We start from the raw sequence: 45,205 nt of genomic DNA on the forward strand, positions 1-45,205 counted from the left end.
TGCTGGGGCAGGATATCGAGCCAGAAGGCATCCTCCTTGTGGGGGCCGGTAATGGCGACACCGGTTCTCTCGCGCAGCTCGGCGGCGGCGCCCACGTGATCCAGATGACCGTGGGTCAGCAGGATATGGGTGAGGGTCAGCCCTCGTTTGGCAATGGCGGCCAGCAGCTTGTCCGCCTCGCCGCCGGGATCGACGAGGGCAGCCTGGCGGGTTTCGTCACACCAGATAAGGGAACAATTCTGGGCGAACTGGGTGACCGGGATCACCTCGAACTTCAACATGTGGGACTCTCCTGAGGGGTCTGAAGGGGGGAGCGTTTGGCGAAGAAGGCGAGGCAGGCCTCCTTGTCACCACGAAACAGGATCCGCTCGCGCTTGTTGTCCAGCTGATAGCGGTACATGGGGTCATAGTAGCGAGTCAGCAGCAGCCTGATCCAGACCAGATGGGCGCGGGTGTCCCCGCTCTGGGCCTGTTCCCTGAGGGCGGCCTGCAACAGCCCATCGAGTTCGCGATAATCCTTGTCACCGAGTCGGCGCTTGAGCCTGGCCATGGCCTCGGTGAGGTAGCCGGCAAACAGCGGCCAGCCTGCATCTGGCCCATGGAACTCCAGATAGCGCAGCCAGAGATCCTGCACGTAATCGGTGCGGATCTGCTCGGCCCGTGCCTCCTGCGGCACCTCCACCACCACCAGAGGAGCCCGGCACATGGCCTCATAAAGGTTGAGTGGCAGGGCGCAGCGACCGATGAGACGGCTCTCGTCTTCCAGCACAAACTGTGATTCCCCCCGGTTGCGACGCTGAAGCAGCTCGATGGCAAGCCGGTTTTCGAAGTCGATGTTGCCGGGTTGCCCACCCGGCAGTTGGCCAAACGACGACCCCCTGTGACGGGCGTGCCCTTCCAGATCCACTGCCTGGGTGATGTGCGCCAGCATGTGGGTCTTGCCGGAGCCGGTCATGCCGGTCAGCACGGTCCAGTCGCACTCTGCACTGGCCTTCGCCTGGGTGTCGATGAGAAAGTGGCGCAGCGCCTTGTAGCCGCCCGCGACCCGGGGGCGGGTGACGCCGGCCTCGGCCAGCCACTGTTGTACGGTTTGCGAGCGCAGGCCGCCGCGAAAACAGTAGAGCAGGGCGTCGGGTTGCTGGCGCAACCTGGCCAGCCAGCCTTCCATGCGCGCGGCGCGCACCGCGCCACCTACCAGTTGATGGCCCAGGGTGATGGCTGCGGCCTGTCCCTCCTGCTTGTAACAGGTACCGACCCGGGCACGTTCCTCGTCCGTCATCAGCGGCAGGCTGACGGCGGTGGGAAAGGCCCCTTCCTTGAACTCGACGGGGGCACGCAGATCGATGAGTGGAACCTCATCCAGAAAGATCCGGGCGTAATCCGTGGCCAGTGGCAGGGCACTCATTGGACAACCTCGATGAACTGGTTGCCGGTGCGGGCCTGCAACTGGCCGATGGGAGAGAGGGTCAGCCCTGCCTGTGCGGCAATGGCAAGGAGCTCGGCTTCACTTTCTTTACCGACGGCTACCAGCAGGCCGCCGCTGGTCTGCGGGTCGCACAGGATGTTGCGGGTGCGATCATCCATGGCGCCCAGCTTGTCACCATAGGAGTCGAAGTTGCGCAGGGTACCGCCCGGTACGCAGCCCTCACTCAGGTAGTAATCCACCTCGTCCAGCAGCGGCAGCGCCTTGAAGTCCAGACGGGCACTGACGCCGGAACCTTCGCACATCTCCAGCAGGTGGCCTGCCAGCCCAAAACCGGTCACGTCGGTCATGGCGTGTACGCCGGGGAGGGCGGCGAAGCGCTGGCCAATCTTGTTGAGGGTGCACATGGTATCCGGGGCCAGTTGCTCATGCTCGGGCTTGAGCTTGCCCTTCTTCTGGGCCGTGGTGAGGATGCCGATACCAAGCGGCTTGGTCAGATAGAGGGTGTCGCCCACCAGGGCGGTGTCATTCTGCTTGATGGCGTCGAGTGGCACGATACCGGTCACCGCGAGGCCGAAGATGGGCTCGGGGGCGTCGATGCTGTGGCCACCGGCGAGCGAGATACCCGCCTCGTGGCACACCTGGCGGCCGCCGTCGATCACCTGCTGGGCCACTTCCGGCGCCAGCGTGTTGATGGGCCAGCCGAGGATGGCGATGGCGACGATGGGCTTGCCGCCCATGGCATAGATGTCGCTGATGGCATTGGTGGCGGCGATGCGACCGAAGGTGAAGGGATCGTCGACGATGGGCATGAAGAAGTCGGTGGTGGAGACGATGCCCTGGCCGTTGCCGATATCGACCACGGCGGCGTCATCTTTGTTGCTGTTGCCGACCACCAGGGTGGGGTCGTCAAAGCCCGGGATCTGGCTCTTCAAGATGGTGTCGAGCACCTTGGGGGAGATTTTGCAACCGCAGCCAGCGCCGTGGCTGTATTGGGTCAGACGAATGGAAGACATGCTTTCCCCTTGTGTGGGCAGACTTGCGTGTGCCAATAACTGCTGTGGCACCGTCAAATGTGCGCGCAAAAATAGGGTGGCCCTGGCGGCCTGTGAACACAGTGATGTCAGGCTGCCTGGCAGGACGGGAGGAGGGCAAGGATGCGCCGGCGAAGCCCCGCCGAGGACCACAGGACGGGCCATTATGCCACAGATGGCCCTCTTGATTCGAACTGGAATTCACACAAAGCGCAGGGGATTGTCGGGTTCAAAAAGAGCCGTACTCTTCGCCTTGCTCAGGCTAGTCCCACTTTGAGCCGCCCCGACGGCGTGCCGGTCTTGCATCGGGGCAGCATGTGGCGACGGAAACTAGCCAGCTTGCTCCATCACTGGTTGGGGCGCCTTGCCTAGCCGGCGCAGTCGCCGTTGCAGCGGCCGCTCCAGCAGGGTGTAGCTCAGCGCCGAGAGCCCGATCAGCACGGCGAGCATCAACAGGGTGGCCAGCACCCCCAGCAAGGGGTTGGTCTGGGCGTACCACCACGCGGTGAGCCCCGGCGCCAGAGAGTGGACAAGCTCGCAGCCGGTGAGCAACACCAGGGCGTGGAGCAGGTAGATGGAGTAGGAGAGATCCCCCAGCCAGTTGGTGAAGCGGTTGTCCAGGAGGCGCAGCAGCGGGCTCTGGCGATCACCCTGGGCAGCGGCAATCCAGATCAGCAACACGTAGGCGCTGATCAGCAGCAGGGTCAACAACGGTGTCATGGTGAACTGCATCAGTGCGAAGGGGAGCAGAAAGGCGAGCAGCAGCGGCAGATCTTGCTGCATCATGGACCACTGGCGGGCAGCCTTCACCTTGGGCAGCAGCCAGAGGCCGAGCACGAATTCACTCACCCCGCGCCCGATGGCCAGCGCTCCGCTGGTGACATCCAGGGTACCCCGGCTGTGCACGATAAAGGCCAGCACCGTCAGGGCCAGCAAGGGGGCGAGGTTGCTCCAGCGGCTGCGGGTGACGGCGAGGGGAATGAGCAGCGGAAACAGCAGATAGCTAATCCACTCCACGCTGAGCGACCAGGCGGCGAAGTTCCAGGTCAATCCGTGATCGGTCACCACCTGCAGCAGCAACAGGCTGCTTGGCAGCGCCTCGGCCGGGGTAAAGGGGGAACCAAAAGGAGGCATCCCCTCCCACTCCCACATCTTGAACAGGGGGCCGGCGTAGAAGCCAATCCCGTGGTGGGCCTTGTAGAGCTCCCAGCCAACCAGCAGCAGCAGGGTCACCAGGTAGAGGGGATACACCCGGGTCAGCCGCAGCCAGAGGAAGCGGCCATAACTTATGGTGCGGGGCGTGCGGGCGAAGGCCTCCCCATAGACATGGGCCAGCACCAGCCCGCTCAAGATAAAGAAGAGATCGACCCAGAGGTAGCCGTTCTCGATGAGTTGGGTGTGGCCGGCGATCGACTCCATCCACTGGGGAAAGAGCAGCAAGCGGGCGTGGAACAGCACCACCATCAGGGCAGCGATGCCCCGCAGCGGCGTCAACAGTGGCAATGATTGATTCATGACGGGATCCTTGATGATGTTCAGCTTGGCCTGACATCGATTTTTGTTGTGGTGCCGCTCATCAATCCTGATGAGTCGGCAGCCCCGGCTTGGCGGCCCAGGCGGGATCACCCTACTTAAAAGAGAGTCATACGAGTGTGACTGCCGTCATGAATGGGCGTTTATCATCCCAAAACCAGCATGGGATAGGGACGCATCGAAAATAGAGAGGGGATCTAGACTAGGGAAGTCATCCCTCTGAGCGTCAGGAATATCCCCATGAAACTCTATGCCCACCCCTTTTCGTCCTACAGCCAGAAAGTGCTGATCGCCCTTTACGAGAATGCCACCCCGTTCGAGTATCGGAATCTCGAAGAGCCGGAGGCGAACGCCGAACTTGCCGCCCTCTGGCCACTCAAGCGCTTCCCGGTGTTGCTGGATGATGGTCGCTGCATCCTCGAGAGCAGCACCATCGTCGCCCATCTGCAGGCGCACCATCCGGGTCCCGTCAGCCTGATCCCGCCCGGCGATGCGGGTCTGGAGGTGCATATGCTGGATCGCGTCTTCGACAACTATGTGATGACGCCGATGCAAAAAGTGGTGCTGGATGCGCTGCGCCCGGTCGCGGATCGCGACCGCTATGGCGTAGCGGAGGCCCGCGAGATGCTCAATCAGATCTACCCCTGGCTTGATCAGCGACTGGAAGGACGCCACTGGATTGCCGGCGCAGACTTCACGCTGGCCGATTGCGCCGCCGCCCCCTCGCTCTTCTACGCCGACTGGGCCCACGAGATCCCGGCTGGCTATGGTCGTCTGCGTGCCTATCGCGCCCGTCTGCTCAATCATCCCTCCATCGTGCGGGTGGTGGAGGAGGCGAGGCCATTTCGACACTACTTCCCGCTGGGCGCGCCAGCGCGTGATTGAGCGGGATGATTTGTGGTGGGCGGGGCACTGCCGCCCAGACAATGTACGAGGCGGACAGGGGCATGGCGTGATCCATTGCAGGGGAAAACAGCAATATTCATTCAAATGAGTGGGTATGCGTTTATGGCTGATATTTCCCCGAGGATTTTTGAATGTTGATGCGTAATATTTCATGCTTTTGCATAAAAAATGCCGGGCATGTCTCTGCTGGTGGGTTGTGTAGTGAAAGAGAGATGAGAATCGGGTTAACGATGCGGCAACCTTTGATTGAAGATGGCAGTCGTCAGTCGAAGAGGAGGGATGGGGGCAGCAATCGCTGTTGGTGGCAAAGTCGGGGGGAGGTTGTCTCTTTGGCGGCCGCATAAAAAAAGCCCGCTACGATCGCGGGCTTTTTGATGACTAGCAGAACCCAGCCTGGCCCGGATCTGGAACCGGGGGACAAAGGGGGCAGCGCTGGTCTGCTCGGCTTAGCGGGCGCGCACCACCAGCCCTTTGAGGTAGAAGCCTTCCGGATAGGCGGTGCCGATGGGGTGATCGGATGCCTGGGAGAGGAGCTCCAGGATCTGGGCGTCGCGGCCGGCATCGAGGGCTGCATCGGCGACGATCTTCTGGAACAGGCTCTGCTCCATCAGGCCGGAGCAGGAGTAGGTCAAGAGCACGCCACCCGGCGCCAGCAGCTGGAACGCCAGCATGTTGATGTCCTTGTAGCCGCGGCAGGCGCCCAGCAGCTGGGCCTTGCTCTCGGCAAACTTGGGCGGGTCCAGCACGATGACATCGAACTTCTCGCCCTTCTCGCGATATTCGCGCAAGAGCTTGAAGACGTCGTGACGCACGAACTGGGTGTTGCTGGTATCGAGACCGTTCAGTTCGGCGTTCTGGCGGGCGATGTCCAGCGCATTCTGGGAGAGATCGACGTTGACTACCTCCTTGGCACCGCCCTGGAGGGCATAGACCCCGAAACCGCCGGTGTAGCAGAAGCAGTTGAGCACCCGCTTGCCTTCAGTGTATTTCGCTGCGGCAAGGCGGTTATCCCGCTGATCCAGATAGAAACCCGTCTTGTGACCGTTACGAATATCGACCAGGATCTTGACGCCGCCATTCTCCTCGATCACCACGGGGTCGGTCGGGGTCTCGCCATGGATGACGCCGGTGCGCTCCTTCAGCCCTTCCTTCTTGCGCACGGCCACGTCGGAGCGCTCATAGATGCTGCACTCGGGGTAGAGGGTACGCAGGGCTTGCGTGATCAGCTCGCGCTGGAACTCGGCACCGGCGGAGAGGATCTGGCACACCAGGAAGTCGGCGTAGCGGTCGATGGTGAGGCCCGGCAGACCGTCGGATTCGGCGGCGCAGAGGCGATAGCCGGTGAGGCCCTGACGCTTGATGAGCCCATCGCGGGACTCCTGCGCATATTTGAGGCGACGGATGAAGAAGTCGAGATCGACGCTCTCATCCTTGTCGAAGGTCCAGACCCGGGCACGGATCTGGGAGCTGCCGGACCAGGCGCCACGGGCGAGCCATTTGCCGTCATGGGTGAAGATTTCGACGGTATCGCCGTCAACGGGGTTGCCCTGCACCCGCTCAATGCCCTTGGAGAAGATCCAGGGGTGGCGACGCAGCAGGGATTTTTCGCGGCCTTTGACGAGATAGATGGAAGCGCTCATGGGTAGTTGCCGATGGTAGAAAAGAAGGGGGCATATAGTAGGGGCTGTGAGGGTAGGCACGCAAGCCGCGTCTACCGGGATCCGTGGATCCACACGCGGTCAGGGTCGAACGGGCTGTTTCGCGCGTCCCCAGCGCCTGGCCCAGACATGGCAGGCCATCTGGACGATGGCCTGCCGGAGGGGGTCAGATCCGCAGGCCGGTGAGCGCCTGACCGAGTTCGCTGGCGGTTCCCTTGAGGCCGGTGGTGCCGGCAACCGCCGCGCTGGCGGACTCCTCCACCCGGCTTGCCTCGTGGCGCACCTTGTCGAGGTTGCGGGTGATCTCTTCTGCCACCGAACTCTGCTCTTCGCTGGAGGTGGCGATCTGGGTGCTCATCTCCAGCACCGCATCGCTGTGGTTGCTGAGCCGCTCGATGTCCATGCCCACTTCGGTGATGAGCTGCTGGCTGTCGGCCGCGCGCCCCACCGTCTTCTCCATGATGTCGTTCAGCGCCCCGGTCCCGGCCTGGAGCTCCTCGATCATCTGCTGGATCTCCACCGTGGCCTGCTGGGTGCGGCTGGCGAGGGTGCGCACCTCGTCGGCCACCACCGCAAAGCCGCGTCCCTGTTCACCGGCGCGGGCCGCCTCGATGGCGGCGTTGAGGGCCAGCAGGTTGGTTTGCTGGGAGATGGCGTTGATGACGTTGACCACTTCGTTGATGCGATTGGCGTTGTGAGTCAGCCGCTCGACCGCGCCCGATGCATTGCCAATCTCGTCTGCCAGGGTGCGGATGGCGGTAATGGTACGTGCCACCCGCTGTGCCCCGTGAGTCGCCTCGTCGCTGGACTGGCGGGTTTGCAGCAGGGTGTCATTGGCGTTGCGGGCCACTTCCCGGATGGCGGCGGACATCTGCTCCATGGCGGCGGCCAGGGAGTCCATGTGCTGTCGCTGGGCGCGGGCAAGCTGCTCGCCGTCGCTGGCATGCTCGCGAAATTCGTCGGCGGCCAGGGTAAGGGCATCGGCGGACTCTTCCACCAGTTGCACTATCTTGTGCTGGCGGTCGGTGAAGGTGTCGATGCTGCCCGCCAGAATGGAGAACTCATCCCGTACCGGGAAGAAGTTGAGCCGGAAGGTGAGATCGCCGTTCGCCACCGTCTGCAATGCCTTGTTGGTGGAGTAGAGGGCCCCCGAGACGAAAGTCATCAGATAGTGGGTGATGAGGGCCAGCAGGGCGGCCAGCACGGCAATGATGGTCAGGGTGGCGCCCTGACCATCCCAGAGGGCGTAGTGACTCGTATCCAGGGTGCCGGAGACGACGCCCGCCTGACCTGCGCTGGCGCCATAGCGATAGATGTCCCCCTGCTGGCTAAGGCCGGTGGCGGCGCCAGGCGTGAGTACGAGATCCGCGGGCAGGGTAAGAGTCGGCTGCTGGCTCACCAGCTGGGCCGTGGTCTCGACCCGCCCTTTTAGCTGATCCACTCTGAGCTGCATCGCCTGATCATGGCCGTCGGCCAGCAGATACCAGGTGAGGAAGGCGATGAACACCAGGGGGCACCAGAAGGTGATGAGAAATTTCTCGCTGATCGTGAGGTGAATGAGATAACGGTCAACCCACCGAAACTTTACTTCTTTCATAATGGTATTGCGTCCTGCAAGGGGAAGAGAGTGTCGCGCTCATTATCGCCCCGGGGAAAAATTACTTAAGGGAAAGGTGTGATAAATGGGAGAGCAATCGTTTGTCGTGCGGGTGTGGGGTCAGGTTCAGGGGGTGGGGTTTCGCTACTTCACCCGGGAGCGGGCGCTGCAACTGGGGCTGCGGGGGCATGCCTACAACCTGGAAGATGGCTCGGTGGAGATCCTGATTGCCGGTCCCGAACAGAAGGTACAGATGATGCTGGGCTGGCTTGAGCACGGGCCCCGAACCGCCACCGTCACCCGAATGGAGTGCACCCAGGCGTTGCCACCCACCGGAACCGGTTTTCATACCAACTAGCCGGGAGGGTTCATGGGGGAGAGCGGGATTGCGCAGGCCAACCGGCTCGTTGGGCAATATCGGGGGGCGACCCTGGCACTGCGCCAGCACAAGGGGATGGAAGAGGTGCATGCCTACCGGATAGCGGCCCGCCGCCTGCTGGCGCTGCTCGCCCTGTGGCGACCCCTCATTCATGAGCCCGAGCTGGAGCGGCGATTGACCCGTGCCGTCGGCACGCTCTCCGCCCTGCGCGATGCCCAGGTCTATGCGCAGCATCATGGTGGCTCGCTTCGGCAGAACCGCTTGCCACGGGTCCCCCTGTTGACCGGCCCGCTGGCCCGTTGGCTGGCCCGACTGGAAGAGGTACCCGTCGGTGTCGATCTCTTGCCGCTGTTTCAGCTGCATCTGGCGCTGTCACTGTCGGAGGCACTGGCTAAGACCTCCTCCCTTCCTGTGGGCATCAGGGCGAAACTTCGGTGCTGGCACCGGCTGCGTCTGGTGCTGAAACAGGCGCGCTACGGGATGGAGCTGCTGACAGCACAGGGGGGAGGGGATCCGGCCTGGTTGTCCATGCTGGTGAGCTGGCAGGAGCGGCTTGGGCAATTGCAGGACAGACGCCAATGGCTCAGACGCCTTCGGGGCGAAACGGGGCGAGGTCAGCAACGGCGAGCCCTGAAAACAGAGATCCGCTGCCAACTACTGCAACTGGATTGCCATCAGGCGGAGCTGGTCGGCCTTCGCATGGCATTGCTGCAGAGCGGGCAGTAAGCACCCCACAAGGTAAAAAAAGAGAGGCCATTGGCCTCTCTTTTCATTGGGACTGTCCGGGAAGGGGCGTATTACTTCACGCGCATGCCCGGCTGGGCACCTTCCTGGGGCTCGAGGATCCAGAGATCCTTGCCACCCGGACCTGCCGCCAGCACCATGCCTTCAGACATACCAAAGCGCATCTTGCGCGGGGCCAGGTTGGCCACCATCACGGTCAGCTTGCCTTCCAGATCTTCCGGGTTGTAGGCGGACTTGATACCGGCAAAGACCTGACGGGTTTCGCCGCCGATGTCCAGCTGCAACTTCAGCAGCTTCTCGGCTTCCGGCACCGCTTCGGCTTTCTTGATCAGCGCCACCCGCAGGTCAATCTTGGCAAAGTCGTCGTAGGTGATGGTCTCGCTGATGGGATCGTCCACCAGGGGGCCTGCCGGCTTCTTGCTCTGCTCCTTGGCGAGATCTTCCTTGGACGCTTCCACCATGGCATCCACCTTGGCGGACTCGATGCGGGAGAAGAGCGCCTTGAAGGGGGCGACGCCGTGGTCGACCAGAGGGGCGGCGATGCCGTCCCAGGTCAGGGTTTCGCCAAGGAAGGCTTCGGCGCGCTCGGCCAGTTGCGGCATGACGGGCTTCAAGTAGGCCATCAGCACGCGGAACAGGTTGATGCCGACGGAGCAGACGGCTTGCAGCTCGGCATCCGCCCCTTCCTGCTTGGCGATGACCCAGGGAGCCTTGTCGTCCACATAGCGGTTGGCCTTGTCGGCCAGGGCCATGATCTCGCGGATGGCGCGGCTGAATTCGCGCGCTTCATAGGCTTCGGCGATGCTGGCGCTGGCGTTGGCAAACTCGGCGTAGAGTGCGGGCTCGGCGCAGGTGGCGGCCAGCTTGCCGTCAAAACGCTTGGCGATAAAGCCGGCGTTGCGAGAGGCCAGGTTGACCAGCTTGTTGACCACATCGGCGTTGACGCGGGAGACGAAGTCTTCGAGGTTCAAGTCCAGATCGTCGATGCGGCTGTTGAGCTTGGCGGCGTAGTAGTAACGCAGGCACTCCGGATCCAGGTGCTTGAGATAGGTGGACGCCTTGATGAAGGTGCCCTTGGACTTGGACATCTTGGCGCCGTTGACGGTCACATAGCCGTGCACGTTGACCTTGGTCGGCTTGCGGAAGTTCGCGCCTTCCAGCATGGCCGGCCAGAACAGGCAGTGGAAGTAGGCGATGTCCTTGCCGATGAAGTGATAGAGCTCGGCGTCGGAGTCCGCTTTCCAGTAGCTGTCGAAGTCGATGTCGCCGCGCTTGTTGCACAGGTTCTTGAACGACGCCATGTAGCCGATGGGGGCGTCCAGCCAGACATAGAAGTACTTGCCGGGGGCGCCGGGAATTTCGAAGCCGAAGTAGGGTGCGTCACGGGTGATGTCCCACTGCTGCAGGCCGCTTTCGAACCACTCTTGCATCTTGTTGGCCATCTCTTCCTGGATGGCGCCGGAGCCGCGCACCCAGTCGGCGAGCCAGGCTTCGAACTGGGGCAGGTCGAAGAAGTAGTGCTCGGAGTCCTTCATCACCGGGGTCGCACCGGAGACGGCGGATTTCGGATCAATCAGCTCGGTCGGGCTGTAGGTGGCGCCGCAACTGTCGCAGTTGTCACCGTACTGATCGGGGGACTTGCACTTGGGGCAGGTGCCCTTGACGAAGCGATCCGGCAGGAACATGGATTTTTCCGGATCGAACAGTTGGGAGATGGTGCGGATCTTGATTTTGCCGGACTCTTTGAGGCGGCCATAGATCACGCCCGCCAGCTCGCGGTTCTCGTCGCTGTGGGTGGAGTGGTAGTTGTCGAAGCTGATGTTGAAACCGGCAAAATCCCCCTGGTGCTCCTGGGAGACGGCGGCAATCATCTCTTCCGGCGAGATCCCCATCTGCTGCGCCTTGAGCATGATGGGCGTGCCGTGGGCATCGTCGGCACAGACGAAATGCACCTGATGGCCACGCATTCGCTGATAACGAACCCAGATATCGGCCTGGATGTGTTCCAGCATGTGGCCGAGATGGATGGAGCCGTTGGCATAGGGGAGGGCGCAGGTTACCAGCATTCTACGAGGATCAGTTGCCATAATACGTTCTTTATGTGCCTGTTGGGATGATACAGTGCCGTGCATGTTACCCGAATTGGGGGCGGCCTGCCTAGGGTTGTGGCCCCCGGTGCCCTGACTGGCGGCATCGCGATGACGTCGGCAAGCCACTGATTTATGTGCGGTAACCGTTCACCTCAGCATAACGACAACATAATGGGGAGTTAATGGTGATTGATTCAGTAAAACAGATCCTGGCCGAATTTAAGCCGGCAGGATGGGGCAAGGATCTGGTCGCGGCCGGTTTTGTGCGTGCCGTCGAGCGGCACGAGCAGACCTTGGCCATCAGGCTGGTGCTGCCCTTTGCCGGCCAGTCCCTGTTTGAACAGATCAAAGAGGAGTTCGATGCCCGGCTGCGCAGCGCAACCGGTGCGACCCGCATCGACTGGACGGGGGAGATAGACGTGGCCAGCATGCCCCGCGCGCAGCAACTGGCGGCGGTGCAGGGGATCCGCAATATCCTGGTGGTTGCCTCCGGCAAGGGAGGGGTGGGCAAGTCCACTACCGCGGTCAACCTGGCGCTGGCACTGCAAAAAGAGGGGGCGCGGGTCGCCCTGCTGGATGCGGACATCTATGGCCCCTCCATCCCGACCATGACGGGGACCCTCAAGGAGCGCCCTGTCAGCTTTGATGGCAAGTTGATGGAGCCGGTGATGGCCTGCGGCATCAAGAGCAACAGCATCGGTTATCTGGTGGCCGAGCAGGATGCCACCATCTGGCGCGGTCCCATGGCGAGCAAGGCACTCGGGCAGATCCTGCACGAGACCCGCTGGGGCGAGGTGGACTACCTGGTGGTGGACATGCCCCCGGGCACCGGCGATATCCAGCTGACGCTGGCCCAGCAGGTGCCCACCACGGCGGCGGTGATCGTCACGACGCCCCAGGATGTGGCGCTGGCAGATGCCCGCAAGGGGATCGCCATGTTCAACAAGGTCAATGTGCCTGTGCTTGGCATCGTCGAGAACATGAGTTACCACGTCTGCAGTGCCTGCGGGCATCACGAGCCGTTGTTCGGTACCGGCGGTGGTCAGAAGATGGCGGAGCAGTATCACGTGGCGCTGCTTGGTCAGTTGCCGCTGCATATCGACATTCGCCAGCACATGGATGACGGCTGTCCCACCGTGTTCGGTGCGCCGGATGGCGAGCTGTCACAGACTTACCTGAAACTGGCTCGCCGGGTAGGGGCCGAGCTCTATTTCAGCGCAAAACCGATTGCGACCCCGCTCTACACGGTGGCGCTGGACGAATAATCGGCGTTCGGCCAAGGGGGACGGATTTGGGGTGGGCATGGCCACCCCTTTTTCATATAATGGATCGGTTTAAACAATCCCCAGTGCTCTTCTCTTTAGGTATTTTCAATGTCTGATACTCAACATTCCTGCGTGATCATCGGTATTGCTGGTGCATCCGCGTCCGGCAAGAGTCTTATCGCCCAAACCATCTATGAAGAGCTGGTGGCCGAGCTGGGAGCGGGTCAGATTGGTGTGATCACCGAGGATTGCTACTACCGTGATCAGACCCACCTGACCATGGAAGAGCGGGTCAAGACCAACTATGACCACCCCAATGCCCTGGATCACGATCTGCTGGTGCAGCATCTGACCCAGCTGACGCAAGGGGAGGCGGTCAACATCCCACAGTACTCCTATACCGAGCACACGCGCATGACCGAAGTCACCACCTTTGCACCGCGCCGTGTCATCATCCTCGAAGGGATACTGCTGTTGACCGACAGCCGCCTGCGCGAACTGATGGACGCCTCCATCTTCATGGATACCCCGCTCGACATCTGTTTGCTGCGCCGTCTGGTGCGCGATGTGCAGGAGCGCGGTCGTACCATGGACTCCGTGCTCAAGCAGTATCAGAAGACTGTGCGTCCCATGTTCATGCAGTTCATCGACCCGTCCAAGCAGTATGCCGACGTGATCGTGCCCCGTGGCGGCAAGAACCGCATCGCCATCGACATGCTCAAGGCGCGTATCCGCCATATGTTGATTGGTTGAGAGAAAACAAGCCGGGTGATGCCCGGCTTTTTTTAATGAATCTTTTGTCAGGAGAGTCGCATAATGCGTCTTTGTGATACCGATATCGAACGGCACCTGGATGAAGGCAAGATCGTCATCGAGCCGCGGCCCGGTGTTGAGCGGATCAGCGGCGTCAGCGTCGATGTGCTGCTGGGCAACGAGTTTCGGGTGTTTCGCGATCATACCGCGCCTTACATCGACCTTGGCGGTACCAGTGCCGAGATGGCCGATGCCATCGAGCGGGTGATGAGCGAGGAGATCCACGTGCCGGACGGTGAAGCCTTCTATCTGCACCCGGGTCAGCTGGCGCTGGCGGTGACCTATGAATCGGTTACCTTGCCCGCCGATATCGTCGGCTGGCTGGATGGTCGTTCCTCCCTGGCGCGCCTGGGCCTCATGGTGCACGTCACCGCCCACCGCATCGATCCGGGCTGGTCCGGTCGCATCGTGCTGGAGTTTTACAACGGTGGCAAGTTGCCTCTGGCCCTGCGTCCCAAGATGAAGATCGGTGCCCTGAACTTCGAGATGCTGTCAGGTACCGCGGCTCGCCCGTACAACAAACGGGAAAATGCCAAATACAAGAGTCAGCAAGGGGCTGTGGCCAGCCGGATCAACCAGGATTGACCCCCGCACCGTGCGGCTTGTCTATCGAGGAGGGTGCCAGGGCACCCTCTTTTATATCTGACAAAAGGAAACGGACGTGCCGAGCGGGTTGAAAAGCGGCCTTTTTCGGGACATCGAGCGATGCTTAGGCTTTGATTGGCGCCTATCCACAGCAATGGAATGGACTTAAATTAATCCTCGACAAGCCCCGTTCCTACAGGCCCTAAGACATTTTCTGACGGAATGCCCTTTTTTTTTTTTGCTGAAATATTTCAACAACGGGTATGGCGCATCGAGCCTTCTGGCATAATCCGCCGCAACTCATAAACAGGTTCGTTTTTATGTTTGAAATGTTTAGTGGTTTGGGTTTGTGGTGGTCAATCGGTTTGGTATTGGCCGTTTTTTTTGTGCTGGCCTATGAATTCATCAACGGCTTTCACGATACCGCCAACGCGGTAGCAACGGTTATCTATACCAAGGCGATGCCGGCTCATATGGCGGTGGTGGCTTCCGGTCTGTTCAATTTCGCCGGGGTCATGCTGGGGGGATTGGGGGTGGCCTACGCCATCGTTCACCTGCTGCCCATCGATCTGCTGCTTGGCATGGACTCTACCCAGGGTCTGATCATGGTGTTCTCCCTGCTGTTCTCGGCCATCGTCTGGAACCTGGGAACCTGGTACTTCGGTATTCCGGCATCCAGCTCCCACACCCTGATCGGTTCCATCCTGGGGGTAGGCGGCGCCTATGCCCTGATCAGCCATCAACCCCTGAAAGAGGGTATCAACGTCGGCAAAGCCATCGACATCATGCTCTCTCTCATCATCTCTCCCACCGTGGGCTTCATCATTGCCGCCCTGCTGCTGTTCGCCATGAAGCGCGTATGGCTTGGCAGCAAGATCCACAAGACCCCGGAAGAGCGCCTGCTGGTGGACGGCAAGAAGCATCCACCGTTCTGGGCCCGTGTCACTCTGATTTGTTCCGCCATGGGGGTGAGCTTCGTGCACGGCTCCAACGATGGTCAGAAAGGCATCGGTCTGGTGATGCTGGTGCTGATCTGCATGGCGCCTGCCTATTTTGCGCTGGACATGAACAGCCGCTCCTATGATCTGGACAGAACCCAGGATGCCAACCAGCGCATCATGGAGATCTACCAGCGTAACCAGGATCAGGTCTCCCATCTGGTGAACTTCAGTGTGCCTGCCAAAGCCCAGGAAGAGCTGATGAGTCACTGTGCGGCAGGGGAGGCCCTGCAGGCCATGGCGACCCTCGACAAGCGTCTCGGCCAGGTGCGCACCTACGAGGAGATGAACCTGGTAGATCGCCGCGAGGTGCGTCGCCTGCTGCTGTGCATCGACGACACTGCCCGCAAGGTCTCCAAGTTGCCACTGCCGGCCAAGGAGCTGACCGATCTCGCCAAATGGCGCAAGGATCTGACCGCAACGGCCGAATATGCGCCGACCTGGGTCATCGTGTCCATCGCCCTGGCGCTCGGTTGCGGCACCATGGTGGGCTGGCGTCGTATCGTCTACACGGTAGGGGAGAAGATCGGTTCCTCCGGCATGACCTACAGCCAAGGCATTGCAGCCCAGATCACGGCCGCCGCGTCCATCGGGATTGCGAGTCTGACCGGGATGCCGGTGTCCACCACCCACATTCTCTCCTCTGCGGTGGCGGGGACCATGGTGGCCAACAAGTCCGGCCTGCAGAGCCAGACCATCAAGACCATTCTGCTTGCCTGGGTGCTGACATTGCCGCTCACCATGCTGCTCTCCGGCGGTCTCTTCCTGCTGAACAACCATCTCTTTGGCGGATAAGCGCGACAGTCATTGGAAATGAAACAAGGGCCTTCGGGCCCTTTTTTGTTGCCTGGTGAATGTCACGTCATGCGGCAATAGTTCAATAAGTGATAGTTGTATGCCATCAGACAAGAAGTTGAATGACATTATCTATCACCTCTTTAGCTTCTCTACATCCCTCAACCACTCTGTTGTACACAGTGAGGACAGCATACCCGGAGCTACCTTGTTACGAGCTGACGCTTGCACGTGAAGCTGAAGGGAGGGCCTTCAACGCTCACTACAAATGATGAGAGTAAAGAGTGCCACAGGTTGCCCTATGTCTGGCATTCCCGTTCAACCTGGGCTGTCTCAGCCACCACTGAACACACCGACTGTGCTACCAAAGGGGAACGCTGCCAGACTGTTTGCCAATGGCATCATATGCCGTCAACTATCGACAAAGCAGAGCATGTCGTGATGCTTTGACAGAGATGAATCCTCTGTCTGGTGTGTTATTCACGTCTTGTTTGGACTGGGTGTGTGTGGTCGCTGAACATCGGGAAAGCGGCGGATATCGAACAGGCAGGGGGGAGAGCAAGGCGATGTCAGCCCCAAAAAAGAGACAAAAAAAGAGCCACACAATGTGTGGCTCTTTATTCAGACTACGAGTCTGCTCAGGGGCGACCGGCCGGGCTGGTTGCCACGTTGCTGGCAGCGGTGCTGCCACCGTGGCGACCGGAGGTCACGACTTCGCTGCGTACCAGGGGAGCGTACTCCACGGGTTCACGGGGTGTCGGGGCAGGAGCCGCAGCCGGCGTTGCCATGGGGGCATAAGCCTTGCGGGCACGGGCCAATACACCGGCACCCTTGCTGACCTTCACTTCGGGGCTGGTTGCTGGCTCGGTTTGCACCACGGCAGCCGGCATCTCGACGACCTCCGCCTCGGCGGTGGCCGTCTCCTCAGCGATCACGACAGGTGCCGCTTCAGCAACCGGTGCAACCTCTTCTGGGATGGCCTCCACTTGCTGGGTCTGCTCGACAGCGTCGATCACGGCTACAGGTTCGTCATGAGAGGCGGTGTCGACGATAGGTTCGACCATCTCGGGTTCGACAACTGCCACTTCGGCGACGGGTTCAGCGTCTGCTTGCGCAACCTGCTCAACTTCGTCAGTGGAGGGCGCATCCACAGCCTGGGCTGCCAGTGCTTGCTCTGCCGCTTCCTCAGCAACGGCTTCAGCCACCACGTGCTCGGTCAGAGCGGCCGAGGCCTGCAGGGCTGCTGCAACCGCTTCTGCGCTCGGAATGGTGATGACAGGCACAGCCGGTTCTTCCACCTTCACCTGAGCCGCATCGGCCTGGGCCGCGGTAGTCAGCTGCACTTCGCCTTGTGCTTCGTCTTCACGCTGGCCACGAGCCTCTTCGTTGATACGCTTACGACGTTGCCCTTCGATACGCTGATTGCGCGGGGTACGGCGGGAGCGACGCTGACCTTCGCCTTGCTCTTCTTGCTGCTCAGCGGCGGCTTGCACGTCGGCGACATCGGTGACGACGTGCTCGTCAGTCGGCAGGGCAGGGGTGTCGGTCGCGGCGACATCGACACGGATCTGCTTGCGCAGTTGGCGACGTTCGCGGCGCTCGGCCACTTTTTGCTCTTTTTCCTGACGCGGTTCAGCGCTGGCGACAGCAGTATCAACGGTATCAACCGCCTCGACGCTCACCTCTGCACGGGGTTCGCGGGGCGCGCGAGGTTCACGAGCCGGACGCGGGGCACGAGGTTCGCGCTCCTGGCGGGGTTCGCGAGGCTCACGCTCCATGCGCTGTTCGGTGCGCACTTCGCCACGGGGTTCCCGCTCTTGACGAGGCTCACGCTCTTTGCGCGGGCGACGATTGCGATCACTGCTCTCGCGGCTGGCTGCGCCTTCACGCTTCTCGCCGGCCTCGGCATTGCGACTGCCGCGGTTGTCATCGCGACGGCCACGTTGACCACGGCTGCGGGATTCATCGCGCTGGTGACGGTGCCCGTCATCCTTGCGAGCTTCGCGCTGGGCGGCCGGTTTGTCGGCAGGCGCCTTCACCTCGGCCGGAGCCGCATCGGAGGAGGCACCGAACAGGCCGGAGAAGGCCTTGGCCAGCTTGCCAAAGAAGCCGACTTGTTCTGCAACCGGAGCGGGAGTCGCAACAGGAGCCGGGGCGGTGGGCGCAACAGGCTGGGGAGCCGGGGCAAACCCTTGCAGCAGCGGCTGTTCGCGCTCGACTACCTGAGCCTGGCGCGGCTGATAGACCGGCTTGGCAATCTCGGTTTTGAGCTCGTAGCTGGCCGCTTCCGGGATCTCGTTCTGACGGATGCGGGTCACTTCGTAGTGCGGCGTTTCCAGATGCTGGTTCGGAATGATGTAGACACGCACATCATTGCGCTGTTCCAGATTGGCGATGGAGGTACGCTTCTCGTTGAGCAGATAGGCGGCCACATCGACCGGCACCTGGGCATGAACCTGCTCGGTGTTGTCCTTCATGGCCTCTTCTTCGATGAGACGCAGGATGGACAGGGCGAGGGATTCGTTGTCACGGATGACCCCCTGACCCTGGCAACGGGGGCAGATATGGCTGCTGGACTCGTTGAGGGAGGGACGCAGACGCTGGCGAGACATCTCCAGCAGACCGAAACGGGAGATACGGCCCAGCTGGATACGGGCACGATCCTGATGCACCGCTTCACGCAGACGGTTTTCCACTTCGCGCTGATGGCGAACCGGGGTCATGTCGATGAAGTCGATGACAATCAGGCCACCCAGGTCACGCAGACGCAATTGACGGGCAATCTCGTCTGCTGCTTCCAGGTTGGTCTGCAGGGCGGTCTCTTCGATATCGCCGCCCTTGGTGGCGCGGGAGGAGTTGATATCGATGGAGGTCAGTGCTTCGGTCGGGTCGATGACGATGCTGCCGCCGGAGGGCAGGCGCACTTCGCGCTGGAAGGCCGATTCGATCTGGCTCTCGATCTGGAAGTGGTTGAACAGAGCGACATCACCCTTGTACAGCTTCACGCGATTGAGGAAATCGGGACGGACCAGCTCGATATGCGACTTGGCGCGTTCGAAGATGACCGGGTTGTCGATCAGGATCTCGCCCACATCGCGACGCAGATAGTCACGGATGGCGCGCACGATGACGTTGCTCTCCTGGTGAATGAGCACCGGAGCGGAACGTTGTTGTGACGCCTTGTGGATGGAGTCCCAGTGATTGAGCAGAACGTTCAGATCCCACTCCAGCTCTTCCGGGGACTTGCCCACACCGGCGGTGCGCACGATGAGGCCCATGCCGTCCGGCACGGTCAGTCCGCTCAGGGCTTCCTTCAGCTCGGTCCGCTCGTCACCCTCGATGCGACGGGAGATGCCGCCAGCACGGGGGTTGTTCGGCATCAGCACCAGGTAGCTGCCAGCCAGACTGATGAAGGTGGTGAGGGCTGCACCCTTGGTACCACGCTCTTCCTTGTCGATCTGGACAATCACTTCCTGGCCTTCGCGGACCACTTCTTTGATGTTGGGACGACCCTGATAGGAGTAACCGGAGGGGAAGTAATTGCGGGCGATTTCCTTTAACGGCAGGAAACCGTGGCGTTCGGCGCCATAGTCAACAAAAGCAGCTTCGAGACTGGGTTCTACTCGGGTGATTTTGCCCTTGTAAATGTTCGCTTTTTTCTGCTCGTGTCCCGGACTTTCAATATCCAAATCGTAGAGCTGTTGTCCGTCAACCAGCGCTACGCGCAACTCCTCTTCCTGAGTCGCGTTGATTAGCATTCTTTTCATTGAGTTCTCATTATTTTGTCATTTTGATTCCTCCACTGGGTCCTGCCGGCGCCGGCCTCGGGTCTTCAGCATGCTGGGGCAACCTCCCGGTTGGGGTATGCATGAGGCGCAAACTAAGGGCACTCTGGTTCAGCCTTCTCGAGAGGGCGTGAATTAAGGATACCGATGTGGAGACAATTTACGTCGGTTCTGTTTGTGTTCTCCATGCGTTGTACCTCGCACCCGGGAACCGTCATGTTCTTGTATACACGGTGTTTCGGGATTGGGTGGCATACATTTTGGCCACTTAGTACAAGGCTTGAACACAATGACAAAACCTTGTTTATTATCCCATTTAAACCACTTTTATAGCAAGACGCCATTTTTTAACAAAGCATGGAGCCAAGGGCTGTCAGCGGTGTTAAAATCCGCGCCATGACACAGATACATCAACAAGTGCAGCTGCTCACCATCGAAGCTGAGCATGACGGGCAGCGCATCGACAATTTTCTCAAGACTCAGTTAAAGGGCGTCCCCAAGAGCCTGATTTATCGCATCCTTCGAAAAGGGGAGGTGCGGGTCAACAAGAAGCGCATCAAACCGGAATACAAGCTTTGTGCCGGTGACGAGGTGCGGGTGCCCCCCGTGCGTGTGGCCGAGAAGAATGAGTTGCCTTCTGCCAACCTCGGCAGCATCCAGCGTCTGGAGAGCCAGATCCTGTTTGAAGACGATGCCATGATAGTGCTCAACAAGCCGTCCGGCATGGCAGTGCACGGCGGCAGCGGCCTCAGCTTTGGCGTCATCGAAGGGCTGCGTGCCCTGCGCCCCGAAGCCCGTTTCCTCGAACTGGTGCACCGGCTGGATCGCGACACCTCCGGCGTGCTGCTGGTTGCCAAGAAGCGCAGTGCCCTGCGCAGGCTGCACGAGCAGCTGCGGGTCAAGACCATGCGCAAGCAGTATCTGGCGCTGGTGCGCGGCCAGTGGCAACCCCACGTCAAGGTGGTCAATGCGCCACTTCGCAAAAATGATCTGCAATCCGGCGAGCGGGTGGTGCGGGTCAGCAGCGATGGCAAACCCTCCGAGACCCGGTTCCGGATTGCCCGTCAATTTGCCGAAGCCACCCTGGTCGAGTGCAGCCCCATCACTGGCCGTACTCACCAGATCCGTGTCCACACCCAGCACGCCGGCCATCCCATCGCCTGCGATGACAAATATGGTGAGGCCGGGTTTGATGAAAAAATGCGGGGGCAGGGGCTAAAGCGTCTGTTCCTGCACGCCTGGAAGCTCACCTTTACTCATCCGGTAGATGAGCGGGAGATGCAGGTGGAAGCGCCATTGTCACCGGAGCTTGAGGCGTTCCTCGCCAAGCTGCCACGCTGACAGCCATGAAAAACGGGAGCCTTGGCTCCCGTTTTTCATGGCAGAGTTCTTGTTATGGCAGAGCCAGGCCGTGGCGACCCAGGAGATCAACCAAGCCTATCAGGGGAAGACCGACAAGGGCGTTGGGATCGCGCCCCTCCAGCGCCTTGAACAAGACGATGCCCATTCCCTCGCATTTGAAGCTGCCGGCACAATCCAGAGGACGTTCGGCCTCCACATAGCGACGGATGGCGGCTTCGTCGAGCGAGCGAAAATGCACGGTGAAAGGCTCGACGAGCTGCTCGGCATGGCCATTTGCAGCATTGATCACACAGAGCCCGGTGTAAAAGATGACACGCTTGCCTTGTGCCCGCCGCAACTGCTCGACCGCCTTCTCCACCGTGCCGGGTTTGCCGAGGATCTGCCCGTCACAGACGCACACCTGATCTGAACCGATGATCAATCCTTGATCACGATCAGCAGCAACCGCACTCGCCTTGGCAAACGCCAATCTGCTGACCAGGGCTTCCGCGGTCTCCCCGTGTCGCGCCGTCTCATCGACTTGAGGCGCGGCACAGTGAAACGGCTGACCGAGTTTTTCCAGCAAGGTCTTGCGGTAGGACGAGGTGGACGCGAGAATCAAGGAAGGCTGCATGTTGTGATGATATCCATTTATAAATCAATTGGTTGATTCTATCTGTGCAGATGGGGCCACGCAAACAGGAGATGTCTACAGCGGGACTCGCCTAATTAGCGGGAAGCATGCATGCTGAGGGAACCACAGCGCAAACACAAGAGATCGGAATTGAGCGTGATGACACGATATGCGGCCTTGGTCATGGCACTGATCTCCTTCGCCAGCTGGGCAGGGACATGGCAACTTCGCCAGGGGGATGAGGGGGTGATGCTTTGGACCCAGCCACATCCTCCGACCTCTTTTCAGGCCTTACGTCTGGAGATGCGCGTGAATGCCGATCCTGGCGCGCTGATCACGGTGCTGCGGAACACGGCGCGCCATGAAGAGTGGTTGCCCCAGAGCCGTGAAGTCAGGGTGCTGGCCAGATCGGGTCCCGACGATGATCTGGTCTATACCCGCCTGGCGTCTCCCTGGCCGGTGCAAGACAGGGAGCTCATCACCCGCTCCCATCTGAGTCGACGCATCGATTGCGGCCTGACTCTCGAGGTGTGGGCAGAGCCGAATGCCCTGCCACTGCATGCAGGGCTGTTCCGGATCCAGGAAAGCGCCGGACGGTGGGAGGCGCTACCCCAACGGGATGGCAGCACACTCGTTCGGCTCGAAACCTATACCAACCCGGGCAACAACTTGCCGGGTTGGCTGGTCAATCCCATTGCCATCAAGGCTGCCGTGGGCAGTTTCAAAGCCATACGCCGACTGATGGAAGCCGAGCCCAGAGTGGCTGCGACACCAGGCCTGCTGGGGAGCGACCCGCGCTGTTCTGCCACCTGATGAGACACCAAGGAGCACATCCGGTGGACAGACAGGGGAGGGGAACAGGATCCTGTGCCAGATCCTGCACGATATGGCATAATCGGCCACCGATGAGCACAAGTTCCTCTTGCAGGGGCCTGTGAAGGTAAAATCATCGGCGGTAAGGACTTTTTCCTTTGACTATCCCTTGTTGGACCTATAATATTCGCGCCCTATGCAAAAGGTGAAGTTGCCCGTTAAGGTTGATCCAGTCCGTAATGCCTTGAAGCTACTCGATTATGTCGGGATAGTGGAAAAGTCGCAGATGCCCAGGCTGGAGGAATCAACCGAAGGCTTGCGAAGTGATGTGGATGTCACACTGCACTTTGGCAAAGATGTCCAGAAGTTGACCGTTATGAAAGGCACTGCCCATGCCAAGGTCGACCTGGTTTGCCAGCGTTGTGGTGAGACATTTGAACACCTTTGTGAAGCTAGTTTTATTTACACTCCGCTGTTCGAAAGAACAAACGAGGAAGAACTGCCGGAAGCTTATGAGCCCATTGAATTGGACGAAAACGGCGAGATAGATCTTCATCAAATCCTGGAGGATGAACTCATCCTCTCGTTGCCTCAGGTAGCCATGCATCCGGTGGATGTGTGTCCCAGAGGAAACATGGAGATGACCTGGGGTGAAATCGAACCTGCTGATGAGCGGCCGAATCCCTTTGCAGTTCTTGAAGCGCTCAAACGTAAGTGAATTTTAGGAGTTAGCCTACCATGGCCGTACAACAGAACCGTAAAACCCGCGCCAAGCGTGGCATGCGTCGTTCCCACGATGCGCTGACCACCGCTGCCCTGACTGTTGATCAGACCAGTGGCGAAATTCATCGTCGTCACCACGTGACTGCCGATGGTTTCTACCGCGGTAAAAAGGTAATCGCTTAAGGATTGCCTTTGTCTACGCAAACTGTCGCGCTAGACATAATGGGGGGAGATATCGGCCCCTCGGAAACAGTGCCTGCCGCCGTGCAGGCACTGTCTCTTCTACCCCAGCTAAAACTTGTTCTGGTCGGTGATCAACACCAGACCGCCCCTCTTCTGCAGCAATATGGCCTGCTCAATCACCCTCGCGTTCGTCTCGTGCATGCCTCCCAGGTCGTGGGCATGGGCGAAAAGCCTATCGTGGCGCTGCGTACCCTGAAAGACTCCTCCATGCGCGTGACCCTGGATCTGGTCAAGAGCGGCGCTGCCGATGCCTGTGTCAGTGCAGGCAACACCGGTGCCTTGATGGCCATGGCCAAGTGCGTGCTCAAATCCTTGCCCGGTGTTGACCGGCCAGCCCTCATCAAGGCTCTGCCCACATTGGGTGGAAAACGGACCGTGATGCTGGATCTGGGTGCGAACGTGAGCTGCGATGCCGACACCCTGCTGCAATTTGCCGTGATGGGCGCCGTGGTCGCAGAGAAGGTGGAGGGGATACCTTCACCCAGAGTGGCACTGCTCAACGTGGGGGAGGAGGAGATCAAGGGCAACGACCTGGTGCGCCACAGCGCCGAGTTGCTGCGCCAATGCTCCGCCCTGAATTTTGTCGGTTTTATCGAGGGTGACAGGATCTTCAGCGGCGAGTGCGACGTGATCGTCTGCGACGGTTTCGTGGGCAACGTGGCGCTCAAGACCGCGGAGGGCGTGGTGCGGATGATGGCTGAACTGGCCGGATATCCGCGTAAAAAACGCAGTTTTCTTGGGCGACTCGCCGGATTTATGTTCAAACGGCGTTTCTCTTACCTGAACCCCGACCAGTATAATGGCGCGAGTCTGTTAGGATTGCGCGGCATTGTGGTAAAAAGCCATGGGCGGGCCGAGCGCCGCGCTCTGTGTCATGCGATTCTGCTGGCCGCACAAGAAGCCAGACATCAACTTCCATTGCAAATTGCAGATCGCCTTGAATCTGTCTTTTCCGACAGGGATTTATAAAACTCTATGCATAGCAAAATTCTGGGTACTGGCAGTTATCTGCCGAGTTCGGTTCGTACCAACGCCGATCTTGAACAGATGGTTGAAACCAGTGACGAATGGATCGTGGAACGCACCGGGATCCGTGAACGCCGTATCGCCGGAGCCGACGAAACCGTCGCGACCCTTTCTCATCAGGCGGCCTTGCGTGCGCTTGATGCGGCAGGTCTGACTGCCGCCGATCTGGACATGATAGTGCTGGCCACCACCAGCGCAGAGAATGCCTTCCCAGCTGCTGCCTGTGAACTGCAGGGGCTGCTTGACGTACCGGGGATCCCGGCCTTTGACGTAGCCGCCGCCTGTGCCGGCTTTACATATGCTCTCGCCATCGCCGATCAGTTCGTCAAATCCGGCGCTGCTCGCCACGTGCTGGTTGTCGGTGCGGACGTGCTGTCACGCATGTGCGATCCCGAGGATCGCGGCACCATCATCCTGTTCGGGGATGGGGCAGGGGCCGTGGTCATCGGTGCCAGCGAAACGCCGGGCATTCTCTCCACCCATCTGCATGCGGATGGCCGTTACGGCGATCTGCTCAAGCTGCCGCAGCCGCGCCGCGGCATGCCGGGGGCCGAGCTTGAAGCCTACATGTACATGAAGGGCAACGATGTGTTCAAGGTAGCGGTCACCCGTTTGAGCGAGATCGTCACCGAGACCCTGGCCGCCGCCGGCATCGCGCCGAGCGAGCTGGACTGGCTGGTGCCTCATCAGGCCAACTTCCGCATCATCAGCGCCACCGCCAAGAAGCTTGGCATGGGGCTGGACAAGGTAGTGCTGACCCTCGACAAGCACGGCAACACCTCTGCCGCCTCCGTGCCCATCGCCTTTGATGAAGGGGTGCGTGATGGTCGCATCAAACCAGGCCAGCTGGTCCTGCTGGAAGCCTTCGGCGGCGGTTTTGCCTGGGGCTCTGCGCTGGTTCGCCTCTGATACCGAGCGGTGCCCGGTCCTCGGGCGCCCGCTTACCGAATTCGTCTTACCTTAAAGGAATCAATGATGACCCGATTTGCCATTGCCTTCCCGGGACAAGGCTCCCAGAGCGTCGGCATGCTGGCCGAGCTGGCCGAGCAACACGCCGTGATTAAAGAGACCTTCGCCGAGGCGAGCCAGGTGCTGGGTTATGACCTGTTTGCCCTGGTGATGGCAGGCCCGGCCGAGGATCTCAACAAGACCTGGCGTACCCAGCCTGCACTGTTGACCGCCTCCGTCGCGCTGTGGCGCCTGTGGCAGCAACAGGGGGGGGCAACCCCCGTCGTGATGGCCGGCCACAGCCTGGGGGAATACTCCGCTCTGGTGTGCAGCGGCGCGCTGGCGTTTGCCGATGCCGTCAAACTGGTCGAGCTGCGTGGTCTGGCCATGCAGGAAGCCGTACCGGAAGGCACTGGCGCCATGGCTGCCATCATCGGTCTGGACAACGAAAGCATCGCTGCCAACTGTGAGAAAGCGGCCCAGGGGCAGGTGGTCTCTCCGGTCAACTTCAACTCTCCGGGCCAGGTGGTCATCGCCGGCCACAAAGAGGCGGTCGAGCGTGCCAACGTGCTGATGAAAGAGTCAGGTGCCAAGCGTGCTCTGCCGCTGCCGGTCTCCGTACCCTCCCACTGCGCCCTGATGAAACCGGCCGCAGAAAAGCTGGCCGCCGCCCTGGATGGGATCGAGATCAAGGTTCCTGCCATCGCCGTCATCAATAATGTCGACGTCTCTTGTGAGCAGGATCCTGCCGCCATCAAGCAAGCCCTGGTGCGTCAGCTGTTCAGCCCGGTTCGCTGGACTGAAACGGTAGAGCGCATGGCAAACGACGGTGTTACCCTCGAAATCGAGATGGGCCCGGGCAAGGTGTTGACCGGCCTGGCCAAGCGTATCGATGCGCGAGTGGAAGGTATTCACGCCAACGACGTCGCCTCGTTCGAGCAGGCGCTGGCCCAGATCAAGTAAACAGGAGCAAGTCATGAGTTTTACCGATAAGGTTGTGTTGGTCACTGGCGCCAGCCGTGGCATTGGTCGTGCGATTGCGGAGACGTTTGCTGCTCGTGGTGCCAAGGTCGTGGGTACTGCGACCAGCGAGAGCGGCGCCGAAGCGATCAGTGCTTACCTGGGTGAGCAAGGCTGCGGCATGGCACTGAACGTGACCAGTCAGGAATCCATCGAAACCGTCTTCGCTGCCATTAAGGCGCGTTTTGGCGACATCGACATCCTGATCAACAACGCCGGCATCACCCGCGACAACCTGCTGATGCGGATGAAGGATGACGAGTGGAACGAGATCATCGACACCAATCTCACCTCCCTGTACCGTCTGAGCAAGCCAGTATTGCGAGCCATGATGAAGAAGCGCAACGGTCGCATCATCAGCATCGGTTCCGTGGTCGGCACCATGGGCAACGCCGGTCAGGTCAACTATGCTGCTGCCAAGGCTGGTCTGGTTGGCTTTACCAAGTCGCTGGCCCGTGAAGTGGCATCCCGTGGCATCACGGTGAATGCGGTTGCTCCCGGTTTCATCGAGACCGACATGACCAAGGCGCTCAACGAAGAGCAGCGCGCCGGCATCATGAATCAGGTGCCTGCCGCCCGTTTGGGCGATCCGAAAGAAATTGCTGCCGCTGTGGTATTCTTGGCATCGGATGATGCCGCCTATATTACCGGCGAAACCCTGCATGTTAATGGCGGGATGTACATGGTGTAATCAATTTGTCGTGAGTTCTGTTCAAATTTGCGATAATACGCCGAAGTTTGGCGAATTTCGTGGTTTGACCAGCGGCAAGTCACTTGCAAACTCACGTCAATTGAATACACTACCCCAACCAGACGCAATAGCGTATTTTTAAAGGAAAATTCAGGTCATGAGCAACATCGAAGAACGCGTAAAGAAAATCATCATCGAACAACTGGGTGTTAAAGAAGAAGACGTGAAGAACGCTGCCTCCTTCGTCGACGACCTGGGCGCTGACTCTTTGGATACCGTTGAACTGGTAATGGCGCTGGAAGAAGAATTCGATACCGAAATTCCTGATGAAGAAGCCGAGAAGATCACCACTGTTCAAGCGGCTATCGACTACATCACCGCTAATCAGGAATAAGTTCCTGTTCTGAAAGAAGCGGCCCAAGGGCCGCTTCTTTTATGTTTACCCCTTTCAAAACACCTCTCGGAGACTACCTCAGTGTCAAAACGCAGAGTCGTGGTGACCGGCTTGGGGATGCTTTCCCCGGTAGGCAACACTGCCGAATCCAGCTGGCAAGCCCTGCTCAACGGGCAGAGCGGCATTTCCCTCATCGACCACTTTGATGCAAGCGAGTTCGCAACCCGTTTCGCAGGCCTGGTCAAGGATTTCGACCCCGAAGAGTTCGGCATCAACCGCAAAGAAGCCCGCAAGATGGATCTCTTCATCCAGTATGGCGTGGCGGCGGGTGTTCAGGCCCTGGAAGATTCCGGCCTGATCATCAACGAAGAGAACGCGGAGCGGGTAGGCGTTGCCATCGGCTCTGGTATCGGCGGTCTGGGTCTGATTGAGCAGAACCACAGCAGCCTCATCAATGGCGGCCCCCGCAAACTGAGCCCTTTCTTCGTTCCGTCCACCATCATCAATATGGTGTCCGGTCATCTTTCCATCATGAAAGGCATGCAGGGCCCGAACATCGCCGTGACAACCGCCTGTACCACGGGTACCCATGCCATCGGCATGGCTGGCCGGATGATCGCCTATGGCGATGCGGACGTGATGGTCGCCGGTGGTGCCGAGAAAGCCTCCACCCCCATGGGCATGGGCGGCTTTGCCGCTGCCAAGGCGCTCTCCACCCGCAATGACGAACCGCAGAAGGCGAGCCGCCCCTGGGACAAGGATCGCGACGGTTTCGTGCTGGGCGACGGTGCCGGCGTGCTGGTGCTGGAAGAGTATGAACATGCCAAGGCCCGCGGCGCCAAGATCTATGCCGAGCTGGTCGGCTTTGGCATGAGTGGGGATGCCTATCACATGACGGCCCCTCCCTCGGACGGCGATGGTGGCGCACGCGCCATGAAGAACGCCATCAAGGATGCTGGCATCGCACCCGAGCAGATCGGTTACATCAATGCCCACGGTACCTCTACCCCCCTTGGGGATGTGGCAGAGCTGCGCGGCATGAAGAAGGTGTTTGGTGAACATGCCAGCGCCCTGATGGTCAGTTCCACCAAGTCCATGACAGGCCACCTGTTGGGGGCGGCTGGCGCCATCGAGGCGATCATCACCGTGCTCTCTCTGCGTGACCAGATGGTGCCTCCTACCATCAACCTGGACAACCCGGATGATGAGTGCGACCTGGATCTGGTGCCGCATGTTGCCAAGGCCGGCAGCTTCGAATATGCCCTCTCCAATTCCTTCGGTTTTGGCGGCACCAATGGCTCCCTGATCTTCAAACGCGTATAATTCGCTCTGGGCGAATGATAAGGCCCGATACGGTAGTATCGGGCCTTTTTTATCGGAGGGATCCCCTTGCTGATTAATGGAATACCCACAGAAACACTGTCAGCCAGGGATCGTGGACTGGCATACGGTGATGGTCATTTCACCACCATGCTGGTGAGGGAAGGGAAGGTACTCTGGTGGCAGGACCATCTGGCCCGGCTGCAACATGCCAACGCCCGGCTTGGTTTTGGCGAGCACTCCTGGGACCTGCTTGCCGACGAGGCGGCGCAGCTTGCTTCTGGGCAGACACAGGCTGTCGTCAAGATAATGCTGACCCGGGGCGCCGGTGGGCGGGGATATGACGGCGCAGGCTGTGACACGCCCACTCGCATCGTCTCTTTGGCACCTTATCCTGAGCATTATCATGATTGGCAGCAAACCGGTATCAATGCCCTGGTATGCCAGCAGCAGCTTGGGGAGAGTCCCATGCTCGCCGGTCTCAAGACGCTGGGGCGCCTCGAACAAGTGATGCTGAAGCGCGAACTTGCTGCGCGTGGCGGGGTCGAAGGTATAGTCTTGAACAGCCGGGGATTTCTGGTAGAAGGGGTCAGCGCCAATCTGTTTTGGCGTCGTGGCAGGACGGTGTTCACACCGGATCTCACCCGCGCCGGGATCGATGGCATCATGCGCAAGCGTGTGATGACGATGCTTAAACAGATGGGCATTGAACTGCGTGTCGTAGAGGCTCCATTGGAGTCACTCTGGCAGGCGGAAGAGGTCTGGCTGACCAATACCCTGATGGGGATTGTCCCGGTCACCAGCATCGGGGATATGCACTATCCCAGTCCGGTATTGATCCGCCGTTTACAGGAGCGCTTGGTCATTGAAGTTTAATCGGCTTTACACCCTGCTCGCGGGGGCGGCACTCTCTGTCGCCGTTGCCGGAGGGTACGTGTATCACAAGTGGCAACAGGTGGAGACGCTCACCAACAAGGGGCCAACCCGCCTCTTTACCGTCGAAAAAGGCGCCCATGCGGCGCGCCTGATTGCCGAACTGGGGGAGGGGGAAACCAGCCCCTGGGCGGTGCGTCTCTGGTTGCGCGGTCATCCCGAACTGGTGGCCATCAAGTCCGGCACCTATGAGATCAAGGAAGGGGCGCCGCTCAAGGAGACTCTCTCTCTCTTTGCTTCCGGCAAGGAGTTTCACTTCAGCCTGACCTTTGTCGAAGGGTCCCGATTTGAGGATTGGCTGAAGCAACTTTCCAGCGCCCCCTATCTGGAGCGCCTGACTCTGGAGCAGAGCGAAACCGAGCTGGCTCAGGAACTCGGCATCGAAAATGGCAAGCTGGAGGGGTGGTTCCTGCCTGAAACCTACGCCTATACCACTCATGCCAGCGATCTCTCCATCCTGCGCCGCGCCTATCAGGACATGAAAACGTTCCTGGAGGCTTCCTGGGAGAAGCGTCAGGCCAATCTGCCCTACAAGACACCCTATGAGGCGCTCATCATGGCCTCCATCATCGAAAAAGAGACGGGCCAACCGGATGAACGGGCCCAGATTGCTTCTGTGTTCGTCAACCGTCTACGCCTTGGCATGAAGTTGCAGACCGACCCTACCGTTATCTACGGGGTGAAGGAGAGGTACGATGGTAACATTCGCCGCAGCGATTTGACCGACGTGAACCCCTACAACACCTATGTGATCGACGGTCTGCCTCCGACGCCCATCGCCATGCCGGGCAAGGCCTCCATCGAGGCGGCGCTCAACCCCAAATCGACCGACTATCTCTACTTCGTTGCCAAGGGGGGCGGTGCCCACTACTTCTCCAAGACCCTCGATGAACACAATCGGGCGGTACGTGAATACATATTGAAGAAACCCTAATGTCTAAATTTATCGTGATTGAAGGATTGGAAGGGGCAGGGAAGAGCTCTGCGGTGCGCTATGTCACCGACTATCTGCAAGCCCACGGTGTGGCGCAGATCGAGTGCACCCGGGAGCCAGGAGGTACGCCGCTGGCGGAGCGCATGCGGGCCATCGTCAAGGAAGTGCATGACGAGCGCCTGACCGTCGAGGCCGAGCTGTTGTTGATGTACGCCTCCCGGGTTCAACTGGTGGAGACCCGGATCAAGCCTGCCCTGGCAGACGGTATCTGGGTAGTGGGCGATCGCCATGATCTCTCCTCCCAGGCCTATCAGGGGGGGGGCCGCGGCATCGATGCGAACCTCATCGGCGCCATCAAACGGGCGGTCCTCGGGGATTTCAAGCCGGATCTGACCCTCTATCTCGACATCGATCCTGCCATCGGCTTGCAGCGGGCCCGCCATCGCGGCGAGCTGGACAGAATTGAGCTGGAGCAGATCGGCTTCTTTGAACGTACCCGCCAGTGTTACCTCGAGTTGGCGGCCGCCGATGATTCCATCCAGGTCATCGATGCCGGGTTGCCCCCGGAGCAAGTCAAAGCCGCCATCGAGGCAGTCCTTGAGCATTATCTGGCAAGCGAGGGGCTATGTATCCCTGGCTGATCCCGGATTGGCATGCCCTGAGCGAGACGGCCCGGGCCGGACGGCTCGGGCACGCCTGGTTGCTGCTAGGCGATCCCGGTCTTGGCAAGGAGCAGCTTGCAGAGCGACTGGCGCGACTGCACCTGTGTCAGCATCCACAACGAGGTGAGCCCTGCGGTCAGTGCCACTCCTGCCAGCTTTTTGAGAAGGGGCATCACCCGGATCTTGGCACCCTGGGGCCCGAGGGCAAGACCATAGGTGTCGAAGCCATCCGGGAGATTTGCAGCCGCCTCCAGAGCACGTCCCAGCTCGGTCGCGGCAAGGTGGTGATCATTCAGGAGGCGGAGCGCATGACGGAGTCTGCCGCCAATGCTTTGCTGAAGACGCTGGAAGAGCCGGCTGGCGACAGTCTGTTGCTGCTCATCGCATCCCGGGTATCTCGCCTGCTCCCCACCATCTTGAGCCGTTGTCACAAGCATGTCTGCCAGCTCCCCTCTGAGGGGGAGACCCTTGCCTGGCTCGCCGAGCAGGGCCATCAGGCCACCCAGGCCCAGGTGCGGATCTGCCAGGGTGCGCCGCTGCGGGTGCTGAGCTACATCGAAGCACAGCAAGATGATGCCAGACGGGCATTGCTCGACGGATTTGTCTCGCTGGCATCGGCCCCCACCCGTGCGGCGAATGTCTGTGCCCAGTTGGCCGAGGATACTCAGGTCCGGCTGCACTGGTTGCAGCTCTTCTTGTGCGATGCCCTCAAGCTTCAGGCTGGCTGCGGCCATCATCAACTGGCAATGCCGGATCTTGCATCACTCAGCCAGCAACTGGCAGAAAGACACTCCAGCGAACGGCTCCTGGAAGCTGAACAGCAGCTGGTTGTGCTGAAAGAGGCTTGTCAGCCAGGGCAGCTTTCCAATCCCACCATCCATTTGATGAACTGGCTCAATCGCTGGTTATAAACAAGGTTGTCTATGTTACTCGTTGATTCCCATTGCCATCTCGATCGCTTGAGTTATGGCTCCAAGCAGACCGACATGGCCGATGTACTGGCCAAGGCGGCGCAGCAGAGCGTGGGATATTTTCTCTGCGTGAGTGTGACCCAGGCCCAGTTCCCGACCATGATGGAGGCCATCGCCCCCCATCCCCAGGTGTTTGCCTCCTGCGGTGTTCACCCGCTCAATCAGGATCCCGGGGTGGATGCTGCCTTGCTGCTGACTCAGGCGGCCGATGAGAGAGTGGTGGCCATCGGCGAAACCGGGCTCGACTACTTCTATTCACCGGAAAACAAGGATGTACAGCAAGCCTCTTTCCGCGAACATATCCGGGTAGCCCGGGCACTGAACAAACCGCTCATCATCCACACCCGGGATGCCCAGGAAGACACGCTGCGGATCATGCGAGAGGAGGGGGCCGAACAGGTGGGCGGAGTGCTGCACTGCTTCACCGAGTCCCTCGAAATGGCCGAGGCCGCGATGGCAATGGGGTTCTATATTTCCATCTCGGGGATAGCCACCTTCAAGAACGCCTCAGCCCTGCAGGCCGTGGTCAAGGCGTTGCCCCTGGAGCGACTGCTGGTTGAAACCGACTCTCCCTATCTGGCACCGGTTCCGCACCGGGGGAGGGAGAACGAGCCGGCCTTTGTTCGCGACGTTGCCCAATTTATCGCGGATCTTCGCCAGATTCCGCTCGCCGAATTGGCGGAGGCCACCAGCCACAATTTCTTCGAATTGTTCAAGTTGGCAAAGCGATAACAGACAACGCCCCGCATAGCGGGGCGTTTTACTATGACAATCTGCACTATCACGGTCCATCCAAAAACAATCATGCCAAGTTGTTATCTCTCACTTTGTATGGTGGATGCTGACGAGATCAAATCGCCAGCACCTGATAAAACAGAGCAGGGATGACAGAATGCTTGAGGAATAAATGAGGGCGCTGAAATGGGTTAAAGCAGTCTTCATAAATATCGATAATATTCATTATCGATACTTGATAGATCTGGATGATCCTGTAAGATCCACCGAAACTCCGCTTTAAATCATAGAGTTAAGTGAACTACCCACGCCTTCAAAACCCAGTTCAGCAATCCTTGCAAAGCGTCTTCGATCCTCAGCTGAACAGCCGGGCAAGACGCTTTCTGCGCAGCGCTAAAGCCGACTCCACCCTCAATGCCTATCAGGCAGATACCCGCATCTTTGTCTCCTGGTGCCAGCTCCACGGGCTGGATCCCTTGCAGACGACACACCACGACATCATGAATTTTTTGGCGGATCAGGCCGACGGCATCCTGGCCAACTGGGTCTGGCTGGACAAAGAAGAAGGGAAGGGGGAGCTTCGCAACGGGGAACCTCGTAAACCGGCCACCCTGGTAAGACGACTTGCCGGCATTCGCTATGCCTTCAAGCAGAAGGGGATCCACCCCATGCCGACCGAGCATGCGGAGATAAAGGAGATGATGCGGGGCATAGTACGGCTCGGTGATAACCGCAAACGCAAAACGGGGGCGCTGACCCTGAAACCATTGGCCTGCGTGCTGGACGAGATAGATACCAGCAACCTGGCGGGACTTCGGGATTACACCCTGTTGCTCCTGATGTTCAGTGGCGCTTTGCGCCGGTCGGAAGCAGCCAGGATCGAGGTGAATGACGTGCAGTTTGTGGGGCAGGGGATACGCCTTTGTCTCAAACCAAGCAAACATCAGCTCCATGAATCGGAGATAGCACTCATTCCAGGTACCCGGTATTGCCCGGTCTCTGCACTGCAACAATGGCTGAAAAAAAGCCGGATTGCTGAGGGCCCCCTGTTTCGCCGGATGAATCGCTGGGGACAGCTGATGACAGACCCCCTGGGGCCGCAAGGTATCAACTTGATGATCAAGCGGCGAACCGGCCAGGCCATCGACGATCTCCATGTCAGTGGCCACAGTTTGCGGCGGGGGTTCATCACCTCGGCGGTGACGGCGGGCAAACCGATGAACAAGATCATCGAGGTGACAAGGCACAAGGACATGCGCACCTTGCAGGAATATTTCGATGATGCACACAAGTTCTCGGATCACGCCCTGGATGGGTTGTTATAGAAAACCGCGTCCCTGTTTTTTTATGTTAAATGATATCCTGTTGATCTGATGGTATATTCAATTCGTCCTCCACAGACATCATGACGGTGGGGGAGTCGTAATCCGATTTACTTTCGTAGAAGATGCCAACGAAAAATGAGAGATAACATTCACGATATAGACATGTCGGAAGGTCACGATAGCCAGGAATTGAAGAAAAGCGCCGCGCAAGAGAATGCCGAGCGTCAGCGCCAGCATGTGAAGCGCAAGCAGGAGAGTCACAGCCGGTTGCAGTGCTGGATAAGCAACCGTCACGCCGAGCGGCTGCATGAACTCGGCCTGCATCTGGAAGACAGTCAGGCCTCCATCATTGAGCAGGCAATCGATCTGCTCTATCAGCACGAACTGCAACAAACGACTAACGCGCAGCAGAGCGATATCCCCGAGTCGGCAGACATGCTCGAATAGACGATGGTATCGTGCCGGCATGGTTGAAAAAGGAAGACAAAAAAAGCCAGGTACGAATTCCTTGTACCTGGCATAGGGGAATTGGCTCCTTGCAGAGCCGTGCGCTAACTGGTATGCGGATAGCCTTAAGCTTAGACAAGGCTCTAGGCATTTCAAGAACCGGATAAAAGTTCAACCAGAGTGGGGGTTTTTCAGACTCGAACAGGCGCTGTTTTTGCTCGAGCGACCCCACTCTCACGCATTGAACAGGTTGTTGTCCCGTACCAGCTCCCGGGGCAGGGCATTCTTGATGCGACTCCCCACCCATTTCCCCATGCCGAGCGGGTGCCCCTGGTAACGAACGATCACTTCCCCACTCCCGGCATCCTGCTCTGGCCAGACATCTCGTCCCATCATGAATTCACGGGCATTGGCGGCATCCAGCTCGACGCATCCCTTGCTCGCCTCATGGCCGTAAGCCAGAGCCCATTCATGGGTCAATCGATATCCCTTCTTGAAGGTCTCAGCCAGCTTGATGCCGATGCGATCGAAGCGCAGCTTCCCCTGTACCTGCTCGAAGGCGTGAGGGAAGAGCCAGATCTCGTCATTGCGGCCAAACAGTTGGCCATGGGGCACGATGCCAAAATTCCCTTCAATCTCCCGCAGCATGGGGCCGGCCTCTTTCTCTGGCAGCGGTGAGAAGGGGAACTTGCCGAGCTTGCCCGGTTTGAACATGGTGTTGGGCACGGAGTGATGCTTGCGCAACCGGGCGACGAAAAAGCCCTCACTGTCGAAGATCTGGGGCCACACATGCAGGTATCCCTCCGGCGTACAGGCTTTCTCCGCTCCCGGAAAGAGATCGGCCAACGAGTCAAAGCTGAAGGCATCGCCGAACTTCTCTTGCAGTGACTGGCAGACGTCCTGGTTCTCTTGCAGGCTCAGGGTGCAGGTGGAGTAGACCAGTACGCCGCCGGGTTTGAGGGCGTGAAAAGCACTCTCCAGCAGGCCACGCTGCACCGCGGCGATCTCCTCGATGCTCTCCAGGCTCCAGTTGCGCAGTGCGTCTTCATCTTTTCGCACCGTCCCCTCGCCGGAGCAGGGGGCGTCGAGCAGGATGGCGTCGAAGGTTTCCGGCAGCCATTGGCCAAAGACCTTGGCATCGAAATGGGTCATGCCGACGTTGGTCACACCGCAGCGCTGGATATTGGCGCTCAGTACTTTCAACCTGCTGCTGGAAAACTCGTTGGCGATCAGCATGCCGCGGTTCTCCATCAGCGCCGCGATCTGGGTAGTCTTGGAGCCAGGGGCGGCGGCCGCGTCCAGCAACATACCATCCCGTCTGGTTTGCTCACTGGCAAAGAGCGCCGTCACCGGCAACATGGAGCTCGCTTCCTGAATATAGAAGAGACCGCACAGATGCTCGGCCGTGTTGCCAAGGGGGACGCTCTCATCACTGCGGGTGAGCCAGAAGCCGGTTTCACACCAGGGCACGGGATCCAGCTGCCAGCCAAGCGGCGCCATGCGGGCGACAAACTCGGATACCGTGATCTTGAGGGTGTTGACCCGGATGCTGCGCCGCAGCGGCTGCCGGCAACTCGCCACGAATGCCTCCATGGAGAGATGGGATGGCATGAACTCCGCAATGTGACGCAGGAAGTGATCGGGGAGGTAGGTGTTGTCGTGCACGGCGCAATCTCGCTGACCCAAAATGAGGGGCGACATCTTACCACAGTGCGCCGCCCTTCTTGATGGGAGAGTCCATGAGGCCATAAAAAAACCGGCACAAGGCCGGTTTTTGACGAGCAGGGGAATAACTCAGGGCAAGATGCGGGGACTCCACTCCAGCCACTCTTTTTCCGCCTTGGCATGAAGCGGATAACGATGGCCCGCCTTGACGGTCGCGCCCATCTCCCGCTCCGGCGTATTGAAGGCAATCCCGCCCGCCAGCAGGCTTTGCACCGTTTCGACCTCGATGGTGCCACCGGTCAGCCCGATATCGGCCTTGACCCCGGAGACATTCCAGAAGCGGCTGTTGGCGCGTATCAGATGGGCGTACTGTCCATCCACATTCACATCGATCAGTACCTCGCTGCCATCCCGGGCCAGGGTCACGCCGGTGACGCTGCCCACCACCATCTTGCGAAACAGCAGGGGGCTGCCCACGCTGATGCCATCGACGGAGGGGCTCTTGAGGGTCAGGGCAAGACCGGCGGGGCCACTCTGGCTCAAGGGGAAGGTCTCCTTGCCAGCCCCTCGGCCCGGTGTCGCCTCCACAAAGGCCCCCTTGATCAGGGTATCGAGGTGGGCAACGCCCCCCAGCCCGACCTTGGCCTGTACCAGGGCATAGCGCGCCCCGGATTGCAGGAAACGCGCGGCATATTGCTCATTCAGCTCGGCCTTGAAGCTTACCTGGCCCAGGGTCGGGTCCAGTTCCACCTGCTCCACCTTGCCGATGTCCACTCCGCGATAGCGGATGGGGCTGCCGACCCCGAGACCCGGGTTGTGATCCGCCGTGAGCGTGAGGGTGCGCACCTGGGAGCTTGCCTGCTCCTTGCTGTCAAAGAGCTGATGACTGCTGCGACCTGTCCCCAGCTTGTCGAATTCGATGGCGCCACGCAGCAGGGTGGCGAGGTTCCCCATCTTGACCTGCACGCCGTCGAGCCGGATCTTGCCGTCGATGGCGGCCTTCTTCCAGAACTGGGGTTGCTGCTTGAGCAAAGGAGCATAGATGGCATCGATCTCCAGGGTGATGGCCACCCCGCGATCATCGGCATCCAGCGCCTTGACCTTGCCCGCTTCCAGTCCCAGGTAGAGGACGGGGGAGCCCACACCGATACCATCAGCCTGAGCGGCACGCAGCGTCCAGCTGACCGCTTTGGCATGGCGGCTCCCAAGCAGGGCCAGCTCCTGGCTGGGGTAGAGGCGGTCAATCCTGTCACCCTTCGCAGCCTGTACCAGCTTGATGCCCCCCGCCAACCAGGCACTGGCCGGGCTGGTCTCCACCTTGATACCGCTGAGGTCCGCCTCCACCTGCAAGGGAGCGGCGCGATAGAAGCGAGCCCGTTGCAGCAGATGGCGATAACGCTCGTTCACCAGCAACTCGACACTGGCATTGCCGCCAGCATCCAGGGTCAGTGCCCCGAGCTGACCTATCTGCAACCCCTTGAACCAGAGCGGAGCCCCTTCGCTCAAACCGGCGAGATCCTCTGCCTGCAGGGTCAGCTTGATGCCGCCGCGCTGTGCCTGGCTCTCCAGGGTCATGGTGTTTACCCGTTTACCGGGTTCATAGTCCAGACGAATGGCGGGCCCGGCCAGCAGGCGATCCGCATGCTTGATCCCGGCAGGGGAGAGAGAGACCGTCTCCCACACCAGACGACTCTTGCCGGTCACCCGGAACGCCTGTTCGGGGTTGATGAGGGCCGTCACGCTCCGTCCCTGTTCGGTGAGGCGAATAGGGTCGACTCGTCCAATCTCGATGCCCTCATAGAGGATGGGCATCCCTTCCTTGATGGGCAGAGTCCCCGCCTGGATGGTGATGCGCTCACCCCGGGCGGCCTCGGCCAACCCCTTGTAGAGGATGAAGTTGACCCCCTTTTGCGCCACGGGAGAATCCTTGGGGGAGTCAAACGCAATGCCGCCGCTCAGGATGGAGGTGAGGCTGCCCGCCTCCACGCTGACGCCAGCCAGGCTGAAGGAGCCCTTGATGCCGCTGATGTTCCAGAAGCGGGTATCCGCCTTGACGAGGTGCTCGAAGCGCGGCTCGATCACCAGATCCAGGACCACGTTCTGGTTCTCTTCCCCAAGACGGGTGTTGATGACACTGCCCACCTCCAGCCCGCGGAAATAGATCTTGGCACCGATGCCCACCGACCCCAGAGAATCGGCTGTCAGGTGCAGGGTGCGCCCTTGGGCCTGATAACCGGGGGGAGGGCCATCCAGGGCATCGAACTCATCCTCCAGCGGGTTGTTCTCCCGTCCGGGTTGCAGGTTGATGTAGTTGCCGGACACCAGGGTGTCCAGGCCGGAGATCTCGGTCAGTGACGCCTTGGGACTCACCAGCCAGAAGTCGGAGCCCTTGCGTATGAGGGAGCGGGCACGGCTGTCCACCTTGGCCAGCACCGCAATCTTGCGACCATCCTGTGCCAGTTCCAGCTCCTGGACCACGCCGATGGCGACCCCCTGATAGCGCAACTGGGTCTTGCCCGGCAAGATACCGTTGCCCTGGGCAAAGTTGATGCGAATGAGTTGACCACTGCTCGTCCACTGCTGGTAGAGAAAGCCTCCCGCCAGCAAGAGGGCGATGAAGGGCAGCAACCAGACCGGGGATAACCAGCGGTGCTTCTCAATGACGGGCTCAGCCCCGACCATACCGACTCCTTACATTGGCTGTGATGCACAGCACGTTCGACACAAAAAACATTAACGGGCCGCCTTGTCCCACAACAGGCGGGTATCGAGCATCCTGGCCGACATCATGGTGAGCACCACCACGCCGGCGAACGCCGTCGCCCCGGGGCCGGCACGCACGTTGAGCAGCACCCCGCGATCCACCAGGGCCACCATCAGCGAGATGACGAACAGGTCCAGCATGGACCAGCGTCCGATGAAATCGATGATGCGGTACATGACGAGCTGGCGTTTGCGGCGCACCGGCTTGCTGCGCTGCAACTGCCAGCAAATCCAGCCAAGACCCAGGATCTTGCCGATGGGCACGATGATGCTAGCCGTCAGTACTATGGTGGCGATGCCGGACATCTTGCTGCGATAGAGCGCCATGATACCGCTGAAAATGGTATCGGACTGCAATAATCCCTTGTTGTAGAAGTGGGTGATGGGCAGCAGGTTTGCAGGCAACAACATGAAGGTGGCCAGCGCCAGCAGGCCCCATGACCAGGCGAGGGAATGGGGGATGCGCATCTGCAAGGGGGTGTGACAACGAGGGCAGCTCATGCCGTGTTGATGGCGCACCAGCAACCCGCAGGTATGGCAGCGGCAAAGCCCCAGTTCACGGGCGCTGATCGGGGACATGGTCCGGCTCCCGGGAGGCGTGTTGCAGCGGAATCCGCTCCCAGTAAGGGGCAGGATCAAAGAGGATCAGCAACGTCATGTTGAGCAGCATCAGACAACCCAGGCTCAGCAGACCGCCTCCCAGGCGCACGTCGGCGATGTCGATGAGCTTGAACAGGGCGACAAGCAGGCTGACGATGTACACCTCCAGCATGGCCCAGTGGCGAAATACCTCGACCGCTTTGAGGGTCCACGCCAGCAGATGCCAGCGCTTGGCCAGGCCGGAGGCGAGGGCAAAGATCCCAAGCAGCAGCCCTGTCGGCGCCAGCACGGCGCACCAGAGCACCAGTGTTGCCACCCAGAGCTCGCTCTCGGCATACAGCATCATAATTCCCTTGATCAGGTTGGCGTCCGAGTTCACGCCCGCCAGACGAAGATAGATCAAAGGCTCAAAAAACGCGGAAGGCAGCAACAGGAATCCGGTGATGGTCAGCGCCATCAACTGGGAAGGGCGAAAGGCATAGCGCCCATAGAGATGCTGATGACAGCGGGGGCAATGGGCGTGACGGCGCAGCGGCAGCAACTTGCGTTCGATCAGCAAGTCACAGGCCGGACAGACAATCACCGAGTGCGGATCCGACATACGATTCAACCTGTTGAAGGAATTGATGAAATTTACCTTAAAACGCCTGCCCTGTCTTGCCGCGCTGCACACCCCCCTTTGAAAAGATGTGTTTTCCGCTGTGAACTGGCCGCCGCCAGCCAAGCAGGGGCTGGCGATGCATGCCGACATGCTGAGGGTATTTGCAATACTGTATATACGTACATATACTTGCGATCACTATCATCAGGAGGGCGCCGCGATGGCCGTTGAGATCAAGTATGTTGTGGTACGTGGGGGAGTGGAGAAGATGACCTTTGCCAGCAAGAAAGAGGCGGATGCCTATGACAAACTGCTGGACACCGCCGATGAGCTGATGACACTGCTGGCGGGTGCGCCTGTCGCGCTTGCACCGGAGCAGCAGGAGAGTCTGGCCTTTTATCTGGCCGAGCAGCGGGATCAGTTGCAGCAGGTATTGCGCGGTGGAAAAGGGCAGGGGAATCCCCCCAAAGAAGACAAGCTGGATACTGAACTGCCAAAGGGGAAGCCCCTGAAGAGCGTGGCTTGAGACGAAAGGGCGGGGAAGGGGATGTGAGGCAGAACCCGCTATCTCATTCATGAAAAGTGCAACTGAAGTCATTTTCACGACTATTTTCCCCGAGGATTTTCCAACCACACTGCATATTCATTGAATATGCCGATTGCTCGTCATCATGGGGTATCACAGCAAGATGCCTCAGGTCGTTGCCCCCAAGGCGCACTGCAACCCCTGATGCCGATAACCCCATTTATCGGCATCAGGGGGTTGCGGCCCCGTTCAAAACATTCAACCGATATCACACACCATCATGATTCATCCAGCACTTCCACCCGCCATGCCACTGTTCGATAGCGTGGACCACCTTGAAGCGGGCAATCCCCAGGTCAACCAGTACCTCGCCACCCTGAGTCTTGGCAAGGTCCCCGACGCGGGGATCGTGTATGAGCTGGCCGTCGACTGGCTGCTGGAGCAGCGCCACAGCGAAAACAACTACAAGACCTATCGCAGTGAGCTGACCACTTTTTTGCACTGGTGTTTTTGCGAGGTGGCCATCAGCCCCAGGGATCTCACCAGGCGCATCATGATGCGCTATCTCGACTATTGCCAGGCGCCACCGTCCGGACTGATTGCCTATCGCAACGTCGCCCAGTTCGTGCTCGACAAGGAGTGGGGGGAACGGTTGCCAAACCCCCTGTGGCGTCCGTTTCTTGGCAAGCGGGAACTGGGCCGGGAGCTGCCGTATCGACTGAGTGAGCAGGCGATGAAGACAAAACTCGCCATTTTGTCCGCCTTCTTCCAGTTTCTCATCCAGGAGGAGTACATGGATCGCAATCCGGCTCTCCTGCTGCAGCGGGTTAAACGTGCGGGCCCCCAGGAGGCTGGTGAAGATGCGCAATCCTTCACCGAGCTGCAATGGTCCTATGTGATGCAAGCCGCCGAACAGCTCGCTGCCGAATGCCCGGCCCAACATGAGCGCAGCCGCTTTCTCATCTGTCTGATGTATGCCTGTTATCTGCGGATTTCCGAGGTGGCGGCCAGGCCGGGTTTCAGCCCCGTCATGGGCCAGTTTCGACGTGACGCCAAAACGGGCGTCTGGGGTTATGACATTCCCCGCAGCAAAGGCGGTAAACGTCGCACCGTGGCCGTTTCTCAGGCTCTGCTCGAAGCCCTGACTCGCTATCGTACCTTTCTTGGACTTTCACCACTGCCGGCCCCCGGGGAACAGACCCCGCTGTTCGTACGCCACAAGGCGGCGGCCCATGGCCGCGAACAAGGCGAACTCAATGCCAATCTGGGTATCCGCCAGCTACGAGACTTGGTAATGGCGGTATTTGAACAGGCCGCAAGCCTTGCCGAACAAGACGGTTTTGCTCAGGATGCCGCTGAAATGCGAACCCTGACGCCACACTCCATTCGCCATACCGGTATCACCCATGACATCAATCTGCACGGACGGCCTTTATCCCACGTACAAGCCGATGCGGGACACGACAGCATCGACACCACCTCCAAGTACCTGCACACCGGCAACCGGGAACGTCACGAGAGTGCCAGCCGCAAGCCGCTGGACCACTTGCTCGACCAGGACCGAAATATGATTGATAACCAGTGGTGAACAAATAAAGCTGCACTCATAACCAAGATGTTGGACCTAAAGGCAATCCTTGATTGACCATGTCCTAGGACTCATAAAATACGACACTGCGCATAATGTGGCTCGGTGGTTATGTTGAGGGTTTGCCCCCTGCCATAATCGCGAAGGGCAGGGGGCCTCAACTAGGCCGCTACGTGGGCCCGCTTGCGGGCATCGTCGCAACGACCGAGAGCCCGTAACATAACCCCGTTTTATGCGCGACCAGGCGCTTTTTCAGATGCAAAAAGGCCCCGCTACAGGCAGGGCCTTTCTAGATCGTGGCGTTTTCATTTCGCCTTCTTTTTCTTCACGTAGTCTTCGTAATCTTCTTCGGTAATCGTCTGAATCCCTTTCAGGATCAGCAGCTTAAGGACTTCCGTATCTTTGAGGCTGGTCTTTGTGGCGATCACTGCTCTGACCGTCTCTGTCTCCACTTTCCTCCATGTCGGATCGTCTATGTGCTTTGTCGGCATATTGATAACTCTGTGTTGAATGTATCACTGCTCATTCTAACCGCTCTGATTCTAAGAAATGATTTTTCTTGACTTCACATTACTTAGATTCTGAGGTTCACCCCACAATCTAATTTCTTAGAAATTGAGATTGGCAAGGAAGTATCATTTTCCAGGGGGTAGGGTGGTGAGTAATCCAGTTCGACCAGAGCGCAATGTGTATTGGCAGGATGAGCCCACGGGCGACATCTCCGCCCCTATTGCTGGGCAAGTCGAGTTCTTCCGCGACCTTGCCGAGCTGGCTTGTTATCTCTCACACACTTACCCAGATTTCGATTTCGTACCCGTCGAGGTGACTGAAGACACTTGGCGCGGCTTCTATGACCAGGGAGTCTTTTTCGATGACTGGTCATGACCCCAAAGTCAAAATTGACTTCCTGTCCTTTACCTTCACGCCGGAACCGCTCAAGCGGATCACCGAGCTGGCAAAACAGGGCGCTTTGCTCAAGGCTATTCCGTGCTTTGATATCAAGTCCTCTGTCTTGTCTGCTGCTATGCCTGCGCCTGCTGTTGATGGCCTGATTTATCGTCGGCCAGTGCCGGCAGTGTCAGCACCGGAAACCAGAGCCCAAGCAACCGAACAACGGTTGAGGGCAGTGGCCTATCCAGAGCCCCTTTATGTTCAAGCCGAGCCGGATGTGCCCTCCGTGGTCACGCCATCTATGACGCAAGCCATGGAAACCGTATTGGCGTCCCAGTACAAGGATCGCGCCGATATTCACCGCGAGTTGAAAGCGGTGTGCTCCAGTTTGCTCGACTTCTCCGAGTTTGAGGTGAATCCATCGGGCAAATATTGGGAGGCTTACAACGACTTGATCCACTCTTACGGCGTGCAGTTCCTTGACTCGCTCTGTTGTTCAGAGCTGGAGATTTTCATTGATGAGCTTAATCACCAGATTGATGTGCCGATTCCTGCGCCTCGCTTTGCTTTCCGCCATCGTCGCGGGGGTCTCCACGGGTATAGCTATAGCGGTGACTTACTTATTGATGGAATTGTTTGTGGCCTTGTCGCTTGGGGATCTGCCAATCACGGTTGCATGGTTTCGTTTACCGGAGCAGGGTGTGATGGACTGGAATTTCACAGTCTTCATCGTGTCATTTCTGGGGTAACTGGCGTTCGTATCACTCGGGTTGATCTGGCCCTGGATGATTACTCAGGCTCGGTTATATCGTATCTCCGCGCGGTTGAGGCGGCGGAGTTAGGCAATTTCCATCCGGCCAGAGGTATGGCCCCTAGGCTGTGTTCTTAAAGTGATGAAGATATAATCTCACATCTTCTCAACAGCTTAAGATCCATTCCGTGTCCCGCCGTTATCAGCTGACTGATGCACAATGGGGGCTTATCGAGCCCCAGTTTCCTTCTCGAAGCCTGATCGGGCGCCCTACCCGTGAACCGCGCCAAGTGCTCGATGGCATTCTCTGGATACTCCACACCGGAGCTCCTTGGCGAGACCTTCCAGAACGTTTCGGACCATGGAATTCGGTCTACAACACCTTCCGGCGTTGGCAGGATGCAGGCCGGATTGATGCCATTCTGGAAGCGCTGCAACTCAAGCTCAATGAAGAAGGGCTCATCGATTTCGACCTGTGGTGCCTGGACGGCTCCAATGTCAGAGCATCCAAAGATGCTGCCGGTGCACGTAAAAAAACACCTCAATGAATCAAGCCCTTGGCCGTTCGCGGGGAGGTTTCGGCAGCAAAATTCACTTGGTCACGGACCGTCATGGCTTACCACTGAGCTTCTGCCTGTCACCGGGGCAATCAGCAGAAATCAGCTATGCAACAAGCGCGTTGGCCATGGCGAGGATACCAACGTCATCAGGTCGCTACCGAACACGGCCAGCGCATCTTGCCGCAGACAAGGCCTATAGCAGCAAAGCCTTTCGAGCCGAGCTACGGCGGAGAAGGATAAAAGCGGTCATTCCGCAACGCAGCGACCAGCAACGGCGCCATAAGGGGCGTCCATTGGTACTGGACAAGGTGCATTACCGCAGGCGCAATGTCGTGGAGCGGTGCTTCGGTTGGTTGAAGAAGTTTCGCCGGTTTTCAACGAGATATGAAAAGCTAGCCAAGAGTTTTGCAGCCTTTATCAAACTGGCTTTTTGCCTTCGCTACTTGCGCGAGTTATGTGTGGACAGAAAACCAGCATTTTGAGAACACAGCCTAG

The 45,205-nt window shown here is 59.4% G+C and carries 42 protein-coding genes (1 of these 42 only partly in view); 28 read left to right on the plus strand and 14 right to left on the minus strand.

What is annotated here, in order from left to right; translation table 11 throughout:
• From AB5Y68_RS03795 to AB5Y68_RS03810, 4 genes are all read right to left on the minus strand, one after another.
• Positions 1-281: the 5' portion of an MBL fold metallo-hydrolase gene (locus AB5Y68_RS03795; protein ID WP_039039150.1), read on the minus strand. Its footprint begins 364 nt before the window's first position; the window shows 281 of its 645 coding nt (coding positions 1-281); the start codon lies at positions 279-281; its stop codon lies beyond the left edge, outside the window.
• Positions 275-1,405, minus strand: coding sequence for a tRNA 2-selenouridine(34) synthase MnmH (gene mnmH, locus AB5Y68_RS03800; RefSeq protein WP_039039151.1), 1,131 nt, complete (start codon positions 1,403-1,405; stop codon positions 275-277). Before mnmH ends, AB5Y68_RS03795 begins: the two co-directional genes overlap by 7 nt.
• Complete coding sequence (gene selD / locus AB5Y68_RS03805) at positions 1,402-2,439, minus strand: selenide, water dikinase SelD (RefSeq protein ID WP_039039152.1); 1,038 nt, start codon at positions 2,437-2,439, stop codon at positions 1,402-1,404. Before selD ends, mnmH begins: the two co-directional genes overlap by 4 nt.
• 348 nt (positions 2,440-2,787) lie before the next feature.
• On the minus strand, positions 2,788-3,972 hold the full coding sequence (locus tag AB5Y68_RS03810; RefSeq protein ID WP_039039153.1) for an acyltransferase: 1,185 nt from the start codon (positions 3,970-3,972) through the stop codon (positions 2,788-2,790).
• 258 nt (positions 3,973-4,230) lie between these two features.
• Between AB5Y68_RS03810 and AB5Y68_RS03815 the strand changes: the two genes are divergently transcribed.
• A complete protein-coding gene (locus tag AB5Y68_RS03815) occupies positions 4,231-4,875 on the plus strand; it encodes a glutathione S-transferase family protein (RefSeq protein ID WP_039039154.1) in 645 nt (214 codons plus the stop codon).
• Between the two features lie 467 nt (positions 4,876-5,342).
• On the opposite strand, the gene AB5Y68_RS03820 is transcribed toward AB5Y68_RS03815, so the two are convergent.
• Together AB5Y68_RS03820 and AB5Y68_RS03825 are read right to left on the minus strand one after the other, a co-directional pair.
• Positions 5,343-6,536 (minus strand): class I SAM-dependent methyltransferase, encoded by a 1,194-nt coding sequence (locus tag AB5Y68_RS03820; RefSeq protein ID WP_039039155.1) that lies wholly within the window; start codon positions 6,534-6,536, stop codon positions 5,343-5,345.
• A 184-nt stretch (positions 6,537-6,720) separates the two neighbouring features.
• Entirely contained in the window at positions 6,721-8,151 is a 1,431-nt protein-coding gene (locus tag AB5Y68_RS03825) for a methyl-accepting chemotaxis protein (RefSeq protein ID WP_039039156.1), read from the minus strand.
• Between the two features lie 85 nt (positions 8,152-8,236).
• Here AB5Y68_RS03825 and AB5Y68_RS03830 point away from each other — a divergent pair, with 85 nt between their 5' ends.
• Together AB5Y68_RS03830 and AB5Y68_RS03835 are read left to right on the plus strand one after the other, a co-directional pair.
• A complete protein-coding gene (locus AB5Y68_RS03830) occupies positions 8,237-8,509 on the plus strand; it encodes an acylphosphatase (protein ID WP_010674727.1) in 273 nt (90 codons plus the stop codon).
• A 12-nt stretch (positions 8,510-8,521) separates the two neighbouring features.
• Positions 8,522-9,256, plus strand: a complete 735-nt coding sequence (locus AB5Y68_RS03835; protein ID WP_039039157.1) for a CHAD domain-containing protein — start codon at positions 8,522-8,524, stop codon at positions 9,254-9,256.
• A gap of 71 nt (positions 9,257-9,327) precedes the next feature.
• Here the strand turns inward: AB5Y68_RS03835 and metG are convergent, their stop codons facing one another.
• Positions 9,328-11,361: a methionine--tRNA ligase gene (gene metG, locus AB5Y68_RS03840; RefSeq protein ID WP_010674729.1), complete on the minus strand. Its 2,034-nt coding sequence runs from the start codon at positions 11,359-11,361 to the stop codon at positions 9,328-9,330.
• A gap of 185 nt (positions 11,362-11,546) precedes the next feature.
• Here metG and apbC point away from each other — a divergent pair, with 185 nt between their 5' ends.
• The 4 genes from apbC (at position 11,547) to AB5Y68_RS03860 (ending at position 15,820) form a co-directional block, all read left to right on the plus strand.
• Positions 11,547-12,629 carry an iron-sulfur cluster carrier protein ApbC gene (apbC, locus tag AB5Y68_RS03845; protein ID WP_039039158.1) on the plus strand — a complete coding sequence of 361 codons (1,083 nt, stop codon included), beginning with the start codon at positions 11,547-11,549 and terminating at the stop codon, positions 12,627-12,629.
• 108 nt (positions 12,630-12,737) lie between these two features.
• Positions 12,738-13,382, plus strand: a complete 645-nt coding sequence (gene udk / locus AB5Y68_RS03850) for a uridine kinase (RefSeq protein ID WP_010674731.1) — start codon at positions 12,738-12,740, stop codon at positions 13,380-13,382.
• A gap of 63 nt (positions 13,383-13,445) precedes the next feature.
• Positions 13,446-14,027, plus strand: coding sequence for a dCTP deaminase (dcd, locus tag AB5Y68_RS03855; RefSeq protein ID WP_010674732.1), 582 nt, complete (start codon positions 13,446-13,448; stop codon positions 14,025-14,027).
• A gap of 320 nt (positions 14,028-14,347) precedes the next feature.
• Complete coding sequence (locus AB5Y68_RS03860; RefSeq protein WP_029314527.1) at positions 14,348-15,820, plus strand: inorganic phosphate transporter; 1,473 nt, start codon at positions 14,348-14,350, stop codon at positions 15,818-15,820.
• Between the two features lie 638 nt (positions 15,821-16,458).
• Here the strand turns inward: AB5Y68_RS03860 and rne are convergent.
• Positions 16,459-19,587: a ribonuclease E gene (gene rne, locus AB5Y68_RS03865; RefSeq protein ID WP_039039159.1), complete on the minus strand. Its 3,129-nt coding sequence runs from the start codon at positions 19,585-19,587 to the stop codon at positions 16,459-16,461.
• Positions 19,588-20,001: 414 nt separating this feature from the next.
• Here rne and rluC point away from each other — a divergent pair, with 414 nt between their 5' ends.
• Positions 20,002-20,946, plus strand: coding sequence for a 23S rRNA pseudouridine(955/2504/2580) synthase RluC (rluC, locus tag AB5Y68_RS03870; protein ID WP_234704008.1), 945 nt, complete (start codon positions 20,002-20,004; stop codon positions 20,944-20,946).
• Between the two features lie 52 nt (positions 20,947-20,998).
• On the opposite strand, the gene AB5Y68_RS03875 is transcribed toward rluC, so the two are convergent.
• A complete protein-coding gene (locus tag AB5Y68_RS03875; RefSeq protein ID WP_039041173.1) occupies positions 20,999-21,580 on the minus strand; it encodes a nucleoside triphosphate pyrophosphatase in 582 nt (193 codons plus the stop codon).
• 183 nt (positions 21,581-21,763) lie between these two features.
• Here AB5Y68_RS03875 and AB5Y68_RS03880 point away from each other — a divergent pair, with 183 nt between their 5' ends.
• From AB5Y68_RS03880 to AB5Y68_RS03955, 16 genes are all read left to right on the plus strand, one after another.
• Complete coding sequence (locus AB5Y68_RS03880) at positions 21,764-22,393, plus strand: START domain-containing protein (protein WP_323883728.1); 630 nt, start codon at positions 21,764-21,766, stop codon at positions 22,391-22,393.
• 196 nt (positions 22,394-22,589) lie between these two features.
• A complete protein-coding gene (yceD, locus tag AB5Y68_RS03885) occupies positions 22,590-23,111 on the plus strand; it encodes a 23S rRNA accumulation protein YceD (RefSeq protein ID WP_029314532.1) in 522 nt (173 codons plus the stop codon).
• A gap of 20 nt (positions 23,112-23,131) precedes the next feature.
• Positions 23,132-23,299, plus strand: coding sequence for a 50S ribosomal protein L32 (rpmF, locus tag AB5Y68_RS03890; protein WP_005300935.1), 168 nt, complete (start codon positions 23,132-23,134; stop codon positions 23,297-23,299).
• 9 nt (positions 23,300-23,308) lie between these two features.
• Complete coding sequence (gene plsX / locus AB5Y68_RS03895; protein ID WP_039041172.1) at positions 23,309-24,328, plus strand: phosphate acyltransferase PlsX; 1,020 nt, start codon at positions 23,309-23,311, stop codon at positions 24,326-24,328.
• 6 nt (positions 24,329-24,334) lie between these two features.
• Positions 24,335-25,294, plus strand: coding sequence for a beta-ketoacyl-ACP synthase III (locus tag AB5Y68_RS03900; protein ID WP_039041171.1), 960 nt, complete (start codon positions 24,335-24,337; stop codon positions 25,292-25,294).
• 66 nt (positions 25,295-25,360) lie between these two features.
• Positions 25,361-26,296, plus strand: coding sequence for an ACP S-malonyltransferase (gene fabD / locus AB5Y68_RS03905; protein ID WP_039041170.1), 936 nt, complete (start codon positions 25,361-25,363; stop codon positions 26,294-26,296).
• A gap of 13 nt (positions 26,297-26,309) precedes the next feature.
• Positions 26,310-27,044: a 3-oxoacyl-ACP reductase FabG gene (gene fabG / locus AB5Y68_RS03910; protein ID WP_039041169.1), complete on the plus strand. Its 735-nt coding sequence runs from the start codon at positions 26,310-26,312 to the stop codon at positions 27,042-27,044.
• A 157-nt stretch (positions 27,045-27,201) separates the two neighbouring features.
• Positions 27,202-27,438: an acyl carrier protein gene (gene acpP / locus AB5Y68_RS03915; protein ID WP_005300909.1), complete on the plus strand. Its 237-nt coding sequence runs from the start codon at positions 27,202-27,204 to the stop codon at positions 27,436-27,438.
• 81 nt (positions 27,439-27,519) lie between these two features.
• Positions 27,520-28,761 carry a beta-ketoacyl-ACP synthase II gene (fabF, locus tag AB5Y68_RS03920; protein WP_039041168.1) on the plus strand — a complete coding sequence of 414 codons (1,242 nt, stop codon included), beginning with the start codon at positions 27,520-27,522 and terminating at the stop codon, positions 28,759-28,761.
• A 66-nt stretch (positions 28,762-28,827) separates the two neighbouring features.
• Positions 28,828-29,634 carry an aminodeoxychorismate lyase gene (gene pabC, locus AB5Y68_RS03925; protein ID WP_039041167.1) on the plus strand — a complete coding sequence of 269 codons (807 nt, stop codon included), beginning with the start codon at positions 28,828-28,830 and terminating at the stop codon, positions 29,632-29,634.
• Positions 29,624-30,625 (plus strand): endolytic transglycosylase MltG, encoded by a 1,002-nt coding sequence (gene mltG / locus AB5Y68_RS03930; protein WP_029314535.1) that lies wholly within the window; start codon positions 29,624-29,626, stop codon positions 30,623-30,625. The genes pabC and mltG overlap by 11 nt, the downstream gene beginning before the upstream one ends.
• Positions 30,625-31,266 (plus strand): dTMP kinase, encoded by a 642-nt coding sequence (gene tmk, locus AB5Y68_RS03935; RefSeq protein WP_039041166.1) that lies wholly within the window; start codon positions 30,625-30,627, stop codon positions 31,264-31,266. Before mltG ends, tmk begins: the two co-directional genes overlap by 1 nt.
• Entirely contained in the window at positions 31,251-32,198 is a 948-nt protein-coding gene (holB, locus tag AB5Y68_RS03940; RefSeq protein ID WP_039041165.1) for a DNA polymerase III subunit delta', read from the plus strand. The genes tmk and holB overlap by 16 nt, the downstream gene beginning before the upstream one ends.
• 12 nt (positions 32,199-32,210) lie before the next feature.
• Positions 32,211-32,990 (plus strand): TatD family hydrolase, encoded by a 780-nt coding sequence (locus AB5Y68_RS03945; protein ID WP_039041164.1) that lies wholly within the window; start codon positions 32,211-32,213, stop codon positions 32,988-32,990.
• A 299-nt stretch (positions 32,991-33,289) separates the two neighbouring features.
• Complete coding sequence (locus tag AB5Y68_RS03950; protein WP_039041163.1) at positions 33,290-34,318, plus strand: tyrosine-type recombinase/integrase; 1,029 nt, start codon at positions 33,290-33,292, stop codon at positions 34,316-34,318.
• 162 nt (positions 34,319-34,480) lie between these two features.
• The gene (locus AB5Y68_RS03955) at positions 34,481-34,765 is read left to right on the plus strand and encodes a RepB family protein (RefSeq protein WP_039041162.1); all 285 of its coding nucleotides are present in this window, start codon (positions 34,481-34,483) and stop codon (positions 34,763-34,765) included.
• Positions 34,766-34,999: 234 nt separating this feature from the next.
• On the opposite strand, the gene rsmF is transcribed toward AB5Y68_RS03955, so the two are convergent.
• The 4 genes from rsmF to AB5Y68_RS03975 form a co-directional block, all read right to left on the minus strand.
• Positions 35,000-36,430 carry a 16S rRNA (cytosine(1407)-C(5))-methyltransferase RsmF gene (gene rsmF, locus AB5Y68_RS03960; RefSeq protein ID WP_039041161.1) on the minus strand — a complete coding sequence of 477 codons (1,431 nt, stop codon included), beginning with the start codon at positions 36,428-36,430 and terminating at the stop codon, positions 35,000-35,002.
• A 129-nt stretch (positions 36,431-36,559) separates the two neighbouring features.
• The gene (locus AB5Y68_RS03965) at positions 36,560-39,112 is read right to left on the minus strand and encodes an MlaD family protein (protein WP_039041160.1); all 2,553 of its coding nucleotides are present in this window, start codon (positions 39,110-39,112) and stop codon (positions 36,560-36,562) included.
• A gap of 51 nt (positions 39,113-39,163) precedes the next feature.
• Complete coding sequence (locus AB5Y68_RS03970) at positions 39,164-39,772, minus strand: paraquat-inducible protein A (RefSeq protein WP_010674753.1); 609 nt, start codon at positions 39,770-39,772, stop codon at positions 39,164-39,166.
• Positions 39,750-40,394, minus strand: coding sequence for a paraquat-inducible protein A (locus tag AB5Y68_RS03975; protein WP_010674754.1), 645 nt, complete (start codon positions 40,392-40,394; stop codon positions 39,750-39,752). Before AB5Y68_RS03975 ends, AB5Y68_RS03970 begins: the two co-directional genes overlap by 23 nt.
• Positions 40,395-40,614: 220 nt before the next feature.
• Between AB5Y68_RS03975 and AB5Y68_RS03980 the strand changes: the two genes are divergently transcribed.
• A complete protein-coding gene (locus tag AB5Y68_RS03980; RefSeq protein ID WP_039041159.1) occupies positions 40,615-40,920 on the plus strand; it encodes a YebG family protein in 306 nt (101 codons plus the stop codon).
• A 307-nt stretch (positions 40,921-41,227) separates the two neighbouring features.
• Positions 41,228-42,508 (plus strand): site-specific integrase, encoded by a 1,281-nt coding sequence (locus AB5Y68_RS03985; protein WP_162483106.1) that lies wholly within the window; start codon positions 41,228-41,230, stop codon positions 42,506-42,508.
• A gap of 305 nt (positions 42,509-42,813) precedes the next feature.
• On the opposite strand, the gene AB5Y68_RS03990 is transcribed toward AB5Y68_RS03985, so the two are convergent.
• On the minus strand, positions 42,814-42,999 hold the full coding sequence (locus AB5Y68_RS03990; protein WP_039041157.1) for a hypothetical protein: 186 nt from the start codon (positions 42,997-42,999) through the stop codon (positions 42,814-42,816).
• 380 nt (positions 43,000-43,379) lie between these two features.
• Here AB5Y68_RS03990 and AB5Y68_RS03995 point away from each other — a divergent pair, with 380 nt between their 5' ends.
• Positions 43,380-44,288, plus strand: coding sequence for a phage replication initiation factor (locus AB5Y68_RS03995; protein WP_039041155.1), 909 nt, complete (start codon positions 43,380-43,382; stop codon positions 44,286-44,288).
• Positions 44,289-44,338: 50 nt separating this feature from the next.
• Positions 44,339-45,192 (plus strand): IS5 family transposase gene (locus tag AB5Y68_RS04000; protein ID WP_368206892.1). Its coding sequence is split into 2 segments (ribosomal slippage): positions 44,339-44,681 and positions 44,681-45,192, totalling 855 coding nucleotides; the frame shifts between segments, so codons are not numbered across the junction.
• Positions 45,193-45,205 lie beyond the last annotated feature (13 nt).

The sequence above is a fragment of the Aeromonas sp. R6-1 genome (genome assembly GCF_040908165.1).
In the GTDB taxonomy this organism is placed as follows: domain Bacteria; phylum Pseudomonadota; class Gammaproteobacteria; order Enterobacterales; family Aeromonadaceae; genus Aeromonas; species Aeromonas caviae.

Coding starts and splice junctions, on each gene's coding strand:
- AB5Y68_RS03975 (WP_010674754.1), bottom strand. CDS start 40,394: ATGTCGGATCCGCACTCGGTGATTGTCTGTCCGGCCTGTGACTTGCTG.
- holB (WP_039041165.1), top strand. CDS start 31,251: ATGTATCCCTGGCTGATCCCGGATTGGCATGCCCTGAGCGAGACGGCC.
- AB5Y68_RS03955 (WP_039041162.1), top strand. CDS start 34,481: ATGTCGGAAGGTCACGATAGCCAGGAATTGAAGAAAAGCGCCGCGCAA.
- fabD (WP_039041170.1), top strand. CDS start 25,361: ATGACCCGATTTGCCATTGCCTTCCCGGGACAAGGCTCCCAGAGCGTC.
- rpmF (WP_005300935.1), top strand. CDS start 23,132: ATGGCCGTACAACAGAACCGTAAAACCCGCGCCAAGCGTGGCATGCGT.
- dcd (WP_010674732.1), top strand. CDS start 13,446: ATGCGTCTTTGTGATACCGATATCGAACGGCACCTGGATGAAGGCAAG.
- AB5Y68_RS03810 (WP_039039153.1), bottom strand. CDS start 3,972: ATGAATCAATCATTGCCACTGTTGACGCCGCTGCGGGGCATCGCTGCC.
- AB5Y68_RS03980 (WP_039041159.1), top strand. CDS start 40,615: ATGGCCGTTGAGATCAAGTATGTTGTGGTACGTGGGGGAGTGGAGAAG.
- AB5Y68_RS03835 (WP_039039157.1), top strand. CDS start 8,522: ATGGGGGAGAGCGGGATTGCGCAGGCCAACCGGCTCGTTGGGCAATAT.
- AB5Y68_RS03965 (WP_039041160.1), bottom strand. CDS start 39,112: ATGGTCGGGGCTGAGCCCGTCATTGAGAAGCACCGCTGGTTATCCCCG.
- AB5Y68_RS03995 (WP_039041155.1), top strand. CDS start 43,380: ATGACTGGTCATGACCCCAAAGTCAAAATTGACTTCCTGTCCTTTACC.
- rne (WP_039039159.1), bottom strand. CDS start 19,587: ATGAAAAGAATGCTAATCAACGCGACTCAGGAAGAGGAGTTGCGCGTA.
- mnmH (WP_039039151.1), bottom strand. CDS start 1,405: ATGAGTGCCCTGCCACTGGCCACGGATTACGCCCGGATCTTTCTGGAT.
- fabG (WP_039041169.1), top strand. CDS start 26,310: ATGAGTTTTACCGATAAGGTTGTGTTGGTCACTGGCGCCAGCCGTGGC.
- acpP (WP_005300909.1), top strand. CDS start 27,202: ATGAGCAACATCGAAGAACGCGTAAAGAAAATCATCATCGAACAACTG.
- AB5Y68_RS03985 (WP_162483106.1), top strand. CDS start 41,228: ATGCCACTGTTCGATAGCGTGGACCACCTTGAAGCGGGCAATCCCCAG.
- AB5Y68_RS03880 (WP_323883728.1), top strand. CDS start 21,764: ATGGCACTGATCTCCTTCGCCAGCTGGGCAGGGACATGGCAACTTCGC.
- AB5Y68_RS03815 (WP_039039154.1), top strand. CDS start 4,231: ATGAAACTCTATGCCCACCCCTTTTCGTCCTACAGCCAGAAAGTGCTG.
- udk (WP_010674731.1), top strand. CDS start 12,738: ATGTCTGATACTCAACATTCCTGCGTGATCATCGGTATTGCTGGTGCA.
- AB5Y68_RS03875 (WP_039041173.1), bottom strand. CDS start 21,580: ATGCAGCCTTCCTTGATTCTCGCGTCCACCTCGTCCTACCGCAAGACC.
- AB5Y68_RS03970 (WP_010674753.1), bottom strand. CDS start 39,772: ATGTCCCCGATCAGCGCCCGTGAACTGGGGCTTTGCCGCTGCCATACC.
- AB5Y68_RS03825 (WP_039039156.1), bottom strand. CDS start 8,151: ATGAAAGAAGTAAAGTTTCGGTGGGTTGACCGTTATCTCATTCACCTC.
- AB5Y68_RS03945 (WP_039041164.1), top strand. CDS start 32,211: ATGTTACTCGTTGATTCCCATTGCCATCTCGATCGCTTGAGTTATGGC.
- rluC (WP_234704008.1), top strand. CDS start 20,002: ATGACACAGATACATCAACAAGTGCAGCTGCTCACCATCGAAGCTGAG.
- AB5Y68_RS03900 (WP_039041171.1), top strand. CDS start 24,335: ATGCATAGCAAAATTCTGGGTACTGGCAGTTATCTGCCGAGTTCGGTT.
- metG (WP_010674729.1), bottom strand. CDS start 11,361: ATGGCAACTGATCCTCGTAGAATGCTGGTAACCTGCGCCCTCCCCTAT.
- yceD (WP_029314532.1), top strand. CDS start 22,590: ATGCAAAAGGTGAAGTTGCCCGTTAAGGTTGATCCAGTCCGTAATGCC.
- apbC (WP_039039158.1), top strand. CDS start 11,547: ATGGTGATTGATTCAGTAAAACAGATCCTGGCCGAATTTAAGCCGGCA.
- selD (WP_039039152.1), bottom strand. CDS start 2,439: ATGTCTTCCATTCGTCTGACCCAATACAGCCACGGCGCTGGCTGCGGT.
- AB5Y68_RS03860 (WP_029314527.1), top strand. CDS start 14,348: ATGTTTGAAATGTTTAGTGGTTTGGGTTTGTGGTGGTCAATCGGTTTG.
- tmk (WP_039041166.1), top strand. CDS start 30,625: ATGTCTAAATTTATCGTGATTGAAGGATTGGAAGGGGCAGGGAAGAGC.
- AB5Y68_RS03990 (WP_039041157.1), bottom strand. CDS start 42,999: ATGCCGACAAAGCACATAGACGATCCGACATGGAGGAAAGTGGAGACA.
- AB5Y68_RS03820 (WP_039039155.1), bottom strand. CDS start 6,536: ATGAGCGCTTCCATCTATCTCGTCAAAGGCCGCGAAAAATCCCTGCTG.
- AB5Y68_RS03830 (WP_010674727.1), top strand. CDS start 8,237: ATGGGAGAGCAATCGTTTGTCGTGCGGGTGTGGGGTCAGGTTCAGGGG.